The organism is Undibacterium umbellatum (assembly GCF_014284125.1).
GTDB classification, from domain to species: domain Bacteria; phylum Pseudomonadota; class Gammaproteobacteria; order Burkholderiales; family Burkholderiaceae_D; genus Undibacterium; species Undibacterium umbellatum.
On the sequence record NZ_JACOFX010000018.1, the window covers coordinates 57,672 to 115,342 of the forward strand.

Consider the following 57,671-nt stretch of genomic DNA (forward strand, 5'->3'; position numbering starts at 1 on the left):
ACGATAATAGTGCTGTGCTGCAGCTTCGGCACCGAACACACCGACACCCCATTCTACGACATTCAAGTAGATTTCCAGGATACGTTGTTTATCCATGCATTTTTCCAGCATGTAGGTGATGATAAGTTCTTCACCCTTGCGGAAGTAACTTCGGTCAGACGAAAGAAACAGGTTCTTGGCCAGCTGCTGGGTAATGGTGGAGCCGCCAGAAACGACCTTGCCTTTTTTCTGGTTTTTCTCGTAGGCATTTTGCATGGCTTCCCAATCGACACCCTCATGATCGACAAAGCTGTCGTCTTCTGAAGCAATAACGGCGCGCTTCAGATGATTGGAAATACGGTTATATGGCACCCATTTATGCTTGAGTTGAAAGTTTGGTTTCTTGTCTTGCAAAACATCCAGCTGCTGACGCATGAAGCTGGTGGATGTGGGGTTATGATCTATCCACCACCATATATGCGCCAGATAATAGACTTGTAAAAGGGTGAACAACAGCAGGGGCACGAGCACCAGCCACAACAGAAGACGGCCAAATAATTTCATGCCTGGTTCGCCTGCAAAGTGGCACGCATCTCCGCCAGCACTTGTGCCGATGGCGGGCGTACACCGCGCCACAGGGCGAAGGCTTCTGCCGCCTGTTCGACCAGCATACCCAGGCCATCACGGCATTGCGCACCGTGGCTGGCGGCCAGTCGCAAAAATGCAGTGGGTGCTGCGGCATACATCATGTCGTAGGCCAGCGTATCTTTACCGAATACTGTCGCTGCCAGAGGTGGCACATCGTCATTAATGCTGGCCGAGGTGGCATTGATGATGATATCAAACGGTTGTTGCAAATCTTCAAAACGACAGGCCAGAAGTTCGCAACCCTCGCTCAGGCTCTTTACCTGATCCTTTAAATCCTGCGCTTTGGCAAGCGTACGGTTGGCGATAGTCAGCGAGGCAGGTTGCTCTTGCAATAGCGGCAGCAAGGCACCACGGGCGGCACCGCCTGCGCCGAGCAAGAGCAGGCGTTTTCCTCGCAGGCTGATCCCGGCATTGCGCACGATATCGGCCACCAGGCCTATGCCGTCAGTGTTATCACCGTAGACGCGGCCCTGCTCAAACTTGAGGGTGTTGACGGCACCCGCAATTTTGGCGCGCTCACTTAATTCAGTGGCAAGTGCAAAGGCTTCCAGCTTGAAAGGAAGGGTGACATTGCCCCCCCTGCCACCTTTAGCGATGAAGTCATGGACAGTGCTGGCAAAACCGTCCAGTGGTGCCAGCAGGCGTTGATAATCCAGTTGCTGGCCCGTCAGTTCAGCAAAGCGGGCATGGATGGCGGGTGACTTGCTATGCGCAATCGGATTACCTATGACGACATACTGGTCTGGTTTCAATTTGGTCCCTTGCGCAATTCAGTTTCCAACTGCTGTTCACGGGTGAATTTAAAGCGGGCAAACATGATGAACACTTCATTGCTGTTTGGCCCCAGACTGGCTTTCGGATAATGCCCAAACGGCCCGGAACGGCGGACAATACGCAGTGCAGCAGCATCAAGTGCCTTGTCACCTGACGACACTTCGATGCGCGGTCCGCCTTCTTTTTCATAGATGGTTCCATCCTGGTAAATAGGAATGGAAACAAACATTTCGCCATACAGTTTTTTGCCATCCTTTTGCGGGAAATTCAGCGTACCGGTATCTTCTATGCGCTTTTGCACAGCCTTGTAATAGATCGCATGATCGAGGCGTTTGGTACTGGGCGTGATATAGGTTTTGCGCGGACGCTTGTTCTGGTCTTCTATGGTTTGCGAAATTTCTGCTGCCATGCGCGCCAGAGCTTTGGTGGTATCCACGCTATCCTCACCGGTAGATGGCCTGGGTTTTTCGTCAGTATTTTTCTTTTCCTGTTTTTGCTGACGGAAGTCGTCTTTGAGCTTGGCCTGATCCATCAATTGTTTTTGCTGCTCTTCCAGCTCGGCAATTTTACGGGTATTGGTTTGCAGCGCATCGCCATCTTCACTGCGCTTCATATCCGGCAAAGGTGATTTGCTGCGGCCACTGTCATGTGCACCGCCCCCATCCAGGTCAGCCTGGGCCAGCGCCTCGGCATTCACCGGGCGTTTGGCATGCTTGGAGTTAACCAGAATGATTTCGAGATCAGCATCACGAGGCTTGTTGTCCACTGTTTTTGGCATAACAAAATGCACCAGCAAGGCCAGTGCATGCAAGACCAGCGAGGCCGTGATGGCGACAGTGAAAATCAGTTTTTCATAGTTGGCTCTTTCTGTCCGCACTTCAATAGATGCAAGTTTGCCTGAGCTATTTTTAGCGCTACTGCTCTTTGCCGTCACTGCAGCAGCTGTTGCTGTTGTGACGGAGGTAGTGGACACAGCATCGCCTGCCTTGGCGAGCTGGCCTTGCTCGCCAGGCAGTTTTTCTTGTTTGACCTGTTTTTCAGGCCTGGGTTTTTTATTCTGACTTTTCATTACTAGGCTTGAGGCTATTCTTCGTCTGGGGTGTTTGCAGCATCATTCGCAACATTGCCTGCAACATCGTCTGCTGCAATCTCCGCGTCTGTTACTGTATCTGTCACTTCTACAGGTGCGCCCTCTTCTGCACTAAAATCTTCTGCGACTTCTGTGCTGTTTTCATCGTCCAGTTCTTCTTCATCCAGTTCGGTGACGGTGGATAGCAATTCCAGCAAACGGGCTTCGACTTCAAGATCGACTTCATCCCAGCGCAGGATATCCAGACGGACCTGAGCACCGCGCGCGGTTTGTGGCATACCAGGCAAACGGATGATGAGCGGGATATCGACCAGGCGCAAGACTTCGTCTTTCAAAACAACAGCTTCGACCTGGCGTTTTTCTTCCTGGCCCAACCAGCGCAGACACCAGTAGCGCTCCATATTGTTCTGGAAATCAGCATAGGCGGCATAAGCTGCATCAAAGCCCGAAACGATGGCAAACAGGTCGGCATCCTTGGGTTTGAAGGTAGCCACCAACGGTGCCGTAACGCCATGTTGCACGCAGGCGATGATTTGCCACTGATTGACCAGATCGGTATAGCGGCGCAGTGGTGATGTGCTCCAGGCGTATTGGTCCACGCCCAGGCCTTGATGCGGTGCTGCGTGTGTCAACATGCGTACCTGCATGCGTGCGGTCCAGCCACCCGGGCCACGACCACCGGCCACACCCTGAGCGCGGTAGATGCCAGGGATGCCATGATCAGCCATGAGCTTGCCCCAGGTGCTGTTGGCAAAGATCATCAGTTCAGCCACGATCTTGTCCAGCGGTGCACCACGCTTGCGGCGCACGATGGAAACCACATCGTCTTCTACATAGAAATTGAAATCGACGCGGTTATTTTGCTCTGGCTTCATGCCAAAGCTTTCGCGCTTGATCATGCGCCCCTGCTCCAGCACTTGCGCCCATTTCCACAGTTGTGCGATATCTGCCTTGTGCGGATATTCACCGGCATCATTGGCGAGATTATCTTCGGTAACCAGCGCATCGAGGTCGTTGTGGCGCAAGTTGCTGGCCATGGGCACGGCTTCTACCTTGGTCTCGGAGCTGATGACAGACCAGTCTTCAGTATTCAGGATTGTGTACAGCGATACAGCCGGGCGGGTCTGGCCTGCGCCCAGGGTGTAGGTATTGACCAGTTCATCCGGCAGCATGGTGATTTTGTCGCCAGGCATATACACGGTAGACATGCGGCCACGAGCAAGCTGGTCTATGGCATCACCGCGCTGTATGCCCAGTGCTGGCGCGGCAATATGGATGCCGACGCGCAACTGGCCATTGCCGATATCGACGACAGAAAAGGCATCGTCAATCTCGGTGGTAGTAACGTCATCGATGGAGAAAGCCTCAACATCAGCCACCGGCAAATCAGCAGGCAAGGCCGGTATGGTAATGGCCGGAAAGCCAACACCCTTGGGGAAATGCTCGTAATGGAATTTGGCAAGGTGCAAGTGCTTGGGGCTGGCAATGCCACCCGCAGCCAGCATAAGGCGTTGCGGTGACATTTGCATTGCATCGCAGGCTTCTGCCAAGGCCTTGTATTCTATGCTGTTCTTGTCGGGCTTGAACAAGAGTTGCAGCGCCAGCGATTTCATCGCATCTGGCAGGCGGTTGTGCTTGAGTTCTTCAACGTAGCCAGCCTGTATCAGGGCTTGCTGTTTTTTCTTTTCTATGCCAGCCAGTGCTGCCTTCAAAGATGCTTCAGGCGCAGCCTTGTAGCGGCCACGGCCTTTTTTATAGAAGTAGACTGGAGCATTATGCAGCGCGTAGATCAAGCCTGCTGCTTCGACGGACTGCGGCGCATGCCCAAAATATTCTGCACCCAGTTCGGCAAAGCCAAATTCTTCCTGCCCAGCGACTTCCCATAAAAATTCCAGGTCTATCTCAGCCGCCGCGGCCTTGGCCTGCTCAATCAGGCTGGCGGGATCGGGAGAGGCGAATTGCAACAGCACATCCTTGGCCTTGACCTTGGTGCGCTTGCCACTGGCCATCTCGACCTGATAAGCCTCACCAGCATGCGTCATGATGCTGCCTGCCTTGAAATCACCGGATTCTTCAAAAAATAAATTCATTCAATACTTCTTTATGTTTTAAGACCAAAAAGCTCAACACAGAGACACCGAGAAAGGAAAGGCTGCTTGCAAGCCGCCTTCGTTACGCAGGCGAACGGCATACCGTTCGAAACCCCTGCTTCACCACAAAGAAGGACAGGAGAAAATCCTGGATTTTCACTGCTTCTTTTTTCTATGTGTCTCTTGATTGAGATGGCTGTTGTTCTATGTTTACTTTGCTTTATCAGCAAAATGGAAAATTATTCAATTAACTATCTTATTCCCCTCCCCCTTCAAGAGGAGGGTTAACATTGCAGTTTAGTTTCTTTGAGAGATTTGAAAGTTTTAACGCTTTTCAATAGTCCGCAAACCCTCAACCCCAGGCAAAAACACTTCCGTCACCTGCAAACACCCACCCTTGCGCCAGAATAAAGAACGCCGTGCCAGCATGCTGTGCACGCCTGCCAGTTCCGGCTGTCTCGCCACGATGCGGCGTATCAGCGGGTGGCTTTGGCGTAACCTGGCGTAGTGCAATTCACCACGGCGCACCAGGGGGTCGTTGAACAAGGTACTGCCCAAAGACTTTTCACCGAGGGCATGAAACAAGGGCCATTCGTTGGCAGTGGCACTCAGCGGGACAATGGTATGGCCGTAAACCATGGCCACACCATCGCAACGCAAAAACACTTCGCGCTCATGCACTTTCATGGCGCGGGGCAAACCTATAGCAGCATATTCATCCTGCAAGCACACTGCCTTGTGCTGCGACAAACGCTGTACGCGAAATTGCTGACACCGTGCCACCAGCCTGGCCGTCAGCGAATCGCGGTTCGTCAACCAGTCTTGCATCAGCGCACTGGTATCAACGGCATTCACATGTGCATACCATTGCGCAGCCAACGGCCTCTGCATTTGCTTAACTGTGCGCAAGATTGCTGATTCCAAATCAAGCCCTGTCGTCCGCAAATGCCATCACCCGATCCAGATTGTCTGCAAATTCTGCAATGCCATGATCACTTCCTTCAATTACCAATTGTTTGGCACGTGGATAGTGGGTCACCATTTCGCGCCAGTCCAACACTTCATCACCGGTGGCAGCAATCAAAAAATAACGTTCTGGCTGAGTAATCTTTTCTACGGCCAGGGCGCGCAATTCAGCCACGTATTCTGCCTTGAATTCAAAGACTCTATCGCTATGGTAATAAGTCGTTACACCTACAAAGTTTTCCAAGTCACGCGGCGGTTTGACAGCGGGGTTCAGCAAGATGGCTTTGCAGCCATATTTTTCTGCCAGCCAGGTTGCATAATAGCCACCCAGGGATGAACCTATAATGCAGATATCTTCCGCTTTGTAACCGGCCAGCAAAGCCTCGGCCTGATGTATCGCCAGCGCTGGCGAGGGTGACAGGTCGGGGCAGGCTATTTCATCGCTACGGCCCAGCTTTGCCATATGCGCGAGCATGCAGCGAGCCTTATAGGAATCTGGCGATGAACGGAAGCCGTGCAGGTAGAGGATCATGCTGCAATCGCCTGATTACCGGCTTGATTATCAGCCTGCTGGGCACGGTCTTGCAGCGCATCCAGCAATTTCTGGTGGACGCCGCCAAAGCCGCCATTACTCATGATGAGTACATGGTCGCCTGCTTTTGCCTTGTTAACAATGTCTTGCACCAGTTCATCTATCTTGTGATGGCAGGCAACTTTATCACCCAACGGTGCCAGTGCTTCAGCGAGATCCCAGCCGAGGGCGGATTTACCCTCTTTTTCACCAAAGCCGAATACCAGGTCGGCGTATTTCAGACTGCCTGGCAGGGCTTGCTTCATGGTACCCAGCTTCATGGTATTCGAGCGTGGCTCCAGCACAGCCAGGATACGTGCACCGCCGACTTTGCGACGCAAGCCTTCGACCGTGGTGGCAACCGCAGTAGGATGATGAGCAAAATCGTCAATGACGGTAACGCCATCAGCCATGCCGCGCACTTCCATACGACGCTTGACGCTGACAAACTGTGCCAGGGCTTCTATCGAAATTTCTGGCGTGACACCGACATGGCGGGCTGCGGCGATCGCGGCCAGTGCATTCTGGCGATTATGCTCGCCGTTCAGATTCCATTGCACCCGGCCTTGCAACTGATCATTGAAATACACATCAAAGTCTTCGCCTTCTTGCATAACCAGACGCCAGGCCTGGTCATTGCCAAAGAATTCTTTTTCGCTCCAGCAGCCGCGTTTCAGGACCCGTTCCAGTGATTCATTATTGCCATTCACGATCAAGCGACCTACGCCAGGCACTGTGCGCACCAGGTGATGAAACTGGGTTTCTATTGCCGTAACATCCGGGAAGATGTCGGCATGGTCATATTCCAGATTGTTGAGCACGGCAGTTTTGGCATGGTAATGCACAAACTTGCTGCGCTTGTCGAAGAAGGCGGTATCGTATTCGTCAGCCTCGATGACAAAAAAGTCAGAAGCATGGTTGCCCCACAAGCGAGCCGAGATACCAAAGTTCAGTGGTACACCACCGATCAAAAAGCCTGGCGCATAACCAGCATATTCCAGGATCCAGGCCAGCATGGCCGATGTGGTTGTTTTACCATGTGTTCCTGCGACAGCGAGTACCCACTTGTCACGCAGGATATGTTCGCCCATCCATTGCGGGCCTGATACATAGGGCAAGCCACGGTTGAGTATTTCTTCCATCAGCGGGTTGCCGCGCGAGACTACATTGCCTATGACATATAAATCCGGTTCCAGCGTTATCTGTTCAGCTCCAAAGCCCTGAGTCAGGCTGATACCTTGAGATTCGAGCTGGGTGCTCATGGGCGGATAGACATTGGCATCACAGCCCGTCACAGTATGACCTGCTTCTTTTGCCAACACGGCCAGGCCACCCATGAAAGTGCCGCAGATACCTAAAATATGAATATGCATAATTGAACTAAATTCCAGAATCTCGCAATTCTACCTGAGAGAAGCCCTAGTAAGCAGTGTTCTTAAAACCTCTCAACACAGAGAGACAGAGAGACAGAGCCACAGAGGCTCACAGAGAAAATCAAAACATGCAAAAAATGCTAAGCCTTTATAACTTTTGCCTTTCTATTGTATTTCTCTGTGTCTCTGTGCCTCTGTGTTGAGAGGTCTTCTTTTTTGGATTTGCCCTTAGTTTAAGTTATGATTACTGACATGATGATCCATACACCTAATGAAGCAGAGAACCTGCGAGCTGAGATTGCTGCGCTGGCAGCGCGCATGATTGCGGAGGATGGGGCCGACTATGCCTCAGCCAAGCGCAAGGCAGCCAAACAGTTACTGGGCAACCATAAAGTCAAGGGCGATGTCCTGCCTGACAATGCCCAGATAGAGCAGGAAGTACGCGAATACAATGAATTGTTCTTTGGCGACACCCAGCCACAGCGATTATTGCACTTGCGTCAACTTGCGCTTGAACTTATGGAAGAGCTGGAACGCTACTGCCCTTATCTGGTTGGCGCGGTGCTGAATGGAACGGCAGGCAATCATTCCGACATCCACCTGCATTTATTTGCTGACAACACTAAGGAAGTTGCTATTTACTTATTAAATAAGGACGTGCAATTCGAGGTGTCAGAAAGTTTCAATAATCGCAACGAAAGCATAGAAACCCTGAGCTTCATGTACAAAAACGAAGGCGTACATCTGGTCTTGCAAGACCAGGATGCCATACGCAGCGGCCATGGAAGGAGTACGGAGCGCGCGAATGCGGCTGGCTTGCGGGCGATACTGGCAGAAGCAGAAACTGAATAAAGGCCTGCCTGAATATCAGAATGCCATGCTTGATTTGTAGAGCCATGCTCACCGGGGCAGCGGGCACCAATACAAAGCAGTAGAGGAAAGCAACTTGCATGGAAAATTGGCAATGTCGTTGCAGCTTGTGGCATCGTACACAAGCAACTATTTGCTTTTGCTCCACTAAACTTGCCTTCTTATTTCTGCTCCATTGCTGCCGCCACTTCCCTGAAACGTGCGATACGCTCTTCCGTAGCCGGATGACTGGAGGCGTAGCCATAGACGGTGCGTAACCATTTGGGCGTCGCCTCTACCCCGGATCGTTTGCGACGCTTGCTCATGTCTTCCAGCACATTTGCCAGATGCTTGGGCGAAATACCTTTTTGCGTGAGTGCGGCAATGGCATAGGTATCAGCCTCGATTTCCATTTCCCGGCTGTATTCCTGACCGACCAGAGCTGCCGGGGCAAGGGCTGCGACTGAACTAAAATCACCGAACAGGCTCCCCACAGCAACAGTGACCAAACCTTTGTGCACCAAGCGGCGCATGGCATGGCGGTTTTGTATATGGCCTATTTCATGTGCCAGTACACCTGATAATTCATCTGCCAGCGCATTTGTCAATTGATTGCCACTATTGCCAACGATGAGCGTGACTAACTGATCTGTCACGACTACCGTCCCGCCCGGCAGGGCAAAGGCATTGGCACCAATTTCTGGCGCATCACGCACTTCCAGATGAATAGGGACAGCTGAATCTTCAGGACGCAGGCGGCGAATTAATTGCTCGGCCTGCGCAATCGTGCGGTCATCAAGCTTGCTCGGCTTCAGCAGGACCTGGTCAAGTAAATTGATGATCTCGCTACCAAGCGCACGCTCATAACTGACGGGAACAAACGAAGCGATCTTGTCTGCCAATACTGGCATCCCCCATTTATACCCAGAGAACACGATACCAGCCATGACGATAATAGCCAGCAAGGCTGCCTGCCATTTGTGCTGCCAGCGTTGTATGGTAGATGGTGAGTAGCCAAGGTGGGTCAGCAGATTTTGCTTGTCGGCCTGCGCATAAATTTCGCAATGGCTGCCATCTGCAAAATTCAATATGCAGGGGGCATCCTGGAAAGGTTCTTCCAGTTGCATCTGGTTTTTATCTACCTGACGGTCGATGCCCTCTCCAGTCAGACTGATACCGCTAGCTTGGAAATGCAGAACTACCTTATGCAGCATAGCCTGGCGATGATCAAAATAATGTGCTTGTATCATAAATGCTCTCTACCAGGACAAATCAAAACCAAACAAATCTGCACTACTGTCGCCGCTGGCTTGACCAACCTGCCCTGACTTTCCTGCCTGAGCAACTTGTGCATGCTGCATTGCCAGTAATTGCTCAAGGCCAACAGCTTTCAAACTGACATGTTGCAAACGGAAACGGTAAACATTCACCACTGCAAAAGGTCGGTATAAACCCAGCGTCAGCAGTGTCAGGAACAGGTTTTTCATTTGCAGAAAATAATAGGCTTTGTAAGGCAGGTGCGAGTCTATTTCCACTCCAGGGAAGCGAGTGGCATTCCAGGACTTATTCCAGATTTTGACTTGCAGCAGTGTGCTGCCACTGAGGAAGATGGCATAAGCAAGCAAGACGACCAGAAATCCCGCTGGAATCAAAACCCAGCTATAGGCTTCCATAAAAATTCTATAGCTCTCTGCGGCATGATTTTTGAAGGAAGCAAAGAAGATCGCAGTGCCCATACCGACCAGCATGACAAAGATCAGCAAGCTCAGGCCAATGATGAAATAAGACAGGAAAAAAGACCCTTTGGTAAGGCTGCAACTACTCTTTATTCCGGCAACAGCAAGCCCGTTGTGCTGGTACATGCGCATGCGCGCATGCAACCAGGGCCAGCTTAAATAAGGGATGAATGCGAACACCATGATGCCAGGCTTATGTGGTATCAACACACCGAGTAAACCCGGCAATAACACCACCAGGCCAACCGGCAAGTAGGTAGCATAAGCGCCAGCTAGCGTGCCATGAAATTGACAACGCAGGCCCATATAACTGGTATTACGCAAGCGGAAACGCAAAGCACTACGCATCATCCATGGCACACCCAGCAAGAAAATAGCAAACAGACTGAGCGCCAGCGCTTTGGAAAACGTGAACAGGTAGTGATAGCAAAACAGCAGTAGCACTGCAATGATCCGGCCACGAAATATGGTCATAGGATCGCCATGAAAATTGAAGGCCGCTCCGTTTAGCTGCGTATTGCGGTCAAAATACTTGAGCCGTCGCACCTTGGCCCAGGCAGAATAAATACCCAGGGTTGCCAGACTCAGGCACAGATTGACGATCCAGATGCGGAAGTATTCTTTTCCTGTGCCTGTAAATGAAGGCTGGTATTCAGTCTGCTGTTCTATGATCTCTGCAGAATCGGCGACGGCCGTATCAGCATGTTCTGGAAAAGTCGTGGCGGCCAGATTCTCTGGCGCAAGCTGCCACCTACCTGTGGCCTCGGTTTGTATTTGCATGCCTGAATTCTTTGTGATCTATCCGACTTATTGACAATTTCCCGCCGTGTTGGCAGAGACATCAAAAATAACATAAAATTAGCATTTTTGTAAGATTTTGTTACATCGAAAGAGTAGAAACTTTTGACATGGCGATGGAAGACATCATCTGCCAAGCACATGGCAATAAAGGTGGCTGACACGGCACGCCAGCTTGGCTGCAGTATTGCGTAAATATGTTCAGGCTTCAGTGATGAAATGCTTGCTGAACACGGCCATTTCCATCAGGTCGATTGCCACGGCAAATCATGGCATCTCAAGGATAAAACACACCGACATGAAAGCCCGCTGCCTTGACTGCCGGCAGTTCAAAATACAGCTTGATGTTTTGTTCACCGCCTGCGGCAAAGCCTTTTTCCAGCTTGTCTTTTTCGGTCAGGTAATCAGCGGGTGTAAAGGCGCGCTGCAGCAGAGGCTTGTCTTTGATGTCGTTCAGGACCAGTTCGATATTCGGCCAGGTTTGTGCCACATCACTCTGGTTTTGTATTTGCATGACCAGCATAAAGACATTGCGTTCCGGTGCCAGGTTTTGCAATTCATTGGAATCGACGACTATCTTTTCTATCTGAGCAGGCAAAGTCACCTGGCAATTCAGATAGGTGCATGCCTGCAGCAACCAGGGCTTGCTTTGAGGTAGACGGGCCGCCAGCTGATTGCGCAAAATGTAGGCAGACTGAGCCAGCAAGAGCGGCATTAGCAAGACTATCATCAGCACCAGCATGATATTGGCCATGCGTTTGCGGCCACGCTGCTTTTCTGCCTGGATGACAAAATTGGGCTTTTCTTGCTCTACTTCCGGATCGCTGCTGGAATCCTCACTAATGGCAGCCTGCCTGGCCAGAGCAGATTCTGCATTCCCTAAATGCGGCTCCTTGCCTGCTACTTCTTCGACAGCATCATTGAGTGAAACTGCATCGCCAGGTTCGGCAACATCGCCATGGTCTTTGTGACGCCACACCTTGCTGATACTGCTTGCTGACAGCATTTCAGTGGCTGCAAACTCATTTGCCTTATCGTCTGCCTTGTCATTTGTCCGGGCAATTTTTTCATTTGTCTCTTCCGACACTTCACTTACTGACCAGTCGGCAGTGGGCGGGTCCATCAGCGCGGCCCGGGTTTCCAGCTCCATACGGGCAATATCGGTCTCGTGCACTTCTTCAACTGGCAAAAAGAAACCGCCATCCCCCAAATCAAAATCGAGTGCCGATGAAGTACCGAGTGTGGGCTCTTGCCTGGAGACTGCTTCGGCTTTGTGAACGACGTGCTTGGCTACAGCAGATTGCTCTGCCGCTGCCGGGACAGGCTTCACCAATTGTGGAGCAGCTATAGTACTGGCAACTGGCGCTGGCGATATTGACTGGACTGGGTTTACTGCGGCCTTGACATCCCTGGGCATGTCAAAAGTCTCTGCCTCAAATTCCAGTTCTGCTTTGCTAATGGCGGCCAGTACTTCAGTAGCTGGCCTGGCAGTAGCACTACCTGGTTTGCCGACAGGTGCAGGTCTTTCAGGCGGCGCCAGACTGTCGGGCAAGATCGCGTTGTCTTCCGGCAGCGCGGCTGGCGGAAAAAAGCGGCCAACAGGAGCAACGGGGGGCGGCGGAATAATCCGCGTTTGCTCGAAATCCGGTTCGGGTTCTATCAGCGATGCCAGGTATTCTTCTGTTACTGGTTTGGCTTCGGTTTTATCTTCCGTTTTGTTTTCTGCTACAGCTTTGCTGACAGTAGCAGGTATGACAGGTTTTGCTGTTGGTGCTGATATTGGCTGTGCTGCACTGACTTGCGGCTTGGCTGGCGCAACGGGTGTGACTGGTTTAACACTGGCCGCTGCTATCACTGGAGCAACGACAGGTGATGCTGCCGTCAAACTTGTGGCGCTTGCCACGTTTGCTGGCTTGGTGGCCGCAGGTACAGGTTTTTGCCCTTCGCCAGGCAACAGGTTTTCAACAGCATTAAAGGTTTGCTGGCATGAGCCACAGCGCACCAGGCCCGCATGCAATTTCAACTGATCATTGGCTACCTTGAAGGCAGTCTGACAGTGGGGGCAGCGGGTCGCCAGTGCCATAGTCGCCTCAGTTACTCAAAGAGCCCGACAACGCGACCCAGCCTTCATGCTCAGCCCAGACTGTGAGCTTGATGAAAGGCGCATACGCTTCTGCCACTTCTTCAGCCTGCCTTGCCAGCACGCCTGAGAGTATCAGCGACCCACCAGATGCCACACGGCCAGCCAGCATCGGTGCCATCAGTTTCAAGGGGCTGGACAGGATATTGGCCACGACCACATCAAATTTCTGCGATGCCGGATGGGCTGCACCAAAACCTTCAGGCAACGCATATTCGATCTGGCAGTTATTGCGTTCAGCATTGAAGTTGGCAGATTCTATGGCTTGCGGATCAATATCCACACCGATGACATTGGCCGCTCCCAGCTTGCTGGCGACCATGGCCAGAATGCCGGAACCGCAGCCATAATCCAGCACCGACAGATCCTTGGGCGCATGCGCTTCCAGCCATTCCATGCATAGTTTGGTGGTCGGATGGCTGCCAGTACCAAAGGCCAGGCCAGGATCAAGTTCCAGGATCAGGGCATCAGGATCAGGCGCATCATGCCAGCTAGGGACGACCCAGATATTCTTGCCGATATGGATAGGGGCAAATTGTGATTGCGTCAGTCGCACCCAGTCTTGCTCTTCCACATTGCGGGTGATGTAGGCTGGCACAACAGTCAGGCCGATGGCAGCGGCAGCTTCAGCCACCAGTTCAGCATGATCCGCATCGATATCAGCGAGTGCAACTACGCGACTGCGGTCCCAGGCAGCTTCATCAGGCTCCATGCCGGGTTCGCCAAACAGCGGTCGTTCAGCATCCGTACCTTCATCGGCGTCTTCTACGGAAACCGACAAGGCACCCGCATCCATCAGAGCATCCGACAAAGCCTCAGCCTGCTCGCGCGCTACTTCTATGACTATTTCTATCCAGCCCATATTGCTACTTTCTTATACGACGTTATTACTTCCAGAAACCTCAAGACCCAAGAGCGCACCACAGAGACACTGAGACACAGAGAAAATCAAGAGAAAAAATTCATCATCGACATAAACGCTGTGCTCTTCAACAATTTGGAATTGCGGTGCTTATTTAATTTAATACGTTAAAACATCTCAATAGCAAAAAGCTTACCACAGAGGTTCTATAACAAAGCCAAAAGCACAGGGAAAAACTTGTGTTTTCTCTGTGCTTCTTTCTGACGGAATTCTTGCATCCCGTCTATTCCCGAAGATAAAACCTGAGCTACAAATTCTTTATCTCATTACGACCGTAAACGAAGCTCTGAGAAAGCGTAGCGAGCAGCGCTAGTTTGGGTCGAGAAGCACAGCCGTACTTAAGTACGGTGAGCATCGCAGGCTCAAAATCGCGTTGCGCTTAGCTTTATCAGGGCTTACTTGGATTTCTTCGACAACTCCGGCATATCCGCAAGCTTATGCTCAAGGTAATGAATATTCGTACCGCCTTCAATAAAGCGGGCATCTATCATCAGCTCGCGATGCAGCGGGATGTTGGTTTGTATGCCTTCTACCACCATCTCTGACAAGGCGATCTGCATACGGCGTATTGCCTGTTCACGGGTTTCACCATAGGCGATGACCTTGCCTATCATGGAATCATAATTCGGCGGCACGAAATAACCAGCGTATGCATGCGAATCCACCCGTATGCCAGGGCCACCCGGTGTATGCCAGGAGGTGATGCGGCCTGGTGATGGTATGAACTTGAACGGGTCTTCAGCATTGATACGGCACTCAATGGCGTGGCCCTTGAGCATGATATCGGTTTGCTTGAAGCGCAGCTTTTCATTGAAAGCTATACGTATCTGTTCTTGCACAATATCGACACCGGTGATCATCTCGGTCACCGGATGCTCAACCTGTACGCGGGTATTCATTTCGATGAAATAGAATTCGCCGTTTTCGTACAGGAATTCAAAAGTACCTGCGCCACGATAATTAATCTTGCGGCATGCAGCGGCGCAACGGTCACCGATTTTTTCTATGATCTTGCGCGGGATGCCAGGTGCTGGCGCCTCTTCAATGACTTTTTGATGGCGGCGTTGCATGGAGCAATCGCGCTCGCCCAGCCAGATGGCACTACCATGCTGATCAGCCAGTATCTGGATTTCCACGTGACGCGGGTTTTCCAGAAACTTTTCCATATACACTTCAGGATTACCAAAGGCAGCACCAGCTTCTGACTTGGTCATGGTGACCGCGTTCAGCAGGGCGGCTTCAGTATGCACCACGCGCATGCCGCGACCACCGCCACCGCCAGCAGCCTTGATGATGACCGGGTAACCGACCTTGCGGGCAGTTTGCACGATGACTTTAGGGTCGTCTGGCAATGCACCTTCAGAACCTGGCACACATGGCACCCCAGCCTTGATCATGGCATGCTTGGCCGATACCTTATCACCCATCAGACGGATGGATTCAGCACGCGGGCCGATGAAGACAAAACCGGATTGCTCTACACGTTCAGCAAAGTCGGCATTTTCAGACAAAAAGCCGTAGCCTGGATGGATAGCTTGGGCATCAGTCACCTCAGCGGCGCTGATAATGGCTGGCATACTCAGGTAACTCAGATTCGACGGAGCCGGGCCTATGCAAACAGATTCGTCGGCCAGCTTCACATACTTTGCTTCGCGGTCGGCTTCAGAGTGCACGACCACGGTTTTGATACCCATTTCGCGGCAGGCGCGCTGGATACGTAGCGCGATTTCACCACGATTGGCGATAAGAATTTTTTCAAACATGATTTAACTTTGCGGTGGCAATGGTTGCAATTGCGTGAGCAGAATACCCTGTTCAGCGCTGTTTGCCCTCAACACGGGCAGGCTTGAGCAGTCAGTTCGCGCACGCGCGCCTGGATCAGCCAATCACGAACAGCGGCTGGCCATATTCTACAGGCTGACCATTTTCAACCAGAATCTGTTTGATCGTACCGCTGAAATCGCTTTCGATTTCATTCAGCAATTTCATTGCTTCAATAATGCAGAGGGTATCGCCAGCATTGACGCTCTTACCGATATCAGCAAAAGGAGCAGCGCCAGGGGAGGAGGAGCGGTAGAAAGTACCAACCATAGGGGATTTAACAATATGACCATCTGGCACGACCGGGGCGGCTGCCACAGGCGCGGCGGCTGGAGCTGCTGGCATCATTTGATGCTGGGGTTGCTGCATCATGACTACCTGGTTTTGCGGCATCGCAGAAGATTTGACGATACGGACTTTGCCTTCACCTTCAGTGACTTCCAGTTCAGCGATATCTGATTCTGCTACAAGGTCAATCAGGGTCTTGAGTTTTCTTAAATCCATGTGGAATCCCCTTGAAAAAAGTGGTTCTGAATTAATTGGGACGCGCAATACTGAGCAGGACAACAGCCCGGAAATCGCCGCCGAAGTTTGGATTATATACGAAATAAACTGAAATTATCAGCAAATTACGCGAAGATACGAGAATTTAAATATTTTTTAATGAAAAGTCAATCGCCAGGCGGTAACCGTCAGTGCCAAGGCCGCAAATAACCCCTCTGGCAATAGCAGACAAGTATGAATGATGTCTGAACGCTTCTCTTTGATGTACATTCGATATATGCACTTCAATAAACGGGATAGCAACCCCAGCCAGGGCATCCCGCAAGGCAACGCTGGTATGTGTCAGGCCACCAGGGTTGATGATAATAGCATCGACTTGCTCATTACGGGCGGCATGGATACGATCTATCAATGCGCCTTCATGATTACTTTGAAAAAATGACAAGTCTGCGCCCACTGCTCTGGCCTGTGCTTGTGCCGCTGATTCTATCTCGGCAAGTGTGGTAACGCCATAGGTAGCGGGTTCACGCGTGCCTAATAAGTTCAGATTGGGGCCATTCAGCAGCAACAGTTTGCGCGCCATAGTCACATTCAATTTGACGAAGATGGCCGCATTTTGCCGCTAATCGAAGCAGATTGGCAAGGAAAACCGAAGCGACTTCTATTTTTCCAAAGAAAATTTGGTGATATCGGCCCGTAATTCTTCCATCTTCAGGCGACCAAGGTAAGATTTCACCACCCTGCCCTCAGGGCTGATCAAAATAGTAAAAGGCAAACCGCCACCAGCATTCCCTAGCTTCCGCGACAATTCAGAGCCTTCCATGCCGGCAGCAAACAGCGGATAACTTATCTGGTATTTTTTTGCAAATTCAGCAATATTACTTGGACTATCAATGCCTGGCCCCAGAATTTGCACAGACTTGCCCTTGAACTCTTGTTGCAACGCAGACAATTCTGGCATTTCCTGCACGCAAGGTGCGCACCATGTTGCCCAAAAATTAACTACCAGAAACTTGCCCTGCCACTGCGCCAGCGTCTGGCTCTTGCCCTCGCTATCCTTGAACTGCTGAGCCATCAACTGGGCCACGGCCTGGTCTGCGGGTGGTTTGGGTGCCATCTGGCGGTTGCCTACGTAGACACCCAAACCGGCAAACGCCACGCCCAGGACCAGCGCCAGGGCAATAAACTTCTTGTTCATAGATATAGACTCACATATAAGCTGATCACGGCTCAAGGCGAGGATATTAGCCTAGCTGGAAGATTTATGCTGAAATGCTTGCTAACCTAGCGGGATTTCAGGCATGCCCTTGGTATTTTGGTATTATTCTCAGCTTTCACCTGTCGACAGACGCACTTACCAATGCTCTGACGGCCAGCAGTATGTGCCACAACCACCCTCTGGATAGTTTTAATGAATTCAATTTATCATGACGCCATTGCCTGCATCAAACTGCCTGCTAACGGTGACACCAGTGCAGGAAGCAATATTCCAGAGGCTCAGCAGATTTATCAACATGCTTCCGGTGCTGGACTGGGCCTGGACATAGTGTACGTTCAGATAGAAGGTGGGCAGCACATCCATCTGAAAAAGTATGATGTGCAGCATGCAGGCTATACAGCAAGAGATCTTTACCGGACTGGCTTGCAGAATTTATGGAAAAAGTCCGTTACCCATTTAAAGATGCACAAGAACGGCCCCATACGCAGCATCACGACGGATGGCCATCTTGAAGCCAGCCTGCTGCTGATCGGTGAATTGTGGGACAAGCGGCTGGCCTCGCTGGCCGAAAACGGCTTCATCGTCGCCATTCCCAGCCGTAATACACTCGCTTTTTGCGACTGCAAGTCTGAAGAAGGGATACAGGCACTCAAAGACCTGATAAAGCTCACGCATGAGAACGCAGAGCACCTGCTGACCACCTCCCTCTATCAACGCCAGGACGGTAAATGGGCAGAGATCAAGACAGACTTCAGTGTCACCAGAGCCGAGACCCTGGAACAAGCCCATGCCCGCTTACATGAGGGCATGCTGGCCAATGCCGAAGTATTACGTAATATCGCCAGAGAGCATTTCCAGATAGAACTAGACTATGACATCGGCGGCGTGCGCTGGGTCAATCATTTTTTAGAAAACACGTACAAAAACGGTTCCACGCAAGACCACAAAAATATCATCCTCTTCGCCGGGGCCTTTGTTGGTCAGTGCATAGTCCGCAGCATAGGCGGCAATTGGGACTGGCATGGAGATGACTACGTCATCCGCACTGGGGATGGCAAACTCTTCTCTCCCTGCAGCAAAGTAGCAAAACAACTGGCATGTGGTCAGGATGGCGAAGATTCAGTGCTGGGCTTGTATAAAGTCATCAAGGACATGTATCCGCCTGTCCTCAGCAAGGCCCAGCGCCTGTTGCAGACACTTTACAAACGACATGCAGACTACGAGTTTCACATAGCAAGTGTATTAGACCAGCGATTGCAATGGCTGCGGGTCGCTGACATGGATAGCAATCTGGTCCATGTCCAGCACCCAATAGAAGAAAATGGCGAGAACAACGGAAACAGTGCGAACAACGCAGCTACGCCAGCTAGCACCTGTTTTTATCTGCACCAGATGCGCAGTTACTATGTGCGCTCATCCAATGGCAGCTTCGTGCATGCAGAAGGTATCAGCGAATCACTTGCCAGCCTGCTGCCCGACGATGTCAGAAAACACATTGCAGCAGACAAAATCATCAGGACCATGTACCGCGACGCCGAGCTGCGACAAGAGCAATCTTTCGCGACTATCCGCTTGCAGAAATATCAGGGCGACAGTGACACTGACGATGTCTACGTGATTGGTCTGAAAAACATATCAAACGAAAAAATTAGAGTGCAGCAATTCGCCCACTTTCATTTTGAAGCAGACCAATGGCTGCTCGCGACTTCATTGCAGACTTATTATCCATCCTCTGAATTCGTCGACTGGTTTGAACTAAGCTCGGCATGGATAAAGCCAGGGCAGGAAGTGACGGCCATAGGCAGGCTGGGTCCACCACATACACTGTGGGCTTTCATGGGCGAAGCAGAAAATGGTGCATCTTTTACCACCAGCCTGGTCGTCCCTGCAGTAACTGTGCCTGCAGGCAAACGACAATCGGATGCAAAACGCCAGCGCAGCCAGTACTACACCCCTGGCAGGCCAGCAGATACAGAAATGAGCCGGATCCTCGCCGAATTGCAACTCAACTTCAGTCGCAACCGAAGCGGCATGGATGCGGAAATCCTCGACAGGATTGCGGCAGGCAGACCAGACTGGATGGACAATAATGAACCCTTACTGGAAATCATACGCCAGCAAAGGCGTCTGATGACAGAAGGCCGCATCGTCTGGGCTGCTCTGGTGCAGGCGAATAACCTCCTGTTTGAAGAGGGGGAACATGACCATCCAGCCATGCTGGTATTTAGTGAAGACACTTATTTCGAAAGCCGCCCGCATGAGTTGCGCGCGGTCGCTGAAAAAATCTATCAATTGAAAAGCACCGAACCAGAAGACCCGGAAGAAAAACTGGTAGCAGCCAGCGTGACGAATGAAATGAACCGTAACATGGGCTGGAAATTGCCTGATCTGCTCACCGACAAACACGTCAGAGCAGCCGCCTTTATGGTGTTTCGCAAACACATTCCGAATGGCATCCTGAACGCTGCCGTTTTCCCTATTCTTATTCACCCAGCTACCGATGCAGTCATGATCGTCCCGGTTGCATTCTGGCCGATGTCACTGACGACGATGTGGAGGCAGGGTAAACTGATCTACTAAGGTCGGGCTTTTTCAAAGGGCAGCTTTCTCAGCTTGCCCCTTATTCTCCAAGTTTAATTCAGGTTCACACTGGAATTTGCCATGAGAGCGTCAGCAAGTGCATCGACATATTCACGATCTGGCCTGACTTCATTTGTTATTTCATGGAAAAACTTGCCAAAAAAACTTTTCGTCGCATTTGGATGCCATTTTTCAAGATACTCCTTTGCCCTCTCGTGATCCACCACAACACCCAGGCCATTTTTGTACATCATACCTAGTATCAGGTATGCCTGCTTGTATCCCTGCGCTGCGGATTTAAGATACCAGTCCAAAGCAATTTTGTAGTCTTGCAATACACCAAATCCCAGTCTGTAGGCATCTCCCATTTTTACCTGTGCGGCTGGTTGCCCCTGATCTGCAGCCTTGCTATACCAGAAAACAACACGATCCCGGAAATCTTCCCAGGAAACAGGTGGCATATTATCTTCCAGCCATATGTTTGCATATAAATAATCTGATTGATGCCCCATCAAGAACTGCGCGTCGGCATTACCGTCTTCAGCGATGCTCTTCAACACATTTGTGTCGATGCCCTGAATTCCTATACGCCGGGGAGGCATTAAAAGAAGTTTTGCCAACTCTGGCCGGCCTTGTGCTACCAGGATTTTTGCATTGAGGTTCATTACCTGAAATGCTTCAGGATCTCTTCCGTTTTTTGCAATCTCAAGAGCAAGAAGTTCCTGACAAATTGCAATTGCATCGGTAGATTTCCCCTGTAATTGATATAGGTCAGCAAGTTTGATTTTGACATCAAACAATTGGGCATCGGCCCGCCTATAAGTGCTCGAGAGACAAAGCGCTTTTGACTGCAAATACAGTTTGCTGGCTTGATCGAATTGCTTATGCTCTGCAAGCATGTCTGCAAATTTCAGCAGGAAATCGACGTCATTACTATATTCGGACGGGCAAGATTCATAATATTTCAAACCACGGAGGTACAGAACTTCTATCTCGCCAAATTGCTCTGTCTGGCAATACAGTAAAGCCAGTCCAAACAAAATTTTTTCCAGATAGTAGCTATTTGGTGCCAACTCTTCAAACTTGGCCAGGCTTTGCTTCAACAATTCTATGGCCTGTCCGAACTGATTTTGCTGTCGATAAAACTCAGCAAACTCCACACTTACCCGTGAAGCTTCAAAATCTGCATACTCTCCTTCTTTATATGCATCACAACAAGCCAAAGCCAAATTAAATATTTCTGCAGCTTTATCCAGTTTATTTTGTGCACGATAAAACCTGACCAGGCTTGTCGGACTTGGGAATCCCCTATCCAATGAATCAGTCAGATTGCCTTGAAAATCTATCAGTGTTATCTGTATCAATTTTTCAAGCAAAGCAGCATCAGAGGCGTAGTCAGTTTGTATCGCCTGTCTTTCCCAACCGTAGAAGGCAGGATTTTCCATGCATCTCGCACGCAGGCTGTATCCATCTTCCATATTGAAAGGCATAGGTCCTTGTGCAAGTTCTGAATAGGATTCTTTACCATCCTGCTCGGGCAAATGTACGTCACACGACAATTGTCGTAAAAAACTCTCGCGCCTGCCCTCTTCTATCCCACCCTGCCGGAACCAGAGATAGAATACTTCTGGATGAAAATGCAGGATGATGCTGTCTTGTTCTTTCCAAAGTTGATACTCGTCATGCACTTTGCCTGAAAAAATCCGCTTAACAGCAGGCAGAACAAACTCATCTGGCAACTGGTAAAGCGTAAATCGCACATCGGGGAAATAAAGAGATATATCCAGCAAATTGCTTAGATAGTAGGGATTGATCCGTTCGTAAATATATATAAGGGCATCACCTTTTTTCAGGCAATTGCACCGGCGATAAGCCCTGGCCCAATCTATATGAAACAAAACCGACTGCAAATCCATTTTGTCATCGGCATTTTCTGCCATGATGATGACGGTTTGATCGTAACCCATGCCGTAGTCCGTATTATGTTTGACACGCACAAGGTGAAAACCAGTGGACTGTAATAGTCCGCTAGCGAATTCATCCCTGTAAAATGGAAAACTTGAGCTTACTCAAGAAAAGTAGCAAGACAATGACGACTCAATTTTCTCTTGACAAGTAAATCAATATTCTAGCATCGCTGTGGCAACCCACCCTGGTGAGATACTTTTACCGCGCGAAGAACATGAATTCAAAATCAAACTGTCTGATTTGCCATCACCTCTTTTTGAAAACCAGGCTAGAGCGTTAATACAACATCCAAAAAATGAAACACCCCGGACTACGACAAATCTTAATCCGGGGGTGTTTTTCGTGCATCTGCAAGACCTTCTAAAAGCTGCAGCTATTAACCTACAGCATCAATGCGCCCCACCCGCATCCACAGGCACAGCCGATTTCTTCGGCTTGGTCAGCCACACCAGACCTATCAGACCGATGAACATATAAGCTGACAGCCAAAAAATATCCGTCGCTGCCATGGTGCTGGCCTGTATGCTGATAGTGCGGTCTATGATGGCGTAGGCGCCTTGTTCTGGTATGCCTTGCTGCATCAACCCCTGCACGGTCTGTACAAAGTTTGGGTAGCTGCTGCCTGTATTTTCTGCGATCTGGGCATGGTGCAGGGTACTGCGACTATCCAAGATGGTGGTCATGATGGAAGCTCACATGCCACCGCACATGATACGCACGAAATTGGACAAGCCCGAAGCTGCAGGGATTTTTTCTGGCGGCTGGCCGGACAAAATAATCGACGTCAGCGGGATAAAGAACATCGACATGGCCGCGCCCAGTGTCAATGTAGGGATCAACAGCGTATAGGTATCGACCTCGGTGTTAAAACGTGAGCGCAGGAAAAACACAATCGCAAAGCCCATGAAGGCAGCGGAGGTGACTTTTCTGGCTTCCACTTTGGGCAATATCTTGCCTATGATGAGTGACAATAAAATCGCAAAGATGCCGACTGGTACCATGACCTTACCTGCTTCAGTTGCCGTGTAAGCCAGCTGAGTCTGCAACCACAGTGGCATGATGACGAGGCTACCGAAGAACAGGCCATAGCCTATGGAAATGGCGATCACACCAGCGTTCAAATTGAGCCCCTTGAACGGCGAGAGGTCAACCAAAGGATGATCCTGCCCCAGTTCCCAGACGATGAAATAAACCAGGCCTATGGCAGCAATCACCGTCAACAGGATGATCTCGCCAGAATGGAACCAGTCCAGTTCCTTGCCTTTGTCGAGCATGATTTGCAAAGCGCCCACCCCCAATCACCAACAAGAAGAGGCCGACCTTGTCGATAGGCAAGCTCTTGATAGCAGACTCACGTTTACCGTAGATGGACCAGGTGGCCAAGGCGGTGAATAAACCTACCGGGATGTTGATATAGAAAAACCAGGGCCAGGAATAATTATCCGATATCCAGCCGCCCAGTAAAGGCTCCATGATGGGCGCGACCAGGGTGGTCACGCGCCATAGCGCCAGGGCCATTGAGCTTTTGGCGGGCGGATAACTCCCCAGCAATAAGGCCTGTTACAGTGGGATCATACAGCCAGCGACTGCACCTTGCAAAATACGGGCAGCAATCAGTATCTTAATATTCGGTGCCATGCAGCACAGCCACGACGAAATGACAAACAGCATGATGGACGACAGGAATAACCTGACCTGACCAAAACGGGTCGTCAACCAGCCCGTCAGCGACACCGAAATGGCGTTCGCCACCGCAAACGAGGCGATAACCCAGGTGCCTTGCTGCGGCGAGACACCAAGGTTGCCAGAGATTGCCGGTATCGATACGTTGGCGATGGATGAATCCAGCACATTCATGAAAACCGCCAGCGATAGGGCCAGCGTGCCCATTACCAGCTGCCCACCTTTCAGTGGCGGATGCGGTGCCTGTGGACTTGGCGCACTCATTACATGCCCTTGGCTTTGGATGTAGCTACAACCGCTTTGCTGTCTTTACTTGCAGGCAAATTCGCAGCGATGATCGCGGCAATGCGCTGGTCAGCTTCTTTACCGTTTTGTTCAAAAACAGCGGTCTGGTATGCCGGAGCGGTGCGTGCTGCAGCAGATATACAAGCTGATTGATTTTTTTGCAAGACCTGCTTTGCAGGCAGGTCTTGCAAACTCAGTAGCGCTTTGAAATCAGCGGACGATATGAGATTTCAGCTCTGGCGCTTCCATCAGGCTGCGTTGCAGCTTCAGGAGCACGTCTTCGGAAGCACGACGTCCTGTCAGATTGAAGTCCTTTTTAAACTCATCAAATTCTGCAGCGCCATTACCAGAAACTTTGGTTTCAAATATCAATTGGCCATTCTTGTCTGTTACTTTGCAAGTCAACTCTGTTGTGAACTTGGTCGGTGGCCAGGTCAAGGCACTTGGAGAAGACGAGTCAGTCTTGATTGTCGGTGTAATGATCATGGAGATATTATTCTTCGCCATCGTATCAGTGTCCGTGGTGGATTTTAAGCGCGTCACCTTGGTAAAGACATTGCTCAATACACGGTAAAAACCAGTTTCAATATCACGATAAGGTTGATACGTCACTTTATCACCGCCACCGCCGGGTGTCGTGACCACCAGACTGCTTTGTTCAGGCGTGATGATGTAAGCAACACTAGCATTGATTTGCTGGCCCTGGATAGGTGGGCCAAGTTTATCCGCATTAGGGGAAACAGAATATGGATGGGCACACGCGCTAAGAATAACTGCGGCGAATGCGATGGAAAAGAGTTTAGAAAAGCGCATGGATAGATTTATGTAAAGAGTAAAAAAATTATTTGATTGCGTCAGCAAAAGCCTTGTCTTCATAAACCAGACCCAGCAGTTTTTGTACCGCAAAGTTATATTCCTGAATGGCCTTGGGGATAGCTACGGCACCAGCAAAAGAAGAGGGAAATTCCTGTTTGACAAATTTCACCTGATCATAGGTCGTAGCACCATTGCGTTTGACGACAAAGCGTGCCTCGACGGTAACATAACCTACACTGAAGCCAGCAGCATCAATGTCATTCTTGAGCAAAACGCCTGACACAGAGAGACTACCCGTTGGCGTATAACGGTTTGCCAGTGACAGTTCTTGCTTGATGGCCTCAGCCACGTACGCACCATAGGAATCACTGTATGGAGAGCTCATAGAAGAGCCACGTATAGAAATTGGGTAGGTGTTTCCAGGTCCAGGTGTGGAGATAAACTGTCCCACACTGAGCTTGGTTTCACCACTGTTCTTCAAAGTTTGAACATTTTCGATGGAAACCGAATACTGTGGCGCCATCATGGAGCAACCCGTGCTCAGTGCAGCAATTCCCACGCAAGTGGCAAATTTCTTGATATGCATATTTGCTCCAGAATTGATTGATTTGATACGGATCTGTCAACAGCCCCACCGCTTGGCAGACGGCTTGACGCAACGCAGCCGTTCGACAATTTTCTCTATTATCAATGACACCAAGCAGGAAGCGACGAGAATCACTTATAGACAGAATTGGCAAAACTTACGGCACGATACCTCATAGACGCGCATCTATCAACACAAGCCTGCAGCTTTTTTTTGATTTTTCACGGAAACAATTTGCTTTTACGAAATCTGCTTTTTTTGCCCTTCTATCTGTTCAGACGCATCATATTTAGTCATTGCGACCTACATTAATGCAATTGCCCGCGCGTATCTGTCCGTCTCGATTTTCGGCGCGCATGACGGCATAAACGCTACTCATCAAAAATGCTGCTAAACATGCTCTGAATTCAAGTGTGTACTGCATAGTGGCAGCGATTTACAGTGCAGCAGCGTGATACATCAACAAATCTAAAATCAATCCTGAGTCAAACATGTCAGGCGTAGTGCTACAGAAACACCTGCCTTATCCTTGGTTGTTAAATGCAAACATATCCCGTATCGTTGCGGCATTACTTCACATCGCAAACAACCATGACGCTTTCACACCTTGCCACCATCCTCAGCTTTTGTCTGCTCTCCAGCACTGCTATCGCGGCGGATCTGGCTTTTAAAAAAATATCTGCCACTGAGTTCGAACTGACGCTCACCAGCGACATCAGCCTGACTGTGGATCAGGCACAAGTCATGATGTCAGATCCGGCGTCAACCCTGTGTGCAGGCAAGATACCGCAATATGGTAAGTATAAATTTGCGGGATCAGAAAACCTGACAGCGCAAAAATCTGCTGAAAAAACACCGGTTTTCCATATGGTACAAATGTTGAGCTGTGTAGCTGATTTGCCAACGCGTCCTAAAGGCGCCACTCCCACCGTCAGAAAAATAGACAGCGATCAAGAATTCAAACTCAAGATAGAAGGCAAGAAACTGACCACTGCCTATCTGTCTGCCAAAGAAAACGCTTACTACGAAACCGCCTATAACATGCTTAGTCCAAGCATGAAAGCCACCATTAATCCAGAAGAGTGGCAAGCCCTCGCTACCGCTTACCAGGCAAAAATCGGTAAGCTGGTGTCACGTGATCTGTGGCGCGTCACCGTTTATGACAACCCTGTCAATTCATCACAGCCTGGCACCTATATCGCCGTAGACTATGAAACAAAACACAGCATTGCCCCGGTTACCTGCGGCTATGTGGTCTGGTTTCTGGCACCCGACAGTAAAAATCACTTCAGTCTTATGCGTGAAGAATATGGCCATATTTCTGAAGACATCGTCAAATCAACGTCCGCCAGTGACATGGGAAAATTGGGCAAGCAGATGGGGTGTAAGACATAGATACACGCCTGAAGATGCAGGTCGGATAAAGTATACCCGGATGAGAATAGTGAATACCGCTTGTTTTCCCGGCCAACTCCCATGCTATCAAGCACTTACTGCGCTTCTACCTTTTTTATGCAAAATTCAGTTTAGTAATTATCACGCACCAGCCACGGTGACAACCTTGCTGCTATATTGCATTATTGATTAACAAGTAACGCACTCTGAGCTTAGGTGTTCAAGTGCTGGACATGCATGAACAAGAAATTACTGATACTCGATCTTGATGAAACCCTGATCTATGCGACTGAACAACAACTCGGCCATGAAGCTGATTTTCAGTTCTTTTCCTATCACGTCTATCTGCGTCCGCATGTGAGGGAATTCATCGCATTTTGCCTGGAACATTTTGAGTGCGCCGTCTGGACTTCTGCTTCGGAAGATTATGCCGCCATCATCGTCAGGCATTTGTTTGGCGAAGAACCGCCACTGAAATTTATCTGGGCCAGGCAGCGCTGTACGCGCGTATTCAATCCTGAATATCAGGATTTTGAATGGGTCAAGAACCTGCAAAAAGTCAAACGCCGTGGTTACCGGCTTGAGCATATTATCATGCTGGATGACACCCCAAAAAAACTCCGCCGCAATTATGGCAACCTGGTGCGCATCAATATGTTTGAAGGTGATATGCAAGACCGTGAACTCAAGCACGTCATGCTCTATCTGCAAGAACTGAAACTGGCAGAGAATATCCGCAAGATTGAAAAGCGTGGCTGGCGGCTACGCTTTACTGGAGACCCGCAACAAGCCTGACCAATGCTGATGGCGCCGTGCACACCATAGGACATGATTCACTATCTATGTGCTTTCATCTCCTTTATTCAAATTCGTCAGACTCCCTAGCCTGGCAAGGTCCTCGCCATCCAGTCGATAATGTAATCTTTCAACGACATGCGCCGCGCCCAGGCTTTCATAGAAATTCCGGGCCTTGTCGTTGTATGCCATGACATGCCAGTCCATGCGCGCGCAGCCATTGTTGAGTGCATATCTGGCAGCCCATTGCATGAGTGCTTCTCCCACGCCTGTGCGCCGGGCGTTTGAGTGCACATACAATTCCTTGATAAATAATTGTCCACTTTCTCCCGCCACAGGATTGACGAAAGAATGGAAAATCGTGATCGCGATCAAACCTGTGACCATGCCATCATCACGCATGGCAACAGCAATGCGCACGGCTGAATCAGCGGCGAGCAGTTGCGACATGAAATGGGCTTTGACGACTTCACGCGTAGCAGCATGCGCGCCGTTGTAATGCGTGCCTATGTCGTGCAACAGATCTATCACCGACTCGTGTTGGGCCGCTTGCAGGAAGTCGATATGCATAATATTTTTCTGACATTTTTATCTATTATGGTGCGCCAAACGCACCCTACAGGCTGATGTAAGCACCACCTTCACGGCACGATCGTGGTAAACAAATACACTGCAAAAATCACGCAATGGATAGTGCCCTGCATGATGGTCGTGCGCCCTGTCCCCAGTGAGATGGTGGTAATCATCAGCGACAGTAACAGCAGGATCATGGACTTAGCATCCAGACCCAGTGTCAGTGACCAGCCTGTGCTCAGTGAAATAACCGCCACCACTGGTATCGTCAAGCCTATGCTGGCGAGCGCAGAACCGAGCGCCAGGTTGATACTGGTTTGCAGGCGGTTGGCGCGGGCCGCGCGGAAAGCTGCTACGCCTTCAGGCAGCAACACCACGATGGCGATGATGATACCCACCAGGGCCTGGGGGGCACCAGCCGCAGCGACAGCATGCTCCAGAGTGGGGGCCAGGGATTTCGCCAGCAACACGACTACGCCCAGGCACAGCATCAGCAAACCGGCACTGGTCCAGGCCACGGCATTACTGGGCAGGGCGGCATGCACCTCTTCATCAGCGACAGCTTCTTCAGGCAAAAAATAATCGCGGTGACGTACAGTTTGCACCAGTACAAAAGTGCCATACAAGACCAGCGAGACAATGGCAATGAAAGCCAGTTGACTGGGGCTGTAGACCGGCCCGTGCACAGTCGAAGTGAAATTTGGCAGAACCAAAGTCAGTACGGCCAGTGCCGCCAGCGTTGCCAGTGAAGTGCTGGCACCTTGCAAGCTGAAACTTTGCTCCTTGTGGAGGCTGGCACCAGCCAGCAAACACAGGCCGATAATGCCATTGAGAATAATCATGATGGCAGCAAACACGGTATCACGCGCCAGGCCGGACGTGGCTTCACCACCTGCTAGCATCAGCGAGACGATCAGGGCAACTTCTATCAGCGTGACGGCCAGAGCCAGCAAGAGCGTGCCAAAGGGTTCGCCTATCTTGTGTGCAACCACCTCAGCATGATAGACAGCGGTCAGCACACCGCCAAACAAGGCAATGGTTAGCAGAACGACATATAGCTGTGCAGTAATCAACAAGCCGCCACCCAGAACAATCCAGGTAGCAAAAGGCATGATGATGGACCAGCGCGGCAATGTGGCAGACTTAGTCATGCTTGCTCCTCGTTGTTTCTGTCGGAAAGGATGTTAATGTCATCATTGGCAGTTAGCATCGGTGCTACTGGCTTCAGCTACGTCATAACGACTTTGCACCATATACACACCCTGCGCTGTCGGGCGCAGTACCAGCATGTGGCTAAAACTGCTTTCACAAAATTCTTTCATGGCGGGCGCACCCAGAGCGCTGGCAATGGCAGGCACAGTATTGCTGTGCCCTACTACCAGCACCACGCCATTGCTGGCACGCACCGCAGCCACCACTTCATTGATATGCTCGGCACCGCGTTTTGCCCCCAGCACTTGCGGTGTGATGCCCCTGGCCTGCGCCAGCGGCAACGCGGTTTCACGCGTGCGTTTGAATTGGGTGGTGAAGATGTTGCTGACAGCACTGTGTTGCAAAGCTATTGCAAGGGCCTGCGCCCGCGCCTGGCCAAGTGCAGACAAGCTGGGGTCAGCCGGATTGTCCGCCGATTTTTCAGCATGGCGCACCAGGATAATCAAATCAGGCTCGGCTTGCACCGTGAAAGGTAACAACAAGGTGCAACACAAGGCAAACAAAACGGCGGTGGATTTTGGCATGGGTGGCTTCAGGCAAGGAAAATAGACAGTGACAATTCAGACCCGTGAATTTTACTACGTCAGCATGTTATGCTTGAGCTATCTGAAACAGGCAAGAATATTTTCATGAAATTACCTGGCAATAAAGCTCTTTTTGCGATCTCCCTACTTGCCGGTGCGCTGACGATTGTTGGCATGGCACTCTATTCGCGTCTGAACACGACTACCGCCGCTGCAGTAGCTCCTGCACCGACAACCCGCCATCTGCATGGGGATATCCGTGTCACGGAACAAATCACGCCGCAAAGTATTGCAGCATTCAAGCAGCAAGGCATACAGTCGATTATCGCCATGCGCCCGGACGGCGAAGTAGCCGGCCAGCCAAGTGCAGCCGCTATCGAAAAAGAGGCGCAGGCTGCCGGGCTGAAGTTTACTTACATCCCCATACCGCATGGCGACATCCCGGATACCAGCGTGACTGCCTTGCAGCAAGCCCTGGCAAAAAACCAGGGCCAGATATTACTCTATTGCCGCAGTGGCAGCCGCGCTGCCCGCACCTGGAGCCTGGTCGAAGCATCGCGTACTGGCGGCCTGGACGCCGCCACCATAATGGCCGCAGTCAAATCCGCCGGACTAAAGGCAGATGACCTCGAGGGCTTGATAAAAAAACGTATCGCTACCCGCGGTGATGGAGGTAAATCATGAGCGACAGCTCAACATTATCACTGGATATTAATCAGCAAACAGTAACACAGCCATCTCTCACATTATGGCAAATTTTGTACAAAGCCCTGCTTGTTTTCGCTGGCCTGCTATTGGGAGCTTTGGCAGGCGTTTTCATTTGTTTATCTGCGGGCTGGATTGAGTTGTGTTGAATCTCATGTTTACTAATTTGCGTCACATATCATCCCTGGCAATTGCCAGCGTATTCCTCTTTTCCAGCCCTGCCCATGCAGACGCACTGGATGAGGCCATACAGGCGGAAATGCAGCGCCAGCAAATACCTGGTCTTGGTCTGGCAGTGGTCAAAGATGGAAAAATCGTGCGTGAGCAAGGATATGGCTGGGCCAATCTGGAGCATCAGGTGGCGGTCAGCGAAAAGACCATCTTCCAGTCAGGCTCCGTCGGTAAACAATTTACTGCTGCACTGGTGCTCTTGCTGGAAAAGGATGGCAAGCTCAAACTCAATGATCCGGTATCCAAGTATTTAAAGAATACACCTGCCAGCTGGAAAAATATCCGCATCCATCATTTGCTGAACCATACCTCGGGCCTGCGCGATGCCGAAGAAAAAATCAATTACCGCAAAGATTACCGCGATCAGGATTTGATCAGGATTGCCGCCTCGGTGCCGCTTCTGTTTCAGCCAGGTGAGAAATGGTCATACAGTAATACCGGCTATCATTTACTGGGCTTTATCTGCAATCAGGTTGGCGGCAAGTTTTATGGTGAGCAGCTAAGGGAAAGAATTTTCCAGCCGCTGGGCATGAGCACACGCATCATCAGTGAACGTGATCTGATCATGCACAGGGCGGCTGGTTACGACGTGGTGGACGGGCAATACAAAAATCAGGACTGGGTATCCCCCAGCCTGAACGCCACGGCTGATGGCAGCTTGTATCTGACTGCACATGACCTGGCCTTGTGGGATATTGGCCTGCAAGGTGAGCAAATCCTCAGCGCCAGCATGAAGCAAGCCAGTTGGACACCGGTCAAACTCAACAAGGGCGGCAGCTATCCATATGGCTACGGCTGGGGAATGTCCAAGTTGAAGCAGTACACCATACTTGATCACGATGGCGCATGGCAGGGTTTCACGACACAATTCAGCCGCTTCGTTGAACCAGGTTTGACGATCATCATCCTGACAAACCGCTCAGGAGCAAGCCTGGGACGTTTCATCGATATTGTCGCTGCCAGTTATCTGCCAGACTTGAAACTGGAACAGGAACAGGGCAAGCCGGACGGGAAGAAATAAGCATGTCCGGGCTACCCTGGCGCAATCGTTTAGTCAAATACGAAATGAAAATTATGAACAGAAACACGGCCATCAACAATAACTCAGAACACTAGCCCGCACTCCCCATGATCAAGTTTATGCGCATCACCAATCTGGTACTCATGCTACTTCTGGGTCTCTCGACATCCATTACTTTTTCAAAAACGCAGTACAGCAACAGCGCTGAAGCTGTCGGTGCACTTTTTGGTGTTTTCCTGATCCTGTCATTTTATTTTGTTCCATGGCTTGCCCTCTCCAGTCATAGCACTTTGCGCCGCCTGCGTTTTGCCAGGCGATATGGTTTCATCAGCCTGATGATTGCCCTGCTCTTTGTCGTCGTTTTCGTCGCGTCAGGACAGCAGCTTGATATCGCCATGGTGCTAGGACTTGGCCTTATCTATGGCTTGCCCTTGATGTTGAATTTCTTTGCTTTTGATAAAAAAATTCAGGACATCAAGCTTAAGGTAGAACAGGCAGCCGTCAATGCCGGTAGCATGGCAACAGCAAGCTCGCATGATGTCGACGTGACCAGCATGGCACAGGATATACGTCAAAAAACCAACTACATGCTGGCACACTGGCGCGGCAATATGTCACTGGCCCGATCTTACTGGATCAATGGCGTGCTCCTGAGCAACATCGTTGTGGGTATAGTCGCCATTGGCGTCATCAGTGTGCTGGAAAAGTCCGGCATCACGCTACGTGCACTGGCTAGCGCCATTATCTTCTGTTTTTTTGTCGCCTGCCTGATCTGGTTGTGGTCTATGGTAGGCATCGCCCGTTCTGCCAGCAAGCATAAATCCAGAGGTGGCTCTGGCTTGCTTGCCATACTGGCGCAACTATCGGTCGTACTCAGCATGGTCGCCATGGTGACCAAGGCCGTTGATTCTCACCTCCCCAAAATGCAGGAACTTTTCCTGATCGCCAGCGGCAATGACAGCATGCCCAAGGTCACCATCACAGGTTCAGCTCAAGGCGACATGCTAGCACTAAGGGGAACGCTGGGTGAAGGCAGCAGTACCAGCTTTGCAGAATTCATCAAAGCCAGCCCGCAGGTCAAAACCATCATTTTGAATTCACCTGGTGGCCGCCTGCTGGAAGCACAGAAAATTGCCGACCTGCTCAAAGCGAGGGGGCTAAATACCTACGTTGAAGAGCAATGCGCAAGTGCCTGCACCTATATTTTCCTGGCAGGTCAGGACCGTGCTGCGACACCCAACGCCAGCATAGGCTTTCATCAACCCAGTTTCCCTGGTATCCATGGAAATGAAAAAGAGTTGGCGACCCAGGCCATGTTGAACAGATATCGACAAGCCAATCTTCCCGAAAAGTTCGTCCAGCGGATCGGCAGAACCAGTTCAGAAGACATGTGGTACCCAAGCCGGGAAGAATTGCTGGACGCCGGCGTCATCACCCGCACCTCACTTGGCGGCGAGGCAGGCTCCACGCTCTTCTCTGACATGCACACCCGCGATGACCTCTTGCAAGCACTACGCGATAACAGAATGTGGCGTATCTACGAACAACGTCACCCTGGAAAAATGGAGGAACTCAGCAACCAGATATGGAAGATGAAACTGCAAGGGGCTGACCAGCAAGCTTTGCAAACTGCTTTACAGTTGCCACTCAAAAATGCATACATCAGCGCGCTGAAGTCAGCACCAGATGCCTATGTCGCCGAATATGGCATCCTGCTCCTTGATCAATTGAAGGCAGCCAGAGATGTCAGTCCAGACGCCTGTGCCAAATTCATCAAAGGCCAGCTCAACATTCACCGCACTCTGCCGAGAAGCATTATTATTCGCGACCGCGCCCTCATGGAAAAAGTCTTGAGCGCCACAGAACATGGCACCAGCTATGCCATGAACTCACCAGAATTTGCCAAGGCCGCAAGCAAGCTGATGAACTTCATGAGCCCGCTGCACCAGCGCGTGACGCAAGATCTGTCAGCCTTCAACAAACAACCTGAATTGCAATGCGAAGCCTCGATCGCCCTGTACCAAAACATCCAACGCTTGCGCGAGAAAGACCGGCACGTAGTATTGAGCGGGCTGGTGCAAGCGAAGTAGCCTACACCAATCTAGCCATTGTACAAATACAGCACCAGCTTCTTTTCCGGGCTGACCACGATCAGGCCTATCCGTCCATAGGCATAATAACTGCCTGGGCTGTTGATGATGGCATTCGCCTCAACTGCCACTGAGGGTTTGATGGTGAGACAATAACCATAGGTGCAAATGTAATCATCAATATCCATGCGCCCGGATTCATTATTCACTGCCCAGGATTCTGGAGAGGCAATGGGAGTTGCTGCCCAGTTCTCATAGCTACCACGCCAGTCGCGGCTTTGCTGGTCCTGGTTGGCTGGCATGTCCTTGAAGAAGTCCATGCCACGCTTCTTGATAAGCTGCGCGGTAGCGTCTGGCAAAGGATACAACCGTATCCCCGATTCATTCCCACCCGGCCCGAATCCCCAGGATTCTTCATTTTGGTAAACAATCGAGGTAACCCCCAATGCATCGGGTACAGCCTCCAGCATGAACTGGCGCTCATATAGCTTGTAAGCCAGGTAGGGGCCTCCTGCTAACGTCAAAGCTAATAATATAAATGTACGACGTGAGAGTTTTTTGTAGAGATAAACGATACCGGCGATGATGAGCAGAGGGATGATTAGGGTTAGTGCGAGGATGAGGTAATTCATGTAGATCCAGATAATAATTACTTCAAAATACGACCAGGTTTCCGCTTGGCATCATCCCACATGGCCAGTATCCGTTTCCGTACAGCGTGAGCAATTCACACCAGCGACCAGGCTTGTTGGCCATGCTTTCCATTGCTGCGATACGCGCACAATACAAGGCTGCATCCTTTGCGGCTGTTGTGAAATTGTGGGGACCGCAGGTGATGGCATCATCGGCAACAATAAGCAAGGATTTTATGCAAAGTTGACTGATTTCTTTAAGGACGGGACGATAATCAATCTGATTTTCTTCGTGATAATGACGTAATGCGCTTCCATGTATTGGGTCACCATCAGTGATACTGCTTGGCAACCAATCCATGTTTGCTGCGATATATGCTTCACGTTCGAGGATGTCGGAATTGAAAATTTTTGTATTCCACGCTTGCAAATTCGGGACTGCTAGCATGCCATCGCCTGGGCAATAATTTCCTATTTGCGAAAACCATTTTGCTTGGATAATGGTTTGCTTGATTATTTCTATATTCATGCTTTTATTTAACTTGTGAAGTGCATTTTCCTTACTATTGGGTGATTCGTTCATGATGCCAATTTGAAATGAAATCCACGACTCGGTGCGCTGCAGGTTCTCATCTAAAACTCAGATATGCTCAAATCGTATTCGAAAACGTGCGTAATCTGAGGCCCAGTGTTGGGTTGGTGAAACGTAGCCTAGCGAAGCCCGACCCAATCTACAGTCTAGAGAATATCTTTCGGATGAACCGTATTATCAATGTCACTCCTCCAACAATAATCAATATACCGAAAAATACAAACCACAAAATTTCGGGAAACAAGAACATCAGAAAAGAACCTAGGCTCGTGGTCTGCCCACTTGAGCCAACATCGTTCCAAACCCAATATACGAGCAAACCATAAGCCAAACAAGCAAGTGTCAATTTTACGATGGCGCCTACCGCGTTTTCCTCGTCGCTTTTCGCAGTATCCTTTTCATCTGGTGATTCGCTCATAATACTCATTTGAAATTAAATGCATGATTAAGCCAACTGGATGCCCTAGCATATAAACGTACATACCCATCTGAAGCACACATCTATTGCACTCCGCATTCCGTCACGTCTGTGATTTAAGGTACGGTGTTGGGCTGGTGAAGCGTAGGCTGGCGAGGCCCAGCCCAACCTACGAAAACAAGCAGCACTCCCCCCCCTCAATGTGCTTCTTCCCAATTCGCACCCACACCAACTTCAGCAAGTAAGGGCACATCCAGCTTCGCTACATTTGCCATCAGTTCAGGCAATTTTTGTTTGACCAGTTCCAGCTCGGCTTGCGGTACTTCGAGTACCAGTTCATCGTGTACCTGCATGATCATTCTGGATTGCAGTTTGTCTGTTTCCAGCCAGTTTTGCACTGCAATCATGGCGAGTTTGATGAGATCTGCTGCTGTGCCTTGCATGGGGGCGTTGATGGCGGCGCGTTCGGCACCGGCGCGGCGGGGGCCGTTGGGGGAATTGATTTCGGCCAGCCACAGGCGGCGGCCGAAGACGGTTTCTACATAGCCGTGGGCCTTGGCCTTGGTGCGGGTGTCGGCCATGTATTGGGCGACGCCGGGGTAGCGCTGGAAGTATTTGTCGATGTAGCTTTGTGCGGCGCTGCGTTCAATGCCGAGGTTACTGGCCAAGCCAAATGCGCTCATGCCATAGATGAGACCAAAGTTGATGACCTTGGCATAACGGCGCTGCTCGCTGCTGACTTCGTTGAGGGCAACAGCAAAAATCTCAGCAGCTGTGGCGCGGTGGATGTCTTCGCCATTGGCAAAGGCAGCCAGCAGGCTAGCATCGCCAGAGATGTGGGCCATGATGCGCAATTCGATTTGCGAATAGTCGGCAGAGATGATGACATTGCCTGGCCCCGCCACAAAGGCTTCGCGTATGCGGCGGCCTTCGGCGGTGCGTACGGGGATGTTTTGCAAATTGGGGTCATTCGATGACAGGCGGCCAGTCACAGCCACGGCTTGCGCATAATTGGTGTGGACGCGGCCTGTGCTGGCGTTGACCATCTTGGGCAATTTGTCGGTATAGGTGGACTTGAGTTTTGCCAGACCACGGTATTCAAGCAAGACCTTGGGCAGAGGATAATCCTCGGCCAGCTTTTGCAAGACTTCTTCATCGGTCGACGGTGCGCCGGATGGTGTTTTCTTGACGACAGGCAGGCCCAGCTTGCCAAAGAAAATCTCGCCCAGTTGTTTGGGGGAATTTAAATTGAAGGGTTGTTCTGCCAGCTCGTAAGCCTTTTGTTCCAGCTCCAGCAGTCGTATGCCGATTTCATGCGACTGCGTTTCCAGCAAGTCTTTGTTGATGTGCACACCATTGCGTTCTACCTTTTGCAGCACGACCGAGGTGGGTATTTCTATCTCACGATAGACGCGCAGCAAATTGGCATCTGGCTCTATTTCTGGCCACATGGCGAGGTGCAGTTGCAGGGTGATGTCGGCGTCTTCAGCCGCGTAGGCGTTGGCACGCTCTATATCTACCTGGTCAAAGCAGATCTGGCTTGCACCCTTGCCGCAGACTTCTTCAAAGCTGATGGTTTTCTTGCCGAGGTGGCGCATGGCGAGGCTGTCCATGTCATGCGATTTGTGGGATTCAAAGACATAGGATTCGAGCAGGGTGTCATGCGCTATGCCGCGCAATTGCACGCCCTGGTTGGCGAAGATGTGGCTATCGTATTTGAGATTCTGGCCGACCTTGGCTTTGCTGTCGTCTTCCAGCCAGGGCCTGAGTTTGTCCAGCACCAATGCCTTGGGCAATTGATCAGGCGCGCCTGGGTAGTTATGGGCGACAGGTATATAGGCTGCATGCCCTACTTCGCAACATAGCGAGATGCCGACCATTTGTGCGGTCATTGGGTCTAGCGAAGTGGTTTCTGTATCCACTGATGTCAGCGTCGCGGCATTGATGCGGGCCAGCCATTCATCGAGCTGGGCTTCGGTCAATACGGTTTCATAATTGTGCTGGACTGGTGCGACTGGGCTATCATTGGTATCAGCATCGTCATTGAACAAACCCGCTTGTGACGGGTTGCCACCACTGGTGGCGGCCTTGGCGGCTGGCAATGGTGTCGCGCCAGCGGTGGCATCACCAGTGATTTCGCGCAGCCAGGTCTTGAAGCCATAACGGGTGAAGAAGGCCAGCATGTCTTCGCGGCTTTCTTCTTTGGCGATGAGGCTATCCTGGATGGAATCGTAATGACCAACCAGGTCGCAGTCTGTCTTGACGGTGATCAGCACGCGGCCTTGCGGTAGCCATTCCAGCGCACTGCGCAGGTTGTCGCCAACCACGCCCTTGATCTTGTCGGCATTGGCGATGACGCCATCAAGGCTGTCGTATTCTGTCAGCCATTTGACGGCAGTCTTGGGGCCGCATTTGGCAACGCCGGGTACGTTGTCAACGGTGTCGCCGATCAGTGTCAGGTAATCGATAATGCGGTTGGGTGGCACGCCAAACTTGGCCAGCACGCCGGGTTCGTCGAGTTTTTCATTGCTCATGGTATTGATCAGGGTGACATTGGCGTTCACCAGTTGCGCCAGGTCTTTGTCACCGGTAGAGACGATGGTGTTGAAGCCCAGTTTGGTGGCTTCTACTGCCAGCGTGCCTATGACGTCATCGGCCTCTACCCCTTCCACCATGAGGATGGGCCAGCCCATGGCCTTGACGGCGGCATGGATGGGTTCTATCTGCAGGCGCAGGTCGTCTGGCATGGGCGCGCGCTGGGCCTTGTAGTCGGCATACAGGTCGTCGCGGAAGGTCTTGCCTTTTGCATCAAAAACGCAGGCCATGTATGCTGCCGGGTAATCAGCACGCAAACGGCGTAACATATTGATCATGCCGTAGATGGCACCCGTAGGCTCACCTTGAGGATTGCGCAGATCAGGCATGGCATGGAAGGCGCGGTACAGATAGCTAGAGCCATCAACTAACAAGAGAGTATTTTGCATATGAACGGAAACAGAAAAGATGTAACGAGGTTGCGCCAGATTATCGATCAGGAAAAAGCAACTTCGCTGAAAGCGCGTGAATCATGGCATATGTTCACGATTATGGCAGAATTTATCGAGTCCACCGAGAGGCTTTCTTCGATCCGCCCTGCAGTGACGATTTTTGGGTCTGCGCGCACCAAGCCCGACCATCCGGATTATCTCAAATGTGTGGATTTGTCGCGCAGGCTGTCGGACGAAGGTTTTGCAGTGATTTCTGGTGGCGGGCCCGGCATCATGGAAGCTGCCAACAAGGGCGCTTTCGAGGGTGCATCGCCCTCAGTCGGCCTGAACATTGAATTGCCACATGAGCAACGCAGTAACCCCTGGCAAAACATCAGCCTGTCCTTCCGCCACTTTTTTGCTCGCAAGGTGGCGTTTGTCAAATATGCCGATGCCTATGTGGTCTTTCCTGGCGGTTTTGGCACCATGGATGAAGTCAGCGAGGTATTGACACTGATACAGACCGGCAAGACACGCAACATCCCGGTGATATTAGTCGGCACCAGTTTCTGGCAAGGTTTGCTGGACTGGATCAGGGTGCAGATGGTGGGCAATGGCATGATCAACCCGGATGACCTCTACCTGGTACAGCTCATCGATGAACCAGCCAATATCGTCGATGCCATTTTTGCTTTTTATGAGGCCAGGGATATTAATCTGTCTGAGGAAGAACGGCAGAAGATGTTGTATTTGTAGCCAGGTGCAAGGCAGTCAAAAAGCACGGCTGAGCAAGTTAAACATCTATTTTTAAAGTACGCCGTGCACACGGCGTACCAGATACGGCAACGTGCATCAGACGCCTATTTTTTTCAGTACCGTCTGCAATTGAAACAAATCACTCACAGTAAACATGCCCACCGAAGGCAGCAAGCTGCCACGCTCTGGGGTAGTTGTGATGCCACTGGCAATCAGGTGGAATTGATTAGCAGGATCAGGCACATGACGCATGCCGAACACGGCATGCATGGAGATGCGGGTCTGCCCATCGTTAAAGGTTTCCCCCCAGGCTGCACGACCCTGTACATCAGCCATCACCGGCCTGCTGTCAAAGCGCCCGTCATATAATTCTATGATGGGATATTCGTTGAAGCCGCGAATTTCATGCACATAGGCGGCATAGAAATACTGTCCCAGTTGTAGAGCGAGCACATCCTGGGCACGCAGGAAAGTCAGGTTCTCGCGAGTAGACGGGCGTTTCTTTAAGGCCACTGGCGGGCTGGCCAACAAGTCTTTGATGGCATCAGTATTCCTGAAGAAAGCATCGCTGAGGGCGACAGCAGCGTTCAAGTTATCTATCGCTTGCACGGCACTCGCTGTCAGCGCAGATTCAGCGATGCCATGCTTGTGCAATAGCAGCGCCATTGCCAGTGCTGTTTTATCCTTGTAGCCAGAACTGACTTCATCTTCTGGCCCTTGCAACACACAATTCCAGCGTGCCAGCAATTGGGGCAGCACATACCCGTCTACCGTCATTTTTTTGTCGTGCTTGGCATAACTCATGGCTTCTGAAACCAGGTTGGCGACATCGTCTTCGATGACTTGCACCAGTTGACGGGCGGCCAGTTTATCCAGGGCTTGCTGATGGCTGATAGTAGTCATGATGATGGTTTTTTATGAGGTGACACTCACGATAGCAGCATGTTAGTGAGCAGCAAACCAGACTTGCATTTGCTCACAATATTGAGGTCTTCGCAAAACAGCTTAATCTGGCAGATATGCGCCCTGGGTCTGGCCATGCCGGGTTTGGACATCGTATTGCACGCCTTGCGTTTTCGCTTCTTCTGTCAATGCCATTCCCTGGGCATTGAGTACAGTTTTGAGTATGTCGCAGCTAGGTAATGCGGCTTGTGCCAGCAGGCGCTGGTCTATTTTTTTTGCAGTTTCCTGCGCAATCTGCAAATGACCCAGTTCATGTTTTTTCAGCGCTGGCAGATAGTTATTGAATTGTGCAATCACCTTGTCGTCCTTGCTGCTGAGTTCTGGCAGGGTGATCGTTGCTTTCAACGTGACGCTGATGGCTTTGACTTTACAAGTCCGGAGATCACTAGTCTTGTCATAGGTGTATCTCCACTGCATATCCCATCTGGTGTGGCTGTGGTTTTTCATATGGCCGTCAATCACAGGGGTAGCCGCGTTGATTGCCCTGGCGAGTGAGGTACCAACTTCATGCCTGACGGGATATTTGATGTAATCCACCGTCTCCAGAATCTCGGCCCTGGCCAGAGGGCAGCCAAACATTAATGCCAGCAACAGGTATCTTTCAATGTACATGGCACTCTCCAGAATAATGATGCCTTTTTTGACAAATACGCCCAAAGGGCAGCGAAAGCCCTTTGGCGGTCATATCAGATTCTACGACCAAACAGGCGCACTGGTATATCATTAGCCCACTCACAAACTCCAGCCCATTCCCAACCCACAAAAGAGCAGGCCAGCACCGCAAACTTTTTGCATGCCGTCTTTCTGCAACCAGCTATGCCTGACTCTACTTTGAGCGAACTGTTTTGCAGCCCACGTTAGCGTGCTGCACAAGAGGATAAAGTACAGCACATTGATGACTTCAAACATGGCCCCCAATCTGATAAAGCCCTGCACTGCACTGCTTTGAGCCGGTGGAATATACAGAGGAAAGAAAGTGGAAAAAAACAGGATGGGCTTGGGGTTGCTGATGGTAATCAGCAAGCCACGCACAAAGCTGGCGCTGGCTGGCTTTGATTCTTGTTGCTTTGTCAGGTTGCGGTTGCACAGCAAGCCTATACCCAGATACAGCAGATAAGCAGCCCCCAGCATGCGCAAGCCTGGCAGCAACCAGGACAGGCTTTGCATGAGCACGGCAAACCCTGCTGCGGACAAGGCAATCAGTACGATGTCGCCCATCACGATACCCGCCACCGCCACGGCAGCGCGTTGTGTGGAAAACCTGGCCAGTTCTGCCACCAGCAAGGTGGCTGGGCCAGGCACGATGATGACGAAGCAGGATGCCAGGATAAAGCTCAAGAGATTGGCCAGATCAGGCATTTTGAACCTCTGGCTGAGTCGCTTGCAGATGGGCATGTAAATCCATGATCAGCTGATCCAGACTGGCATCCAGCGCAGGAAATACATGGCCTAGGCTGCGTGCGCGTGAGGTGTCCATGAGGTAATCATGGGCATAATCAAAGGGGCTGTGCTCTTGTCCATCATTGCTGGCAACCTGCAACAGGCCTGGCTTACCCAGCAAGCGGGCGATGCGCTGATGCAGCTGCGGGGCGGACATGTCGCCGTGGCAAGCCAGGTTCACCGGCCCCAGGAAATCTGCCTCCCCAGCCCACAGCATGGCATCGACTATTGCATCCACATTCAAGAATGAAGAGCGGCCAGCCCCAGGTGAGTGCGTCAACACCTGCCCTTGCTGCACCCTGCTGACATAGCTGGCCAGCCTGCCTGTGAAATCATCTTGCGCAGCCAGCACATGAGCAATGCGCAGGGTGGCAACAGGCAGGCGGCCATCCTGCATGAGCACGGCTTCTGCCTGCAACTTGCCAGCCGCATAGCTGGCTTCGGCCAGGGCAGGGTCGCGCCAAGGGTAGTTATAATCCACACTGACCTGGCCCAGATCAATGTCGTCTTCACGCAAAGGTCGCACTATGTCTGCCATCAAATGGCGATAGGTTTCTATGGTGGATGACATGATATAGCGCCCCGTCTTACCAGCGAATACATCGAGGGCAATGGCGGCGTCCAGCGGGCAGTAGCACATCTGGTCATAGATAAGATCGTAGCGTTTGTGCTCAAAGCTGGCATGCATGGCAGCTTTGTCTCGCCTGTCTACACGCAGGCGTTGCACGGCATTGCCAAAGTCATCCGGTGTCTGGCCACGAGTAGCGATAGTGACGCGGTGACCTTGCGCCAACAGCCGCCTGACCAAGTGTTTTCCAAAAAAGCGCGTACCGCCTATAATCAAGACATTCTTATGCATTGTTGCACCTCATTTTTAATAATGAGGCAATCATGGTCCATGTGAAAAGCCAGGACAAACGACTAATACTATCGTCATGAACAAGTAAAACTATCTCATTAATGAAAGAGCCTTTACGAAATCTATCCTTGCTGGTGGACTTTGAATGTGCGGCACGCTGGTGCAGCTTCAAGCTGGCGGCGCGTGAATTGCACAAGACCCCGGCCGCTATCAGCCAGAACATCAAACAGTTGGAAGAGCAACTGGGCTTTGCCCTGTTTGAACGTCATGCGCGGCATTTGAGTATCACTGAAAAAGGCAGCGAACTGGCCACGACAGTCAGCCAGTTGCTGGGTGATTTGCATATCAAGGTGGCGGCCCTGCGTGAAGACAGTGCCAATGACAGCCTGCGCATTTCCTGTACTCATTCCTTCGCCATGAAATGGCTGGTGCCGCGCCTGCATCGCTATACGCAATTGCACCCGGAAATTGATATCCGCATAGACTCGAATGATACTGTGGTCAACCCTGCGCAGGGTCAATGCGATATCGCTATCCGCCATCAACAGTTTGTAGAAGGCGATACCAGCAACTTGCTATGGCGCGAGCAATTGCTGCTGGCTTATAGCCCGGCCCTGCTGGATGAAAAGGATAAACGCAGTCCCCAGGCACCAAGGCTGCAACGACTGCTGCGTTATCCACTACTCTATGAGGGTACGCCAGAACACTGGATACGCCTGCTGCAAGACCATGGCATGCTGGGCCAGCCGCACGACTTTGCGCAAAACTACAGCCATGCCGGTTTGCTGGTGCAAGCAGCCGTTGCTGCGCAGGGCGTTGCCCTGCTGCCCGCGGCCATCGCCTGCGAAGACTTGCAGCAAGGCCGCCTGCAAAGGCTGGCAGATGCGCAACTCCGTTCACGCTATTGCTATCGCATTGTGACTGCCAACACCAGGTCAGAAAAGCTCAACAGTTTCATAAACTGGTTGCACGCCGAGATGGTGGACATGCAAAATTACCTGCAAGCCGGTTAGGACGCGCTGTACGCCAGCACCGGCTCATCAGATTTTTTATGCAGCCACGATCTGAGGTGATTTTTTCCAGAAGCCTTGCCTGAACTGGCCGCGCTTCCAGGCAAGGCGCAAGAATACTGCCCCCATCAGCGTCGCCAGAAATAGTGCCAGCACTGATGCTTCTGCGCCAAAGGCACCGCCACTCAGCCAATCAGAACCTGTCATATGGGTTTGCAGCCAGCCCTTGCTCTCCTGGCCAGACACTGCCACGGAAAACACTGCGCCCTGGGTAAAATTCCAGGAGAAATGCATGGCGATACACAGTGCCAGGCGGCGTGTCAGCATATAGGCAGCACCAAAGGCAATGCCCGCTTCCAGTGCAATGGCGATCGAACTGAACAGAGTCGCGCCAGGATTGGAGGCGTGGGCAAAACCAAAGGCCAGTGCCGATATCAGCAATGCGACCACACTACCCAGCGATTCTTCCATCATGCGGAATATCATGGCGCGGAAAAATAATTCTTCCATCACTGCCACCACAATAAAGATGGGTAAATACTTGAGCATCAGCCTGGGGTCATTGTAACCATCAATATGAAACACCCCCAGCAAGAACAAGCTGCCCAGCACCAGGACAAACAGCATGGCACCCAGCACCAGGCCGAGCAGCCATTCTTTCCATACTGAAAAGCCAGCCAGTTCAGTGACCTTGCGTTTTTCTATGACGCGCACATAAAAAGCATAGCTCAGCAAGCCTAGCGTCATGGCTGCCATATTGCGAAACACCATCCAGTCTGGCCCCGGCAAAAATTGCGACATTAATTTTCGTGAGACAAACTGCACGCTGCCGACGATGAATAACGCCAGTAAAAACCTGACGATAGTGTATTGCAAAAGTTTTTGATGCCAGACAGCTTTGCTCATGCCAGGCTTGATTTCCATTGTTGTCATATATCCCCTAGGTTGCCAGTTTTCAGTTGTAGAGTTTTTCTGCCACCCTCATCTGTCATGCATTGTGCGGGGTGACTGACTGGCACTATAAACAGGTGGTATTTTCATTGCATCCTCGATCTGACCAAGCGCCAAATGTGGGGATTAAACGGGAAAATACGCAGATAAATAGCTGGGGGCTGACTCCCGCCAAACCGGGGCAAGATCGAGATGCCAGTCTTGATGCATGCATATCTGTACAGGGTAAATTTTTGCCAGCAATACAATCACTCAGCCTGTATCTCAAGGGCATCTTTATATAGTTTGAGAAACTTGAACATCTTCGGCCACACTTCCCTGGGCTTGAAAACGATGGCGACCTCACGGTTATCGAGCGCTGATTCGGTCAGCACGACATGGTCTTCCACCAGTTTGGCATTGGCAAATTCTTTGGCGTTGACACGGCAAACGGCCTTGAAAAACGGCCCAGCCAGCCATGCTTTAACTTCAGGCGTATCCTGAAAACGCAAATAGCCAACCAAAGAGGCATGGGCCACAGCCACCATGGCAAAACCCAGAGGAAGGTCATCTCTGACGAGGATATACATTTTCATGTCGATGATCACAAAGTCGATTCTGGCGCGCTACTCAGTTTGTCTTGCGCTGGGAAACTGGTCACCAGATACCGTTCAGGATAACCCTCTACCAGTTGCATGAGCTCACCCGCGATGCCTTGCAAATCTTGCCAACTGAGGATTTTGCTGTCGTAGTCACCTTCCTGGATGCCCGGCATGACCATGGCAACCAGGTCAGTCTTGGGTAGCAGGGATACCACACCCTGGGTCCAGGTCGAGAGTGAAGTCAGTTTGTCGGTATCATTATTCTTGAGTACGGTATAGCTGGCAACAAAAATGTCTTCGCCATTTTTTTCATGCAAGGCCTCCAGCAATTCTTTTTGTGAACCATAGTCCTCTGCTCTTTGCGTGGTTTGCAGGTTCAGCAAACGCTCCAGTACATCGGCATTGGCCGGAGTATGGCTGGCGAGCGTGCCATCCCTGAACTTATACATACCTGCTGACACCACCCGGCCTTCTTGCTCCATGCAGTCTTGCGCATGTTCCAGCATTTTTAATTGCGCGCTGATGCTATTGGCAGTACACAGCAAGAGGCGGCCACGGGTGGGCACCATCATGACCGGGTCGCTGCCGCAACCGGCGCGATAGATCAGGTCAGACAGCAGGATGCGTGAAGAATCATAGGCATCTTCCCACACACCGGCGACGACACCATCACCCAGGTCAGTGAAGTGATCACCGGTACGGTCGCGCAGGTTATACAGCGCGATGTTGAGCGCTTCTTCCAGGCTGATGTTCCAGGTCTCGTAATTGCTTTGATTGACCAGGGCCATGGAGTGCTCGGTGTCATAGGCCAGCATCAGCAGGGCATCTTCACCGAAGGGCAACGCAGCTTGCTGATACGACATGGGCTGGTCTTGCAACAGCGAAGTCAGGCGCAGGTACTCGCCCTGGCCACGGGGCTTGAGGCTGGGCATGAGGTGTTCTTTGGCGCTGGCGAAATCGTCAGGTATGCCATTGATCTGCAAACCCGCGGTATATTTCAACAGTACGGTGTCACGCTGGCTTTTGGCGGCAGCGCAATAATCGCGGTAGGCATTGTGCAGGTTGAGGACATGCGAGCCATTTTCACCCACCACCAGGCGGAACTCAGCCTCATCAAAATGCATGGTCTGAGCCAGCCCTTGCGTTCGTGCATACTTGATGACGATCTGGGCAAACTTGTGTGTCGATGGCTTGGACTTGAAAAAATCAAAAAAACCCATGTCTCTCCCTTGCTGCAAACTATCGTAAGATCAGAACAGCCCAGGCCCACAGGCGCAGCACTGTTTCCGTATGATAGCCTCAGTGGCGGGATTTGTGTTTGTTGTATTTGCGGTCCTTCTTAATCGCTCTTCTCCCCATCAGCAATAAAGCAAGGGCGGCAGCTTTCAGCTTTCATTCGAGATCAGTCTTTGACTGATTTGCCTGGACAAGCTATTTCTGGCAGCTTTGTAGGTTTTCATTTCAGTTGTGACCACTCTTGCCACCGGTGCGTGTCCACTACTTCTCACAAGGGTGAAGGAGTCGACTAATTCACTCAGGCTGACTGCCTGATTCTTGAGGCTTTCTGCTGAGGCGGCAGCTTGTTCCACCAGGGCGGCATTCTGTTGTGTCATGTCATCCATTTGCGTAATCGCCTGATTTACCTGCTCTATGCCAGAACTTTGTTCCTGGCTTGCCATGGTAATGTCGCGCATGATTTCGGCTGCACGTTGTACTCCTGTAACAATTTCCTGCATGGTCTTCCCGGCCTCGGCGACGAGCTTGTCGCCGATATCCACCTGCTCGACAGAATCATGAATCAGCGTCTTTATCTCCTTGGCTGCACCGGCACTGCGCTGGGCCAGGTTGCGCACTTCACTTGCAACAACAGCGAAGCCCCGCCCCTGCTCACCAGCACGCGCAGCTTCTACTGCTGCATTAAGGGCGAGAATATTGGTCTGGAAGGCGATTCCGTCAATGACTCCTATGATGTCAGAGATCTTTGACGAGCTGTGCTTGATTGCCCCCATGGTTTCTACTACCTTGGCCACCGCGTGCCCGCCTTTTTCGGCCGTTTTCGCAGTTGTCACCACGATCTGGCTCGCCTCACGAGAGTTTTCTGCGTTTTGCTTAACAGTCGAGGTGAGTTCCTCCATTGAAGATGCTGTTTCTTCCAGTGAGCTTGCTTGCGATTCAGTGCGACCTGACAAGTCAGCATTGCCTGCAGAAATTTCACTTGCACCATTATTGAGGTGCGTAGTGGTCTGACGTATTTGACCGACCAGCAACTTGACATTGGTTTGCAAAACCTTAAGCGCCTGCGCCAGATTGACGACTTCTTTGCTGCCTTGTGTTTTAATGGGATGCGAAAGATCACCAGAACTCATGACCTGTATGTCGTCACTCATGCGCTTTAGTGGCAACAGCAATTCTTGATACAAATGTGCGCTGAAAGCTGCAGACAGCACTGCCACCGCAATTGCCAGCACGTTGACCAGTTGCACACTGCTCGTGTTCGCGGCATAAGTGATCGCCAGCATCAGCAATAGCATCAAGCCAGCAAAGCTAATCAACTTGTTCGCCGCAGTCATTTTCGAATAGAAATTCAGCCATGAAAACGCGCTTCGCTTAACAGCAACACCTTCGCGGATGATCAATGACTTATCCCCATTCTTTAAGGCGCGGTAGGCAGCCTCTGCCGCCCTTACCTGTTCACGACCCGGTTTGACACGAATCGATGTATATCCAATCATTTGACCATTTTTAATAAGTGGCGCGGCATGCGCCTCTACCCAATAGTGGTCACCATTCTTGCATCGATTTTTGACAAGTCCAGTCCATGACTTTCCGCTCTTGATGGTGTGCCAGAAGTCGGCAAATGCTTCAACCGGCATATCTGGGTGGCGCACTATGTTCTGTGGAGCACCTAACAATTCTTCTTCGCTAAACCCGCTTATGCGCACAAAATCATCATTGATATAGGTGATATTACCTTGCAGGTCGGTCTTGGAAACAATGGTTTCCGTTTCCTGCATGATGTATTCTTTATTGGTAACTGGCATGTTGTTCCGCACGACAAAACTCCTTGATATGACCAACTCTACAATTAGTGATTTTGTATTTATTCACATTAAAAACTGCGGCCCTGGAAAACCTGCTCTGCCTTGATTGAGTGCTTTTTCAATAACCGTTCTCAATTCTTGTTCATCGACTGGTTTTTGCAATACAGCTACCGCGCTAGACAGACAAGTTTTTTTGAAATCATCCATGAGCTCGTGCTTAGTGAGGACGATCACCGGTATTTTTTCCCCAAACTGCGCCAGTTTCGACATCACTGCGAAACCTGACATGTACGGCATGTGCAAATCCAACAGGATGCATGTGGGCTGTTTTAAGCGCAGGCTTTGAATAAACAAGCTGCCCGAACTAAAACTCATTGCATCAAACCCCAACGAACGCAGTAAGCAAACCATTGCCTGCCGCGTTTGTGCGTCGTGATCGACGACTGCTATCCATGTAGATTTATTTCCCATAGGCATCATCTTAAAGATCTGGCTTTGTGTGCGGTATTGGACCTTGGTCCAATATCGGGCCAGAATTTGTGACGCTGTGTTAAACGGTGGCAAAAAAAAAGGGACTGCAGATTTCTCTATGCAGTCCCATCAAATGCGATACAACTGACGCGTCTTGCTGCATCGCACCACTTGCTCTTCCATCTTACAGCCTGGATAACGCCCTTCTATTCAGAATTCTTCCCAGTTGCCTTCAGCCGCAGCAAGTCTTTGCATAGGAGCCGCTTTGGTCACCGCACTTTTGATACTACGCACGCTGGCAATTGACGGGGCCTTGATAGCAATGCTGCGCTTGTGAACGACGGGCGCTGTCACCGCCAGCTTCGTTGTATCAATCTTGAATTGCTGGACCAGGTTGGCAAGAGTAACGGCCTGCTCTTGCAATGAACCCGCTGCCGCTGCGGCCTGTTCCACCAGTGCTGCATTTTGCTGTGTCACTTCATCCATTTGTATGACGGCAGTATTGATTTGCTCTATGCCCGATGTCTGTTCTGCACTGGCTGCGGTTATCTCACCCATGATGTCAGTCACATTACTAATACTGTTGACCACTTTGTTCATGGTGATACCAGCTTCATCAACCAGGCGACTACCCACTCCAACCTTTTCAACGGAATCGTCTATCAGTGTCTTGATTTCCTTGGCGGCAGATGCACTACGCTGTGCCAGGTTGCGTACTTCGCTGGCCACTACAGCAAAGCCACGGCCTTGTTCTCCAGCGCGTGCTGCTTCAACTGCTGCATTGAGCGCCAGTATATTGGTCTGGAAAGCTATTCCGTCAATGACGCTAATAATATCGACGATTTTTTTCGATGAAGTATTGATATCGCCCATCGTGCTGACAACCTGGGCAACTACCGCACCACCCTGTAAGGCGACTTCACTGGCCGCGATGGCCAACTGGTTTGCCTGGCGGGCATTGTCAGCATTTTGTTTGACAGTAGAAGTCAATTCTTCCATGGATGAGGCTGTTTCCTCCAGTGCCCCCGCCTGTGACTCGGTGCGGGATGACAAATCCATATTGCCAGTGGCGATTTCTGACGATGCTGTCGATATCGTTTCTGTCCCCTGACGAACCTGTCCAACAAGATGCGCCAGGCTATCGTTCATTTCTTTCAAGGCTTGCATCAACTGACCTGCCTCATTTTGCGCATGCACCTCAATCTGGCTGGTGAGATCGCCCTCTGCCACACTCTGCGCCACCTGTATCGCTTTTTTCAAGGGAGTGGTAATGGCGCGAGTGCTGCTCCAGGCAATTCCTACACCGACGACCATGGCTGCCACCGTCGCAATCATCATGAACATCAAGCTCGCCTGATAGGCATCCTTTGCTTCGACTTCATCCTGCTTGTTTTCTGCCTCTTCGTGCAACATGAATTCATGCAAGGCGTCCTGCCACTTTGCGTTGACCGGGACAACTTCTTTCAGAAGAAAATCAATTGCTGCGTCTCTGTCGGTTTTCACCATCTCAAGAAATTTATCATTAAGTGGCCGCACTACCTGTTGGTTTTCTTTTATTTTTTGCATGAAGCCTTTACCCGCTTCGTCTTGCGGCATCTTTTCAAGTTCTGCAAATGCCTTGTTATACTGTGTACGTGCTTCGTCGATTTTCTTGTGTTGCTCGTTCGCGAGGCTCTCATCTTTCAACAAGGCTATCGTTGTCATCACCCTCGCAACGACATGTACAGAGCTGGCCATGCTATCCAGATGATGTATTTTAGCAACATTGACATCGACAACATGATGTAATGCTTCGTTGGATTTGTGCATGCCACGAATACCTAGCAGCGCGACGATCGCCAGTATGCCAAGCAACAGGCCAAAGCCTATGCCAAGTTGCTGGCCTATCTTCAGGTTGGATAATTTCATTTAACGCCTCCGGCTAAGTGTGTACTGCTAGATTGCAGTTTGGATTAAGTATTTGTTTGTCAAATTGTATTAAGGCTGTGGCTATTACAGAGAACAGTTCCTGGTCGTGTACGGGTTTTTGCAACACAGCTATGGCGTGGGCGAGATCGCTATTTCTTTGCCTCTTTCCAACATCCTGCCCCGTCAGGATGATGACGGGCAGCTCAGGCTGCAATTGCGCCAGCTTTTCTATAACAGCAAAACCAGACATGTCAGGCATGTTCAGATCAAGCAATACACATGCAGGACTACGCAAACGCAAGCCATCAAGAAAAGCTTTGCCTGATATGAAGGCGTGTGCTTCCAGTCCAGCCGAACGCAATAAGCGCAGCAGTGCGCGACGTATTGCTTCTTCGTCATCGACCACTGCTATCCATGTAGTTGTATTTCCCATGAGCATCATCTTAGTAGAGCAAAGACGATGACACTATTGGACCTTGGTCCAATATGAAGTGTGCAATTGTTAAACAGCGTTAGACAGCCGGGAGTGGCTGATTGGAGGTTGCTGGCCTTAGCCCTTGAGTTTTTCCAGCATATGGATCAGCGCAGCCACGGACGTCACGTCCATCTTGCTCATCACTTTGGCGCGATGCACCTTGATGGTTTTTTCGACGGTGCCAAGTTCGGCGGCAACCTGTTTGTTGAGTTTACCCTCAACCAGCAGGTACAACACTTCAAGTTCACGTGGCGTCAAGCTGTTAAGTCGGGCTTGTATTACTTGCTTCTCTGCGCTGGCAAGTCTCGCTAAGCGGTTGCGTTCAAAGGCGGTCTGTACCGCAGCCAACAGTTTGTCGGCATCCACGGGTTTGGTCAAAAAGTCTTGCGCGCCCAGCTTCATGGCAAGCACGCCTGTGTCGATACTGCCATGCCCCGTCAAAAAGATAATGGGCAGGTCGCTCCCCATTGCTGTGAGCTTGCCTTGCAATGCCATGCCGTCCATATCTGGCATGGCCAGGTCCAGCACCAGGCAGCCAGCTTTGCTGGCATTGCCGCTGTCCAGAAAAGCTTGTGCCGATTCGAACGTGACGGCACTTACACCAGCAGATTGCAAAAGGCGCGCCATTGCCTTGAGTACTGCGGGTTGGTCATCGACAAGGAACACGTTGGCAACTTCTGTCATGTTGCAGCCTCTTGTGCGGCAGGCAGATGAAAACGAAAACTGGCTCCTGAACCTGCATGACTATCATGGTTTTCACACCAAAGCTGGCCACCGCTCGCTTCAACAATGTTTTTGCAAATCGATAAGCCCAGCCCCATACCATTCGCCTTGGTGGTGTAAAAAGCCTCAAATACCTTGTTGCCGAGGTGTTCTGGCACACCAGGTCCATGATCATTGACACTGACCTCCACCCTGTTTTCTGGTGTCAAGCGGGTGCTGATTTCTATGATGCGCTGGCTGGCATCCAGATCCGCAACAACTTCACTGGCATTCATGACCAAGTTGATCAATACTTGCTGCAATTGCACAGTGTCAGCACTTACATGCGGTAAGTTGTCGTGCAACTCAGTCAATAAGGTGATGCCCTGGTTGATCATATCGTTGCGCAGGATGTGCAGGGCTTCCAGCACCAGTTTATTGATATCAACGCTGTGCTGTTCATGACTGCGCTTGTCAAACAATCGACGCAAGCGCCGGATAATTTCGCCAGCGCGCTTGTCTTCATCAACAATATCCTGCAGGATTTCGCCCAGCTCTTGCATATCCACATTGGGACTGGCCAAAAACCGCTGCGCTGCCTGGGCATTGCTGAGTATCGCGGTCAGTGGCTGGTTCAACTCATGGGCCAGGGCGCCTGACAATTCACCCATGGTCGCAACACGGGCCAGGTGCATGACTTCCATACGTTTTTGCCCCAGTTCCAGTTCAGCTTCCCTGCGGGCAGAAATATCCACTGTCACACCACGGGTCAGCAATGGTTTTTGCTGCTCGTCAAACTCCACCTGCCAGACTACCGCCAACCATCGCTCTGCCTCGCCAGGTGGTGTCACCCTGAACTCGGCCTGATATCGCGGCGCTTGAGCTTCCCTGTAATCGCCAGTAGCACTTTCTATCTGGCGACGGTCTGCAGGATGGATGCGTTGAATCGCCATTTCCAGACTTAATGGCTCGTCCTGACTAAATCCAAAATGTCTGCGCCATTCAAGAGAAGCCCACAATTCACCCGTCCTGAGATCGCGTATCCAGGTGCCGATATTGCTAATATCGCTCGCCATGGTCAGACTTAACTGGATGGCGCGCACATCATTTTCCCGCACTTGCAAGCGCTCTGACAATTGTAATTCATGGGCACGCCGCTGGCGTTCGGTTTCGGTAATGTCACGGATGATGGCAATCGCGGTATCCTGACTGCAAGGCACGACCCTGACTTCAAACTGCATTTCTCCCCTGCCCGCCACCGGCAGGTGATGGCGAAACTCTTGCAGCTTCCCGCTCTCCAGTGCCTGTTCTATCGCATTCATATACTGACTGGCGACGTGCGCTGGCAACACGTCAGCAACTTTCGACTGCAAAAGCTGCTCCCTGCTTTGTAGCATCATCCCAGGGTCAGGCGCATGCACATCAAGGTGACGGCCATCGCGGTGGATAGTGAAAATCAGGTCTGGGATGGCACGCACCAGCGCGCGGTTTTTGGCTTCACTATCGACCAGTGCCTGTTGCGCCCGCTTTAACAAAGTGACATCGGTCACCAGAACAAAAAAGCCTTTTACAACATCGTCGACTTTATGCGCTATATACTGCGCCCAGGTATATCCACTCTCTCCATTAGCTTTGATAAGGGTGCGTTCAAATTGCTGGTCAACCCCAGTCAAGACAGCCTTAATATAGGCGATATTCTTCAAGAACAACTCTTCGCCCAGTAAATCCTGCATGCGTATGCCCTGCATTTGTTCGGGCGTGCGGCCAAACCAGCTTAAGTATTGATGGTTGGCATAGGTACAGCGCAAGTCAGAATTCCAGTAAGCCACCAAGCCCGGTACATTCTCCGCGACCACATTGGCAAAATACTGGCCCTCGGCCTGAGTCATCAGCTGCCCCTGCCGCCCAGTGATATCCTTCATTTGCATGCCAAGACAGGATTGTTGGCCATTTACTTGCAGCAAAACCATCTCCAGGCGCAAAATGATCAGTTTGCGATCTGCCCTTATCGCTCTTAGTTCGCAAGCAGATGGCCCTCCCAGTGTTTGTAATTCAGCGAACTGAGTATCAAGGATCGCATGATCCTCAAAGACAAATTTCTGCAATTGCATACCATTGAGATCTTCTGGTGTAGTACCTAGCAAATCCGCTGCTGCCAGGTTTGCATACATCACCATGCCATACACGCTGGTGATCATGCAGGGCGTTGGCAGATGCAGCAAGAAATGCTGGTAAAGATCTTGTCCGGTCGACTGAGACTGCAAGGCGAGTTTAAGGGCAAGATTTTCTTGTTCAAGTTGCTCAAGTCGCGCAAGCAAGTCTTGCACCACGGCATCGTCAACATGCGAATCTGGATTTGTATTTATTTGCATCAGCACCGGGTAGAGTGTGTCGTTCAGCTTTGCATCAAAGAAATTTGCGCGACTTGCCTTACATCAAACTGCAGTACAAACTTGTTGTCAGACAAGTATGCAGCAATAGTATGCTTACCCTACAGCTTTTGCAATATATGACAATTACCGCCCTCGCCCACTGGTCTCTACAATAATCTCGTTATCGCACCTGTCCACCTGACGGTTAAAGCCTTCTGCATCACCTATCAGTTTAGCCAGGCCCTTTCCTGTCTCAAAACTGGTCGGCAGCTTCAGACGTATCTCTTGCAGGTATTTGCCATTGGCGCAACTGAGCATAAAGTTCTGAGCCAGCTTTTCACCTTCCTGCTTTTTGATCATTTCGAAGAACTCTTTCACAGAAAATGACTTGCCGGCATGCTCAAGAATAAATTTGCCAACCGCAGAATTATTCACCTCCTCCACAGCCGCAGCAGCGGTTTTGAAATAGCTATCTGCATCGCGCGCCTGGCAAGTACCATGCTTGTTCCACTCGTACTCACCAAACTTGCTTTCAAACTGAAAATTCGGCATCCACTTGGCGATGCGCTTGACTGTGTCTGCAGTGAGCTTCATAGGTTCCTTCGAGCAGTTGCCGTAATTGATGCCACACTCCTTTTTATTCGGCCACAGACCATGCAAAGTCAGATTATTGATCTTCAGTTTTCCGCTGTTGATGGCATCACATTCCGGCTTCTTGCCGCGATAGGCAAAGTGTTCGCAAAAGCCTGGTTGCCAGGTGATGGCCAGCACATAACTGTCTTCCTGGTTTGGCGTGCTGCACATGGTCTGCCGGTCTGCTTCCCTGGTTGCCTTGGCCCGACCGGCTGGCGCATTTTCTTGTGGCACCTGATCGAGCTGCGCCGTACCACAGTCACGGGCCACCCAGCGCAAACTGGGGTTGGCGCCGTCCACATCCACCCGCAACCAGCTAAAGTCACCCGGCTTGTTGATCTCTTTTACCGCATAGCTCTTGCCCACTGTCGTGCGTACTGTACCGGGATTAGTTTGCTTGTTGAACGAGGCATACAATTCACAAGACTGGTTGGCAATAAAACTGCCATTGACCGGCTCGCTCGCCAGAGCAGTGCATGCAAAAACGCTTGTGACAATCAACAGGCTGAGGTGCGGGTAAGAAAGTTTCATGATGATCTGGTGCTTGTATGGGGTAATGGTGAATCAGGTATTATTTGCGGGGAATGCGGTTCGCGTCAAATCCACACCATTCAGATGCCTTCAGAAACAGCGCCGTAAAACCCGCCAGTGAGAACTTATACACTAGCGCGGGTGTGCGGCTGGCCGGTGTTTTACGCAACACGCTCACCGTCGTGGCGCTGCGCATGAGGTTGATAGCATCAGCCGAAGAAGCCTCATTCAATACTGCCCAGGGGCGATAGGTCTGCCCCTTTCTCGACTCTATCATGGTCCGTACATCGTCAAAGCTGGTTTGCTGCCCATCGTCAAACTGAAAAATAAATTCATCCGTGGTCGTCGTGACATAATTGCCACCCGAAGGATTGAATTCTTCAAAAAACACCGTGCTATACCCGCCAGGATAACTATCCACAAAAAATGCCTCCTTGATGCCATTGCCCCCTGCCATCAAGATGCAATGCTTGACGCCTTGGCATCACGCTCACTGAACATATACCAATCCTTGTAACTGGCCGTTTGCTCAGCAGCAGCCAAGGCTGGCAAGGCAGCCAGGCCCAGACAATTAGCCAGCCAACAGTTCAGGATCAGGCGAAGATAGTTTCTTGTTTTCATATTGTTCGTTTCCAATGGCAAGGGATCAATGACGAGCGACAGTATACCGCCGCCCTCTCAAGGAAATGGAAAACCTGACTCAAGACTGCATCGGACAAGAATATTTCGCTATGTGCACTTGACGGCGAAACTACAGGGCAGCAGAGATACCGGGGAATTTAACTTAAATACACCAATCAATTGGAGCGGGTGAAGGGAATCGAACCCTCGTATGAAGCTTGGGAAGCTGCCGTTCTACCATTAAACTACACCCGCGAGAGCCTTATTCTACGGGGGTTTTAGCAGAATTGGCAACCCCCGTTTTTCCCGCAATTATTACAACTTTCCCGCAATTATCGGGTTGGCACTACTATTTTACCTCTGCGCAGATAGTGCCTGCGAGTGGTTTTTACGTCGTCATGGCCGAGCAAATCAGCGGCCTTCTGTTCGCCCAACAAATCAGACGTATCGTCGGCAGCCTTTGCGCGCAGATCATAAAACCAAAAATTGATGATAGAGCTTTCAAGTTCTGGGTTTTCGGCGACGGCCCGGTCCCTTGCTTCATGGAAATGATTTCTTAGTACCGCTTGTGTCAGCCGTTTGCCTTGGGTATTAATGAGCAAAGCGCCACTGGCGATAGTGTATTCATGTTTACGGCGATGTATCCTGTTAATCACTTCCTTTAGTTGCCCCTGAATAACAACTCTTAAGGGCTGTTTGGTCTTCGCTTGCTTTATGATCAGATGCCCAGACACAATATCGTCCTCCGTCATAGACAAGGCATCTGCGGGGCGCTGTCCAGTCAGATAAGCCAGTTCCATCGCATCCTTTAGTGGCTCACTGGCATGCTTATAGACCAGGTTAAACAGGTCATCAGAGATATACACCGTCCGCTTGTCTAATTTGTGCCCTCGGATACCCTCACAGGGGTTTTGCGCGTCTGTATAGCCCCAGCCACGCGCATTATTAAAGATGGTTGAAAAAAGCCGCTTACACCTGTTTGCAGTCGTTGGCGTTGATCTATGCTTGTCGAGAAACTTGCGGATATGCACCGGCTTGATTTCATCAAGTGGCGCTGTGCCAAAATAGCTCTCGACATGCTTTATATCGTACTTGAAAATTTTCTGGGTGTTGTCTGCTTGTTTTGGCAGTTCCTCGTTCCTGTAGCGATCAATGGCCGCTTGCATAGTCGGCCGTTCAATGTTTGCTTGGATGCGAAGTTCACTATATTTTTTTAAGGCAAGGAAGTAGTCCTTGCCGAGTGGGATTTCCTTCCGAGGCTTGCCACCCATATCAAGAGTGTAATAGATATGCGGCCCCTTTACGCGCCGCAACATACCGATTGGAAGATCAAAATTTTTTGTGCGAATTCTAGCCATAATTAGTCAGGTGGTTGCCAGGTTGGTTTTTTAATCTCTTCTTTTTTTCCATCAATTGCAGACATGGGAACTACTGGCCGGCCACACGCATTGATGAAAAATCGAATACCCATTTTTTGCAGTGCCAGAATCTGTTGCGACTTCCATTTTTTCCCGGTCAACTCTGCGAGTTCTTTAGAAGGTAGAAATGTGCTCATGTATTTTTCTACCTTGTTCACTTGGATAAAAAGCCATTGTCAGCCAATGCACGGGCAAGCTGATTGCCTGCATTCAAGGTAAATTCCGCATCACTAGCACTTGGCAACGTCAAGCAAAAATTTGCCATAGAGTCAGAGCGCAAAAAGACAGCCAATGCCCGCGCCTCTGCCTCATTCATATACGATATCAGCTTAATTATCCTCATATTTCCCCCATCGATTCAGCCACAATTGCGGCTACTGTTTCAGC

General features: G+C 50.8%; 54 protein-coding genes, 1 tRNA gene and 1 pseudogene (2 of these 56 cut by a window edge). 10 read left to right on the forward strand and 46 right to left on the reverse strand.

Features of this window, described 5'->3' with window-relative positions:
• The 7 genes from mtgA to mpl form a co-directional block, all read right to left on the reverse strand.
• Window positions 1–543 carry the 5' portion of a monofunctional biosynthetic peptidoglycan transglycosylase gene (gene mtgA / locus H8L47_RS24090; RefSeq protein WP_186956207.1) on the reverse strand. The gene continues 153 nt to the left of window position 1, outside the view, so the window shows 543 of its 696 coding nt (coding positions 1–543); its start codon is at window positions 541–543; its stop codon lies off the left edge, out of view.
• Window positions 540–1,379, reverse strand: coding sequence for a shikimate dehydrogenase (gene aroE, locus H8L47_RS24095; protein ID WP_186956209.1), 840 nt, complete (start codon window positions 1,377–1,379; stop codon window positions 540–542). Before aroE ends, mtgA begins: the two co-directional genes overlap by 4 nt.
• The gene (locus H8L47_RS24100; protein WP_329605492.1) at window positions 1,376–2,470 is read right to left on the reverse strand and encodes a TonB C-terminal domain-containing protein; all 1,095 of its coding nucleotides are present in this window, start codon (window positions 2,468–2,470) and stop codon (window positions 1,376–1,378) included. The genes aroE and H8L47_RS24100 overlap by 4 nt, the downstream gene beginning before the upstream one ends.
• Before the next feature lie 14 nt (window positions 2,471–2,484).
• Window positions 2,485–4,581, reverse strand: coding sequence for a ribonuclease catalytic domain-containing protein (locus tag H8L47_RS24105; protein ID WP_186956210.1), 2,097 nt, complete (start codon window positions 4,579–4,581; stop codon window positions 2,485–2,487).
• A 324-nt stretch (window positions 4,582–4,905) separates the two neighbouring features.
• The gene (locus H8L47_RS24110) at window positions 4,906–5,490 is read right to left on the reverse strand and encodes a chorismate--pyruvate lyase family protein (protein WP_230413897.1); all 585 of its coding nucleotides are present in this window, start codon (window positions 5,488–5,490) and stop codon (window positions 4,906–4,908) included.
• A gap of 16 nt (window positions 5,491–5,506) precedes the next feature.
• Complete coding sequence (locus H8L47_RS24115; RefSeq protein WP_186956212.1) at window positions 5,507–6,079, reverse strand: YqiA/YcfP family alpha/beta fold hydrolase; 573 nt, start codon at window positions 6,077–6,079, stop codon at window positions 5,507–5,509.
• A complete protein-coding gene (gene mpl, locus H8L47_RS24120; protein WP_186956213.1) occupies window positions 6,076–7,491 on the reverse strand; it encodes a UDP-N-acetylmuramate:L-alanyl-gamma-D-glutamyl-meso-diaminopimelate ligase in 1,416 nt (471 codons plus the stop codon). The genes H8L47_RS24115 and mpl overlap by 4 nt, the downstream gene beginning before the upstream one ends.
• Before the next feature lie 252 nt (window positions 7,492–7,743).
• Here mpl and H8L47_RS24125 point away from each other — a divergent pair, with 252 nt between their 5' ends.
• A complete protein-coding gene (locus H8L47_RS24125; protein ID WP_186956215.1) occupies window positions 7,744–8,343 on the forward strand; it encodes a hypothetical protein in 600 nt (199 codons plus the stop codon).
• Window positions 8,344–8,522: 179 nt separating this feature from the next.
• Here H8L47_RS24125 and H8L47_RS24130 read toward each other — a convergent pair whose 3' ends face one another.
• From H8L47_RS24130 to H8L47_RS24165, 8 genes are all read right to left on the reverse strand, one after another.
• Window positions 8,523–9,590 (reverse strand): M48 family metallopeptidase, encoded by a 1,068-nt coding sequence (locus H8L47_RS24130; protein ID WP_186956217.1) that lies wholly within the window; start codon window positions 9,588–9,590, stop codon window positions 8,523–8,525.
• A gap of 9 nt (window positions 9,591–9,599) precedes the next feature.
• Entirely contained in the window at window positions 9,600–10,856 is a 1,257-nt protein-coding gene (locus tag H8L47_RS24135) for a YjgN family protein (RefSeq protein WP_186956219.1), read from the reverse strand.
• Between the two features lie 295 nt (window positions 10,857–11,151).
• Window positions 11,152–12,957: a DUF3426 domain-containing protein gene (locus H8L47_RS24140; RefSeq protein WP_186956220.1), complete on the reverse strand. Its 1,806-nt coding sequence runs from the start codon at window positions 12,955–12,957 to the stop codon at window positions 11,152–11,154.
• Window positions 12,958–12,964: 7 nt separating this feature from the next.
• A complete protein-coding gene (gene prmA, locus H8L47_RS24145) occupies window positions 12,965–13,876 on the reverse strand; it encodes a 50S ribosomal protein L11 methyltransferase (RefSeq protein ID WP_186956221.1) in 912 nt (303 codons plus the stop codon).
• 455 nt (window positions 13,877–14,331) lie between these two features.
• Window positions 14,332–15,699 carry an acetyl-CoA carboxylase biotin carboxylase subunit gene (gene accC, locus H8L47_RS24150; protein WP_186956222.1) on the reverse strand — a complete coding sequence of 456 codons (1,368 nt, stop codon included), beginning with the start codon at window positions 15,697–15,699 and terminating at the stop codon, window positions 14,332–14,334.
• A gap of 115 nt (window positions 15,700–15,814) precedes the next feature.
• Window positions 15,815–16,261: an acetyl-CoA carboxylase biotin carboxyl carrier protein gene (gene accB / locus H8L47_RS24155; RefSeq protein WP_186956224.1), complete on the reverse strand. Its 447-nt coding sequence runs from the start codon at window positions 16,259–16,261 to the stop codon at window positions 15,815–15,817.
• 145 nt (window positions 16,262–16,406) lie between these two features.
• Entirely contained in the window at window positions 16,407–16,844 is a 438-nt protein-coding gene (gene aroQ / locus H8L47_RS24160; protein ID WP_186956226.1) for a type II 3-dehydroquinate dehydratase, read from the reverse strand.
• A gap of 78 nt (window positions 16,845–16,922) precedes the next feature.
• A complete protein-coding gene (locus tag H8L47_RS24165; RefSeq protein WP_186956228.1) occupies window positions 16,923–17,459 on the reverse strand; it encodes a TlpA disulfide reductase family protein in 537 nt (178 codons plus the stop codon).
• A gap of 213 nt (window positions 17,460–17,672) precedes the next feature.
• Here H8L47_RS24165 and H8L47_RS24170 point away from each other — a divergent pair, with 213 nt between their 5' ends.
• Window positions 17,673–20,060, forward strand: a complete 2,388-nt coding sequence (locus H8L47_RS24170; RefSeq protein ID WP_186956230.1) for a hypothetical protein — start codon at window positions 17,673–17,675, stop codon at window positions 20,058–20,060.
• 53 nt (window positions 20,061–20,113) lie between these two features.
• On the opposite strand, the gene H8L47_RS24175 is transcribed toward H8L47_RS24170, so the two are convergent.
• The 5 genes and pseudogenes from H8L47_RS24175 to H8L47_RS24195 form a co-directional block, all read right to left on the reverse strand.
• The gene (locus H8L47_RS24175) at window positions 20,114–22,027 is read right to left on the reverse strand and encodes an SEL1-like repeat protein (protein ID WP_186956232.1); all 1,914 of its coding nucleotides are present in this window, start codon (window positions 22,025–22,027) and stop codon (window positions 20,114–20,116) included.
• Window positions 22,028–22,417: 390 nt separating this feature from the next.
• Window positions 22,418–23,975, reverse strand: a pseudogene (locus tag H8L47_RS24180) (DHA2 family efflux MFS transporter permease subunit).
• Window positions 23,975–24,160 carry a hypothetical protein gene (locus H8L47_RS24185; protein ID WP_186956233.1) on the reverse strand — a complete coding sequence of 62 codons (186 nt, stop codon included), beginning with the start codon at window positions 24,158–24,160 and terminating at the stop codon, window positions 23,975–23,977. The pseudogene H8L47_RS24180 and the gene H8L47_RS24185 overlap by 1 nt, the downstream one beginning before the upstream one ends.
• Window positions 24,161–24,206: 46 nt before the next feature.
• Window positions 24,207–24,809, reverse strand: a complete 603-nt coding sequence (locus tag H8L47_RS24190) for a hypothetical protein (RefSeq protein ID WP_186956235.1) — start codon at window positions 24,807–24,809, stop codon at window positions 24,207–24,209.
• A 28-nt stretch (window positions 24,810–24,837) separates the two neighbouring features.
• The gene (locus tag H8L47_RS24195) at window positions 24,838–25,398 is read right to left on the reverse strand and encodes a hypothetical protein (RefSeq protein ID WP_186956236.1); all 561 of its coding nucleotides are present in this window, start codon (window positions 25,396–25,398) and stop codon (window positions 24,838–24,840) included.
• 591 nt (window positions 25,399–25,989) lie between these two features.
• Between H8L47_RS24195 and H8L47_RS24200 the strand changes: the two genes are divergently transcribed.
• Window positions 25,990–26,793 carry a DUF4019 domain-containing protein gene (locus tag H8L47_RS24200; protein ID WP_186956238.1) on the forward strand — a complete coding sequence of 268 codons (804 nt, stop codon included), beginning with the start codon at window positions 25,990–25,992 and terminating at the stop codon, window positions 26,791–26,793.
• Between the two features lie 237 nt (window positions 26,794–27,030).
• On the forward strand, window positions 27,031–27,588 hold the full coding sequence (locus tag H8L47_RS24205) for an NIF family HAD-type phosphatase (protein WP_186956239.1): 558 nt from the start codon (window positions 27,031–27,033) through the stop codon (window positions 27,586–27,588).
• A gap of 45 nt (window positions 27,589–27,633) precedes the next feature.
• On the opposite strand, the gene H8L47_RS24210 is transcribed toward H8L47_RS24205, so the two are convergent.
• The 3 genes from H8L47_RS24210 to H8L47_RS24220 form a co-directional block, all read right to left on the reverse strand.
• Window positions 27,634–28,158 (reverse strand): GNAT family N-acetyltransferase, encoded by a 525-nt coding sequence (locus H8L47_RS24210; RefSeq protein WP_186956241.1) that lies wholly within the window; start codon window positions 28,156–28,158, stop codon window positions 27,634–27,636.
• Window positions 28,159–28,229: 71 nt separating this feature from the next.
• Window positions 28,230–29,312 (reverse strand): calcium:proton antiporter, encoded by a 1,083-nt coding sequence (locus H8L47_RS24215; RefSeq protein WP_186956242.1) that lies wholly within the window; start codon window positions 29,310–29,312, stop codon window positions 28,230–28,232.
• Between the two features lie 42 nt (window positions 29,313–29,354).
• Entirely contained in the window at window positions 29,355–29,897 is a 543-nt protein-coding gene (locus tag H8L47_RS24220) for a phosphoglycerate mutase family protein (RefSeq protein WP_186956243.1), read from the reverse strand.
• Between the two features lie 105 nt (window positions 29,898–30,002).
• Here H8L47_RS24220 and H8L47_RS24225 point away from each other — a divergent pair, with 105 nt between their 5' ends.
• The 4 genes from H8L47_RS24225 to H8L47_RS24240 all read left to right on the forward strand — a co-directional run bounded on the left by H8L47_RS24225 (window position 30,003) and on the right by H8L47_RS24240 (window position 33,944).
• A complete protein-coding gene (locus H8L47_RS24225) occupies window positions 30,003–30,581 on the forward strand; it encodes a TIGR01244 family sulfur transferase (protein ID WP_186956245.1) in 579 nt (192 codons plus the stop codon).
• On the forward strand, window positions 30,578–30,751 hold the full coding sequence (locus H8L47_RS24230) for a hypothetical protein (protein WP_186956246.1): 174 nt from the start codon (window positions 30,578–30,580) through the stop codon (window positions 30,749–30,751). The genes H8L47_RS24225 and H8L47_RS24230 overlap by 4 nt, the downstream gene beginning before the upstream one ends.
• A gap of 5 nt (window positions 30,752–30,756) precedes the next feature.
• Entirely contained in the window at window positions 30,757–31,854 is a 1,098-nt protein-coding gene (locus H8L47_RS24235) for a serine hydrolase domain-containing protein (protein WP_186956247.1), read from the forward strand.
• Between the two features lie 107 nt (window positions 31,855–31,961).
• Window positions 31,962–33,944 (forward strand): COG3904 family protein, encoded by a 1,983-nt coding sequence (locus tag H8L47_RS24240; protein WP_186956249.1) that lies wholly within the window; start codon window positions 31,962–31,964, stop codon window positions 33,942–33,944.
• 11 nt (window positions 33,945–33,955) lie between these two features.
• On the opposite strand, the gene H8L47_RS24245 is transcribed toward H8L47_RS24240, so the two are convergent.
• From H8L47_RS24245 to polA, 3 genes are all read right to left on the reverse strand, one after another.
• Entirely contained in the window at window positions 33,956–34,576 is a 621-nt protein-coding gene (locus tag H8L47_RS24245; protein ID WP_186956250.1) for a hypothetical protein, read from the reverse strand.
• Window positions 34,577–34,598: 22 nt separating this feature from the next.
• Window positions 34,599–35,159, reverse strand: coding sequence for a hypothetical protein (locus H8L47_RS24250; RefSeq protein WP_186956251.1), 561 nt, complete (start codon window positions 35,157–35,159; stop codon window positions 34,599–34,601).
• A gap of 624 nt (window positions 35,160–35,783) precedes the next feature.
• On the reverse strand, window positions 35,784–38,570 hold the full coding sequence (gene polA, locus H8L47_RS24255; protein ID WP_186956253.1) for a DNA polymerase I: 2,787 nt from the start codon (window positions 38,568–38,570) through the stop codon (window positions 35,784–35,786).
• On the opposite strand from polA, the gene H8L47_RS24260 reads away from it, so the two are divergent.
• Entirely contained in the window at window positions 38,571–39,308 is a 738-nt protein-coding gene (locus H8L47_RS24260) for an LOG family protein (protein ID WP_186956254.1), read from the forward strand.
• A gap of 96 nt (window positions 39,309–39,404) precedes the next feature.
• Here the strand turns inward: H8L47_RS24260 and H8L47_RS24265 are convergent, their stop codons facing one another.
• From H8L47_RS24265 to H8L47_RS24280, 4 genes are all read right to left on the reverse strand, one after another.
• On the reverse strand, window positions 39,405–40,211 hold the full coding sequence (locus tag H8L47_RS24265; protein ID WP_186956256.1) for a hypothetical protein: 807 nt from the start codon (window positions 40,209–40,211) through the stop codon (window positions 39,405–39,407).
• 102 nt (window positions 40,212–40,313) lie between these two features.
• Window positions 40,314–40,883, reverse strand: a complete 570-nt coding sequence (locus H8L47_RS24270) for a DUF922 domain-containing protein (RefSeq protein WP_186956257.1) — start codon at window positions 40,881–40,883, stop codon at window positions 40,314–40,316.
• Window positions 40,884–41,003: 120 nt separating this feature from the next.
• Window positions 41,004–41,630 carry a LysE family translocator gene (locus H8L47_RS24275; RefSeq protein ID WP_186956259.1) on the reverse strand — a complete coding sequence of 209 codons (627 nt, stop codon included), beginning with the start codon at window positions 41,628–41,630 and terminating at the stop codon, window positions 41,004–41,006.
• Window positions 41,623–42,570 (reverse strand): NAD-dependent epimerase/dehydratase family protein, encoded by a 948-nt coding sequence (locus tag H8L47_RS24280; protein WP_186956260.1) that lies wholly within the window; start codon window positions 42,568–42,570, stop codon window positions 41,623–41,625. The genes H8L47_RS24275 and H8L47_RS24280 overlap by 8 nt, the downstream gene beginning before the upstream one ends.
• Window positions 42,571–42,671: 101 nt before the next feature.
• On the opposite strand from H8L47_RS24280, the gene H8L47_RS24285 reads away from it, so the two are divergent.
• Entirely contained in the window at window positions 42,672–43,583 is a 912-nt protein-coding gene (locus tag H8L47_RS24285) for a LysR substrate-binding domain-containing protein (protein WP_186956261.1), read from the forward strand.
• A gap of 36 nt (window positions 43,584–43,619) precedes the next feature.
• On the opposite strand, the gene H8L47_RS24290 is transcribed toward H8L47_RS24285, so the two are convergent.
• The 16 genes from H8L47_RS24290 to H8L47_RS24365 form a co-directional block, all read right to left on the reverse strand.
• On the reverse strand, window positions 43,620–44,513 hold the full coding sequence (locus H8L47_RS24290) for a CPBP family intramembrane glutamic endopeptidase (RefSeq protein ID WP_186956262.1): 894 nt from the start codon (window positions 44,511–44,513) through the stop codon (window positions 43,620–43,622).
• 266 nt (window positions 44,514–44,779) lie between these two features.
• Window positions 44,780–45,106: an aminoacyl-tRNA hydrolase gene (locus H8L47_RS24295; RefSeq protein WP_186956263.1), complete on the reverse strand. Its 327-nt coding sequence runs from the start codon at window positions 45,104–45,106 to the stop codon at window positions 44,780–44,782.
• Between the two features lie 8 nt (window positions 45,107–45,114).
• The gene (locus tag H8L47_RS24300) at window positions 45,115–46,332 is read right to left on the reverse strand and encodes a hypothetical protein (RefSeq protein ID WP_186956264.1); all 1,218 of its coding nucleotides are present in this window, start codon (window positions 46,330–46,332) and stop codon (window positions 45,115–45,117) included.
• Between the two features lie 165 nt (window positions 46,333–46,497).
• Window positions 46,498–48,153 (reverse strand): methyl-accepting chemotaxis protein, encoded by a 1,656-nt coding sequence (locus tag H8L47_RS24305; protein ID WP_186956265.1) that lies wholly within the window; start codon window positions 48,151–48,153, stop codon window positions 46,498–46,500.
• A 63-nt stretch (window positions 48,154–48,216) separates the two neighbouring features.
• A complete protein-coding gene (locus H8L47_RS24310) occupies window positions 48,217–48,624 on the reverse strand; it encodes a response regulator transcription factor (RefSeq protein ID WP_186956266.1) in 408 nt (135 codons plus the stop codon).
• A gap of 210 nt (window positions 48,625–48,834) precedes the next feature.
• A complete protein-coding gene (locus tag H8L47_RS24315; protein ID WP_186956267.1) occupies window positions 48,835–50,532 on the reverse strand; it encodes a methyl-accepting chemotaxis protein in 1,698 nt (565 codons plus the stop codon).
• Between the two features lie 13 nt (window positions 50,533–50,545).
• Window positions 50,546–50,965: a response regulator transcription factor gene (locus H8L47_RS24320; RefSeq protein WP_186956268.1), complete on the reverse strand. Its 420-nt coding sequence runs from the start codon at window positions 50,963–50,965 to the stop codon at window positions 50,546–50,548.
• A gap of 117 nt (window positions 50,966–51,082) precedes the next feature.
• Window positions 51,083–51,691, reverse strand: a complete 609-nt coding sequence (locus tag H8L47_RS24325; protein ID WP_186956269.1) for a response regulator transcription factor — start codon at window positions 51,689–51,691, stop codon at window positions 51,083–51,085.
• Window positions 51,688–54,081, reverse strand: coding sequence for a PAS domain-containing sensor histidine kinase (locus H8L47_RS24330; RefSeq protein ID WP_186956270.1), 2,394 nt, complete (start codon window positions 54,079–54,081; stop codon window positions 51,688–51,690). The genes H8L47_RS24325 and H8L47_RS24330 overlap by 4 nt, the downstream gene beginning before the upstream one ends.
• 144 nt (window positions 54,082–54,225) lie before the next feature.
• Complete coding sequence (locus H8L47_RS24335) at window positions 54,226–55,245, reverse strand: ribonuclease T2 family protein (RefSeq protein ID WP_186956271.1); 1,020 nt, start codon at window positions 55,243–55,245, stop codon at window positions 54,226–54,228.
• A 40-nt stretch (window positions 55,246–55,285) separates the two neighbouring features.
• A complete protein-coding gene (locus H8L47_RS24340; protein WP_186956272.1) occupies window positions 55,286–55,666 on the reverse strand; it encodes a hypothetical protein in 381 nt (126 codons plus the stop codon).
• A gap of 35 nt (window positions 55,667–55,701) precedes the next feature.
• Window positions 55,702–55,866, reverse strand: coding sequence for a hypothetical protein (locus H8L47_RS24345; RefSeq protein WP_186956273.1), 165 nt, complete (start codon window positions 55,864–55,866; stop codon window positions 55,702–55,704).
• A gap of 181 nt (window positions 55,867–56,047) precedes the next feature.
• Window positions 56,048–56,121: transfer RNA gene (locus tag H8L47_RS24350), tRNA-Gly, on the reverse strand.
• A 77-nt stretch (window positions 56,122–56,198) separates the two neighbouring features.
• Complete coding sequence (locus tag H8L47_RS24355; protein WP_186956274.1) at window positions 56,199–57,224, reverse strand: tyrosine-type recombinase/integrase; 1,026 nt, start codon at window positions 57,222–57,224, stop codon at window positions 56,199–56,201.
• 2 nt (window positions 57,225–57,226) lie between these two features.
• Window positions 57,227–57,421 (reverse strand): DUF4224 domain-containing protein, encoded by a 195-nt coding sequence (locus H8L47_RS24360; RefSeq protein WP_186956275.1) that lies wholly within the window; start codon window positions 57,419–57,421, stop codon window positions 57,227–57,229.
• 202 nt (window positions 57,422–57,623) lie between these two features.
• A protein-coding gene (locus tag H8L47_RS24365; protein ID WP_186956276.1) for a hypothetical protein crosses the window boundary here: on the reverse strand, window positions 57,624–57,671 show its 3' portion. 108 nt of this gene lie beyond the right edge of the window; 48 of the gene's 156 nt are visible here — the last part of the coding sequence; its start codon lies off the right edge, out of view — the gene reads right to left on this strand; the stop codon is at window positions 57,624–57,626.

What these genes read in the sequence shown, in the direction of transcription:
- H8L47_RS24100 (WP_329605492.1), bottom strand. Translation starts at nt 2,470, where the DNA reads ATGAAAAGTCAGAATAAAAAACCCAGGCCTGAAAAACAGGTCAAACAA.
- H8L47_RS24105 (WP_186956210.1), bottom strand. Translation starts at nt 4,581, where the DNA reads ATGAATTTATTTTTTGAAGAATCCGGTGATTTCAAGGCAGGCAGCATC.
- H8L47_RS24115 (WP_186956212.1), bottom strand. Translation starts at nt 6,079, where the DNA reads ATGATCCTCTACCTGCACGGCTTCCGTTCATCGCCAGATTCCTATAAG.
- mpl (WP_186956213.1), bottom strand. Translation starts at nt 7,491, where the DNA reads ATGCATATTCATATTTTAGGTATCTGCGGCACTTTCATGGGTGGCCTG.
- H8L47_RS24125 (WP_186956215.1), top strand. Translation starts at nt 7,744, where the DNA reads ATGATGATCCATACACCTAATGAAGCAGAGAACCTGCGAGCTGAGATT.
- H8L47_RS24130 (WP_186956217.1), bottom strand. Translation starts at nt 9,590, where the DNA reads ATGATACAAGCACATTATTTTGATCATCGCCAGGCTATGCTGCATAAG.
- H8L47_RS24135 (WP_186956219.1), bottom strand. Translation starts at nt 10,856, where the DNA reads ATGCAAATACAAACCGAGGCCACAGGTAGGTGGCAGCTTGCGCCAGAG.
- H8L47_RS24140 (WP_186956220.1), bottom strand. Translation starts at nt 12,957, where the DNA reads ATGGCACTGGCGACCCGCTGCCCCCACTGTCAGACTGCCTTCAAGGTA.
- prmA (WP_186956221.1), bottom strand. Translation starts at nt 13,876, where the DNA reads ATGGGCTGGATAGAAATAGTCATAGAAGTAGCGCGCGAGCAGGCTGAG.
- accC (WP_186956222.1), bottom strand. Translation starts at nt 15,699, where the DNA reads ATGTTTGAAAAAATTCTTATCGCCAATCGTGGTGAAATCGCGCTACGT.
- accB (WP_186956224.1), bottom strand. Translation starts at nt 16,261, where the DNA reads ATGGATTTAAGAAAACTCAAGACCCTGATTGACCTTGTAGCAGAATCA.
- aroQ (WP_186956226.1), bottom strand. Translation starts at nt 16,844, where the DNA reads ATGGCGCGCAAACTGTTGCTGCTGAATGGCCCCAATCTGAACTTATTA.
- H8L47_RS24165 (WP_186956228.1), bottom strand. Translation starts at nt 17,459, where the DNA reads ATGAACAAGAAGTTTATTGCCCTGGCGCTGGTCCTGGGCGTGGCGTTT.
- H8L47_RS24170 (WP_186956230.1), top strand. Translation starts at nt 17,673, where the DNA reads ATGAATTCAATTTATCATGACGCCATTGCCTGCATCAAACTGCCTGCT.
- H8L47_RS24175 (WP_186956232.1), bottom strand. Translation starts at nt 22,027, where the DNA reads ATGGGTTACGATCAAACCGTCATCATCATGGCAGAAAATGCCGATGAC.
- H8L47_RS24190 (WP_186956235.1), bottom strand. Translation starts at nt 24,809, where the DNA reads ATGCGCTTTTCTAAACTCTTTTCCATCGCATTCGCCGCAGTTATTCTT.
- H8L47_RS24195 (WP_186956236.1), bottom strand. Translation starts at nt 25,398, where the DNA reads ATGCATATCAAGAAATTTGCCACTTGCGTGGGAATTGCTGCACTGAGC.
- H8L47_RS24200 (WP_186956238.1), top strand. Translation starts at nt 25,990, where the DNA reads ATGACGCTTTCACACCTTGCCACCATCCTCAGCTTTTGTCTGCTCTCC.
- H8L47_RS24205 (WP_186956239.1), top strand. Translation starts at nt 27,031, where the DNA reads ATGAACAAGAAATTACTGATACTCGATCTTGATGAAACCCTGATCTAT.
- H8L47_RS24210 (WP_186956241.1), bottom strand. Translation starts at nt 28,158, where the DNA reads ATGCATATCGACTTCCTGCAAGCGGCCCAACACGAGTCGGTGATAGAT.
- H8L47_RS24215 (WP_186956242.1), bottom strand. Translation starts at nt 29,312, where the DNA reads ATGACTAAGTCTGCCACATTGCCGCGCTGGTCCATCATCATGCCTTTT.
- H8L47_RS24220 (WP_186956243.1), bottom strand. Translation starts at nt 29,897, where the DNA reads ATGCCAAAATCCACCGCCGTTTTGTTTGCCTTGTGTTGCACCTTGTTG.
- H8L47_RS24225 (WP_186956245.1), top strand. Translation starts at nt 30,003, where the DNA reads ATGAAATTACCTGGCAATAAAGCTCTTTTTGCGATCTCCCTACTTGCC.
- H8L47_RS24230 (WP_186956246.1), top strand. Translation starts at nt 30,578, where the DNA reads ATGAGCGACAGCTCAACATTATCACTGGATATTAATCAGCAAACAGTA.
- H8L47_RS24235 (WP_186956247.1), top strand. Translation starts at nt 30,757, where the DNA reads ATGTTTACTAATTTGCGTCACATATCATCCCTGGCAATTGCCAGCGTA.
- H8L47_RS24240 (WP_186956249.1), top strand. Translation starts at nt 31,962, where the DNA reads ATGATCAAGTTTATGCGCATCACCAATCTGGTACTCATGCTACTTCTG.
- H8L47_RS24245 (WP_186956250.1), bottom strand. Translation starts at nt 34,576, where the DNA reads ATGAATTACCTCATCCTCGCACTAACCCTAATCATCCCTCTGCTCATC.
- H8L47_RS24250 (WP_186956251.1), bottom strand. Translation starts at nt 35,159, where the DNA reads ATGAACGAATCACCCAATAGTAAGGAAAATGCACTTCACAAGTTAAAT.
- polA (WP_186956253.1), bottom strand. Translation starts at nt 38,570, where the DNA reads ATGCAAAATACTCTCTTGTTAGTTGATGGCTCTAGCTATCTGTACCGC.
- H8L47_RS24260 (WP_186956254.1), top strand. Translation starts at nt 38,571, where the DNA reads ATGAACGGAAACAGAAAAGATGTAACGAGGTTGCGCCAGATTATCGAT.
- H8L47_RS24265 (WP_186956256.1), bottom strand. Translation starts at nt 40,211, where the DNA reads ATGACTACTATCAGCCATCAGCAAGCCCTGGATAAACTGGCCGCCCGT.
- H8L47_RS24270 (WP_186956257.1), bottom strand. Translation starts at nt 40,883, where the DNA reads ATGTACATTGAAAGATACCTGTTGCTGGCATTAATGTTTGGCTGCCCT.
- H8L47_RS24275 (WP_186956259.1), bottom strand. Translation starts at nt 41,630, where the DNA reads ATGCCTGATCTGGCCAATCTCTTGAGCTTTATCCTGGCATCCTGCTTC.
- H8L47_RS24280 (WP_186956260.1), bottom strand. Translation starts at nt 42,570, where the DNA reads ATGCATAAGAATGTCTTGATTATAGGCGGTACGCGCTTTTTTGGAAAA.
- H8L47_RS24285 (WP_186956261.1), top strand. Translation starts at nt 42,672, where the DNA reads ATGAAAGAGCCTTTACGAAATCTATCCTTGCTGGTGGACTTTGAATGT.
- H8L47_RS24290 (WP_186956262.1), bottom strand. Translation starts at nt 44,513, where the DNA reads ATGACAACAATGGAAATCAAGCCTGGCATGAGCAAAGCTGTCTGGCAT.
- H8L47_RS24295 (WP_186956263.1), bottom strand. Translation starts at nt 45,106, where the DNA reads ATGAAAATGTATATCCTCGTCAGAGATGACCTTCCTCTGGGTTTTGCC.
- H8L47_RS24300 (WP_186956264.1), bottom strand. Translation starts at nt 46,332, where the DNA reads ATGGGTTTTTTTGATTTTTTCAAGTCCAAGCCATCGACACACAAGTTT.
- H8L47_RS24305 (WP_186956265.1), bottom strand. Translation starts at nt 48,153, where the DNA reads ATGCCAGTTACCAATAAAGAATACATCATGCAGGAAACGGAAACCATT.
- H8L47_RS24310 (WP_186956266.1), bottom strand. Translation starts at nt 48,624, where the DNA reads ATGGGAAATAAATCTACATGGATAGCAGTCGTCGATCACGACGCACAA.
- H8L47_RS24315 (WP_186956267.1), bottom strand. Translation starts at nt 50,532, where the DNA reads ATGAAATTATCCAACCTGAAGATAGGCCAGCAACTTGGCATAGGCTTT.
- H8L47_RS24320 (WP_186956268.1), bottom strand. Translation starts at nt 50,965, where the DNA reads ATGGGAAATACAACTACATGGATAGCAGTGGTCGATGACGAAGAAGCA.
- H8L47_RS24325 (WP_186956269.1), bottom strand. Translation starts at nt 51,691, where the DNA reads ATGACAGAAGTTGCCAACGTGTTCCTTGTCGATGACCAACCCGCAGTA.
- H8L47_RS24330 (WP_186956270.1), bottom strand. Translation starts at nt 54,081, where the DNA reads ATGCAAATAAATACAAATCCAGATTCGCATGTTGACGATGCCGTGGTG.
- H8L47_RS24335 (WP_186956271.1), bottom strand. Translation starts at nt 55,245, where the DNA reads ATGAAACTTTCTTACCCGCACCTCAGCCTGTTGATTGTCACAAGCGTT.
- H8L47_RS24345 (WP_186956273.1), bottom strand. Translation starts at nt 55,866, where the DNA reads ATGAAAACAAGAAACTATCTTCGCCTGATCCTGAACTGTTGGCTGGCT.
- H8L47_RS24355 (WP_186956274.1), bottom strand. Translation starts at nt 57,224, where the DNA reads ATGGCTAGAATTCGCACAAAAAATTTTGATCTTCCAATCGGTATGTTG.
- H8L47_RS24360 (WP_186956275.1), bottom strand. Translation starts at nt 57,421, where the DNA reads ATGAGCACATTTCTACCTTCTAAAGAACTCGCAGAGTTGACCGGGAAA.